General features: G+C 52.0%; 56 protein-coding genes, 1 tRNA gene and 1 riboswitch (2 of these 58 running past the window's edge). Of the genes, 42 read left to right on the forward strand and 15 right to left on the reverse strand.

Annotation, left to right across the window (positions count from 1 at the left end):
- Positions 1 to 704, reverse strand: the 5' portion of a protein-coding gene (locus tag DW817_RS00310; RefSeq protein ID WP_009014880.1) for a DUF368 domain-containing protein. 193 nt of this gene lie to the left of the window's left edge; 704 of the gene's 897 nt are visible here — the first part of the coding sequence; it begins with the start codon at positions 702 to 704; the stop codon falls past the left edge of the window.
- A 138-nt stretch (positions 705 to 842) separates the two neighbouring features.
- Between DW817_RS00310 and map the strand changes: the two genes are divergently transcribed.
- The 3 genes from map to DW817_RS00325 all read left to right on the forward strand — a co-directional run bounded on the left by map (position 843) and on the right by DW817_RS00325 (position 2,798).
- Positions 843 to 1,661 (forward strand): type I methionyl aminopeptidase, encoded by an 819-nt coding sequence (gene map, locus DW817_RS00315; RefSeq protein WP_009014879.1) that lies wholly within the window; start codon positions 843 to 845, stop codon positions 1,659 to 1,661.
- A 17-nt stretch (positions 1,662 to 1,678) separates the two neighbouring features.
- Positions 1,679 to 2,194: a nitroreductase family protein gene (locus DW817_RS00320; RefSeq protein WP_009014878.1), complete on the forward strand. Its 516-nt coding sequence runs from the start codon at positions 1,679 to 1,681 to the stop codon at positions 2,192 to 2,194.
- Positions 2,195 to 2,336: 142 nt separating this feature from the next.
- The gene (locus tag DW817_RS00325; protein WP_021737053.1) at positions 2,337 to 2,798 is read left to right on the forward strand and encodes a hypothetical protein; all 462 of its coding nucleotides are present in this window, start codon (positions 2,337 to 2,339) and stop codon (positions 2,796 to 2,798) included.
- A gap of 378 nt (positions 2,799 to 3,176) precedes the next feature.
- Here the strand turns inward: DW817_RS00325 and DW817_RS00330 are convergent, their stop codons facing one another.
- Complete coding sequence (locus tag DW817_RS00330) at positions 3,177 to 4,562, reverse strand: NCS2 family permease (RefSeq protein ID WP_009014876.1); 1,386 nt, start codon at positions 4,560 to 4,562, stop codon at positions 3,177 to 3,179.
- 35 nt (positions 4,563 to 4,597) lie between these two features.
- Positions 4,598 to 5,383 (reverse strand): ATP-binding protein, encoded by a 786-nt coding sequence (locus DW817_RS00335; RefSeq protein WP_014128179.1) that lies wholly within the window; start codon positions 5,381 to 5,383, stop codon positions 4,598 to 4,600.
- 104 nt (positions 5,384 to 5,487) lie between these two features.
- Here DW817_RS00335 and pcrA point away from each other — a divergent pair, with 104 nt between their 5' ends.
- Entirely contained in the window at positions 5,488 to 7,740 is a 2,253-nt protein-coding gene (gene pcrA, locus DW817_RS00340; protein ID WP_120110292.1) for a DNA helicase PcrA, read from the forward strand.
- A gap of 12 nt (positions 7,741 to 7,752) precedes the next feature.
- A complete protein-coding gene (gene ligA, locus DW817_RS00345) occupies positions 7,753 to 9,786 on the forward strand; it encodes an NAD-dependent DNA ligase LigA (protein WP_120110296.1) in 2,034 nt (677 codons plus the stop codon).
- 60 nt (positions 9,787 to 9,846) lie between these two features.
- On the opposite strand, the gene DW817_RS00350 is transcribed toward ligA, so the two are convergent.
- Positions 9,847 to 10,773, reverse strand: a complete 927-nt coding sequence (locus DW817_RS00350) for an AEC family transporter (RefSeq protein ID WP_243634038.1) — start codon at positions 10,771 to 10,773, stop codon at positions 9,847 to 9,849.
- A gap of 157 nt (positions 10,774 to 10,930) precedes the next feature.
- On the opposite strand from DW817_RS00350, the gene DW817_RS00355 reads away from it, so the two are divergent.
- Entirely contained in the window at positions 10,931 to 11,545 is a 615-nt protein-coding gene (locus DW817_RS00355) for a PolC-type DNA polymerase III (RefSeq protein WP_243634021.1), read from the forward strand.
- 79 nt (positions 11,546 to 11,624) lie between these two features.
- Here DW817_RS00355 and DW817_RS00360 read toward each other — a convergent pair whose 3' ends face one another.
- Complete coding sequence (locus DW817_RS00360) at positions 11,625 to 13,289, reverse strand: carbon starvation protein A (protein WP_120110307.1); 1,665 nt, start codon at positions 13,287 to 13,289, stop codon at positions 11,625 to 11,627.
- Between the two features lie 588 nt (positions 13,290 to 13,877).
- Here DW817_RS00360 and DW817_RS00365 point away from each other — a divergent pair.
- Positions 13,878 to 14,837 (forward strand): lactate dehydrogenase, encoded by a 960-nt coding sequence (locus DW817_RS00365; protein ID WP_014128184.1) that lies wholly within the window; start codon positions 13,878 to 13,880, stop codon positions 14,835 to 14,837.
- 80 nt (positions 14,838 to 14,917) lie between these two features.
- Here DW817_RS00365 and DW817_RS00370 read toward each other — a convergent pair whose 3' ends face one another.
- Positions 14,918 to 15,778 (reverse strand): fumarylacetoacetate hydrolase family protein, encoded by an 861-nt coding sequence (locus tag DW817_RS00370; protein WP_016459713.1) that lies wholly within the window; start codon positions 15,776 to 15,778, stop codon positions 14,918 to 14,920.
- A gap of 158 nt (positions 15,779 to 15,936) precedes the next feature.
- Between DW817_RS00370 and DW817_RS00375 the strand changes: the two genes are divergently transcribed.
- Positions 15,937 to 16,125 (forward strand): hypothetical protein, encoded by a 189-nt coding sequence (locus tag DW817_RS00375; protein WP_009014867.1) that lies wholly within the window; start codon positions 15,937 to 15,939, stop codon positions 16,123 to 16,125.
- A gap of 37 nt (positions 16,126 to 16,162) precedes the next feature.
- On the opposite strand, the gene larA is transcribed toward DW817_RS00375, so the two are convergent.
- Entirely contained in the window at positions 16,163 to 17,464 is a 1,302-nt protein-coding gene (gene larA, locus DW817_RS00380; protein WP_120110311.1) for a nickel-dependent lactate racemase, read from the reverse strand.
- A 114-nt stretch (positions 17,465 to 17,578) separates the two neighbouring features.
- On the opposite strand from larA, the gene DW817_RS00385 reads away from it, so the two are divergent.
- Positions 17,579 to 17,965: a C-GCAxxG-C-C family protein gene (locus DW817_RS00385; protein ID WP_009014865.1), complete on the forward strand. Its 387-nt coding sequence runs from the start codon at positions 17,579 to 17,581 to the stop codon at positions 17,963 to 17,965.
- 56 nt (positions 17,966 to 18,021) lie between these two features.
- Here the strand turns inward: DW817_RS00385 and DW817_RS00390 are convergent, their stop codons facing one another.
- Both DW817_RS00390 and DW817_RS00400 read right to left on the reverse strand, forming a co-directional pair.
- On the reverse strand, positions 18,022 to 19,242 hold the full coding sequence (locus tag DW817_RS00390) for an OFA family MFS transporter (RefSeq protein ID WP_021737039.1): 1,221 nt from the start codon (positions 19,240 to 19,242) through the stop codon (positions 18,022 to 18,024).
- Positions 19,243 to 19,354: 112 nt separating this feature from the next.
- A riboswitch (ZMP/ZTP riboswitch) is annotated at positions 19,355 to 19,436 on the reverse strand.
- A gap of 109 nt (positions 19,437 to 19,545) precedes the next feature.
- A tRNA-Val gene (locus tag DW817_RS00400) sits at positions 19,546 to 19,622 on the reverse strand.
- 185 nt (positions 19,623 to 19,807) lie between these two features.
- Between DW817_RS00400 and DW817_RS00405 the strand changes: the two genes are divergently transcribed.
- The 12 genes from DW817_RS00405 (at position 19,808) to DW817_RS00460 (ending at position 29,045) form a co-directional block, all read left to right on the forward strand.
- Complete coding sequence (locus tag DW817_RS00405) at positions 19,808 to 20,377, forward strand: peptidylprolyl isomerase (RefSeq protein WP_009014860.1); 570 nt, start codon at positions 19,808 to 19,810, stop codon at positions 20,375 to 20,377.
- 13 nt (positions 20,378 to 20,390) lie between these two features.
- The gene (locus DW817_RS00410) at positions 20,391 to 21,392 is read left to right on the forward strand and encodes a PhoH family protein (protein WP_120110318.1); all 1,002 of its coding nucleotides are present in this window, start codon (positions 20,391 to 20,393) and stop codon (positions 21,390 to 21,392) included.
- Positions 21,370 to 21,852, forward strand: coding sequence for an rRNA maturation RNase YbeY (ybeY, locus tag DW817_RS00415; protein ID WP_009014858.1), 483 nt, complete (start codon positions 21,370 to 21,372; stop codon positions 21,850 to 21,852). The genes DW817_RS00410 and ybeY overlap by 23 nt, the downstream gene beginning before the upstream one ends.
- Positions 21,853 to 21,854: 2 nt before the next feature.
- Positions 21,855 to 22,241, forward strand: a complete 387-nt coding sequence (locus DW817_RS00420; RefSeq protein ID WP_120110321.1) for a cytidine deaminase — start codon at positions 21,855 to 21,857, stop codon at positions 22,239 to 22,241.
- 5 nt (positions 22,242 to 22,246) lie between these two features.
- Positions 22,247 to 23,167 (forward strand): GTPase Era, encoded by a 921-nt coding sequence (gene era, locus DW817_RS00425; protein ID WP_120110325.1) that lies wholly within the window; start codon positions 22,247 to 22,249, stop codon positions 23,165 to 23,167.
- Positions 23,168 to 23,351: 184 nt separating this feature from the next.
- Entirely contained in the window at positions 23,352 to 24,236 is an 885-nt protein-coding gene (locus DW817_RS00430; protein ID WP_009014855.1) for a hemolysin family protein, read from the forward strand.
- A complete protein-coding gene (gene recO, locus DW817_RS00435) occupies positions 24,226 to 24,969 on the forward strand; it encodes a DNA repair protein RecO (RefSeq protein WP_021737041.1) in 744 nt (247 codons plus the stop codon). The genes DW817_RS00430 and recO overlap by 11 nt, the downstream gene beginning before the upstream one ends.
- Complete coding sequence (locus tag DW817_RS00440; RefSeq protein WP_021737044.1) at positions 24,966 to 25,616, forward strand: hypothetical protein; 651 nt, start codon at positions 24,966 to 24,968, stop codon at positions 25,614 to 25,616. Before recO ends, DW817_RS00440 begins: the two co-directional genes overlap by 4 nt.
- A gap of 17 nt (positions 25,617 to 25,633) precedes the next feature.
- Complete coding sequence (locus tag DW817_RS00445) at positions 25,634 to 26,389, forward strand: exodeoxyribonuclease III (protein WP_009014852.1); 756 nt, start codon at positions 25,634 to 25,636, stop codon at positions 26,387 to 26,389.
- Between the two features lie 26 nt (positions 26,390 to 26,415).
- Positions 26,416 to 27,225, forward strand: a complete 810-nt coding sequence (locus DW817_RS00450; protein WP_120110329.1) for an ADP-ribosylglycohydrolase family protein — start codon at positions 26,416 to 26,418, stop codon at positions 27,223 to 27,225.
- A 1-nt stretch (position 27,226) separates the two neighbouring features.
- Positions 27,227 to 27,724 carry an NUDIX domain-containing protein gene (locus DW817_RS00455; protein ID WP_120110334.1) on the forward strand — a complete coding sequence of 166 codons (498 nt, stop codon included), beginning with the start codon at positions 27,227 to 27,229 and terminating at the stop codon, positions 27,722 to 27,724.
- Positions 27,725 to 27,749: 25 nt separating this feature from the next.
- Entirely contained in the window at positions 27,750 to 29,045 is a 1,296-nt protein-coding gene (locus DW817_RS00460) for a Na+/H+ antiporter NhaC family protein (protein ID WP_243634023.1), read from the forward strand.
- A 56-nt stretch (positions 29,046 to 29,101) separates the two neighbouring features.
- On the opposite strand, the gene lgt is transcribed toward DW817_RS00460, so the two are convergent.
- Together lgt and DW817_RS00470 are read right to left on the reverse strand one after the other, a co-directional pair.
- Positions 29,102 to 29,878, reverse strand: coding sequence for a prolipoprotein diacylglyceryl transferase (lgt, locus tag DW817_RS00465; protein WP_009014848.1), 777 nt, complete (start codon positions 29,876 to 29,878; stop codon positions 29,102 to 29,104).
- A gap of 18 nt (positions 29,879 to 29,896) precedes the next feature.
- Entirely contained in the window at positions 29,897 to 30,601 is a 705-nt protein-coding gene (locus DW817_RS00470; protein WP_021737050.1) for a metallophosphoesterase, read from the reverse strand.
- 384 nt (positions 30,602 to 30,985) lie between these two features.
- Between DW817_RS00470 and leuS the strand changes: the two genes are divergently transcribed.
- From leuS to gltS, 5 genes are all read left to right on the forward strand, one after another.
- Positions 30,986 to 33,478 carry a leucine--tRNA ligase gene (gene leuS / locus DW817_RS00475; protein WP_009014846.1) on the forward strand — a complete coding sequence of 831 codons (2,493 nt, stop codon included), beginning with the start codon at positions 30,986 to 30,988 and terminating at the stop codon, positions 33,476 to 33,478.
- Positions 33,479 to 33,592: 114 nt separating this feature from the next.
- Positions 33,593 to 34,225 (forward strand): helix-hairpin-helix domain-containing protein, encoded by a 633-nt coding sequence (locus tag DW817_RS00480; protein ID WP_009014845.1) that lies wholly within the window; start codon positions 33,593 to 33,595, stop codon positions 34,223 to 34,225.
- Positions 34,222 to 36,522: a DNA internalization-related competence protein ComEC/Rec2 gene (locus tag DW817_RS00485; protein WP_120110337.1), complete on the forward strand. Its 2,301-nt coding sequence runs from the start codon at positions 34,222 to 34,224 to the stop codon at positions 36,520 to 36,522. The genes DW817_RS00480 and DW817_RS00485 overlap by 4 nt, the downstream gene beginning before the upstream one ends.
- 18 nt (positions 36,523 to 36,540) lie before the next feature.
- The gene (holA, locus tag DW817_RS00490; protein WP_243634039.1) at positions 36,541 to 37,626 is read left to right on the forward strand and encodes a DNA polymerase III subunit delta; all 1,086 of its coding nucleotides are present in this window, start codon (positions 36,541 to 36,543) and stop codon (positions 37,624 to 37,626) included.
- 21 nt (positions 37,627 to 37,647) lie between these two features.
- Positions 37,648 to 38,847 carry a sodium/glutamate symporter gene (gene gltS / locus DW817_RS00495; protein WP_009014842.1) on the forward strand — a complete coding sequence of 400 codons (1,200 nt, stop codon included), beginning with the start codon at positions 37,648 to 37,650 and terminating at the stop codon, positions 38,845 to 38,847.
- 319 nt (positions 38,848 to 39,166) lie between these two features.
- On the opposite strand, the gene DW817_RS00500 is transcribed toward gltS, so the two are convergent.
- On the reverse strand, positions 39,167 to 40,048 hold the full coding sequence (locus DW817_RS00500) for a YitT family protein (RefSeq protein ID WP_016459708.1): 882 nt from the start codon (positions 40,046 to 40,048) through the stop codon (positions 39,167 to 39,169).
- 258 nt (positions 40,049 to 40,306) lie between these two features.
- On the opposite strand from DW817_RS00500, the gene ispE reads away from it, so the two are divergent.
- The 7 genes from ispE to pth all read left to right on the forward strand — a co-directional run bounded on the left by ispE (position 40,307) and on the right by pth (position 47,141).
- Positions 40,307 to 41,173: a 4-(cytidine 5'-diphospho)-2-C-methyl-D-erythritol kinase gene (gene ispE / locus DW817_RS00505; protein ID WP_014128196.1), complete on the forward strand. Its 867-nt coding sequence runs from the start codon at positions 40,307 to 40,309 to the stop codon at positions 41,171 to 41,173.
- Positions 41,166 to 41,870: a GntR family transcriptional regulator gene (locus DW817_RS00510; RefSeq protein ID WP_009015498.1), complete on the forward strand. Its 705-nt coding sequence runs from the start codon at positions 41,166 to 41,168 to the stop codon at positions 41,868 to 41,870. Before ispE ends, DW817_RS00510 begins: the two co-directional genes overlap by 8 nt.
- Before the next feature lie 45 nt (positions 41,871 to 41,915).
- On the forward strand, positions 41,916 to 42,728 hold the full coding sequence (gene purR / locus DW817_RS00515; RefSeq protein ID WP_021737057.1) for a pur operon repressor: 813 nt from the start codon (positions 41,916 to 41,918) through the stop codon (positions 42,726 to 42,728).
- Positions 42,729 to 42,782: 54 nt separating this feature from the next.
- Positions 42,783 to 43,997 carry a threonine ammonia-lyase gene (ilvA, locus tag DW817_RS00520; protein WP_009015496.1) on the forward strand — a complete coding sequence of 405 codons (1,215 nt, stop codon included), beginning with the start codon at positions 42,783 to 42,785 and terminating at the stop codon, positions 43,995 to 43,997.
- 41 nt (positions 43,998 to 44,038) lie between these two features.
- Positions 44,039 to 45,409, forward strand: coding sequence for a bifunctional UDP-N-acetylglucosamine diphosphorylase/glucosamine-1-phosphate N-acetyltransferase GlmU (gene glmU / locus DW817_RS00525; RefSeq protein WP_009015495.1), 1,371 nt, complete (start codon positions 44,039 to 44,041; stop codon positions 45,407 to 45,409).
- An 86-nt stretch (positions 45,410 to 45,495) separates the two neighbouring features.
- Positions 45,496 to 46,461: a ribose-phosphate pyrophosphokinase gene (locus DW817_RS00530; RefSeq protein WP_014128199.1), complete on the forward strand. Its 966-nt coding sequence runs from the start codon at positions 45,496 to 45,498 to the stop codon at positions 46,459 to 46,461.
- Between the two features lie 86 nt (positions 46,462 to 46,547).
- Positions 46,548 to 47,141: an aminoacyl-tRNA hydrolase gene (gene pth / locus DW817_RS00535; protein ID WP_227077592.1), complete on the forward strand. Its 594-nt coding sequence runs from the start codon at positions 46,548 to 46,550 to the stop codon at positions 47,139 to 47,141.
- Positions 47,142 to 47,185: 44 nt separating this feature from the next.
- Here pth and sdaAA read toward each other — a convergent pair whose 3' ends face one another.
- The 3 genes from sdaAA to DW817_RS00550 form a co-directional block, all read right to left on the reverse strand.
- On the reverse strand, positions 47,186 to 48,076 hold the full coding sequence (gene sdaAA, locus DW817_RS00540) for an L-serine ammonia-lyase, iron-sulfur-dependent, subunit alpha (RefSeq protein WP_009015492.1): 891 nt from the start codon (positions 48,074 to 48,076) through the stop codon (positions 47,186 to 47,188).
- 23 nt (positions 48,077 to 48,099) lie between these two features.
- The gene (gene sdaAB / locus DW817_RS00545) at positions 48,100 to 48,768 is read right to left on the reverse strand and encodes an L-serine ammonia-lyase, iron-sulfur-dependent subunit beta (protein WP_014128201.1); all 669 of its coding nucleotides are present in this window, start codon (positions 48,766 to 48,768) and stop codon (positions 48,100 to 48,102) included.
- Between the two features lie 107 nt (positions 48,769 to 48,875).
- Positions 48,876 to 50,066: a dicarboxylate/amino acid:cation symporter gene (locus DW817_RS00550; protein ID WP_009015491.1), complete on the reverse strand. Its 1,191-nt coding sequence runs from the start codon at positions 50,064 to 50,066 to the stop codon at positions 48,876 to 48,878.
- 171 nt (positions 50,067 to 50,237) lie between these two features.
- Between DW817_RS00550 and DW817_RS00555 the strand changes: the two genes are divergently transcribed.
- From DW817_RS00555 to upp, 9 genes are all read left to right on the forward strand, one after another.
- Positions 50,238 to 51,119 carry a LysR family transcriptional regulator gene (locus tag DW817_RS00555; RefSeq protein ID WP_120110345.1) on the forward strand — a complete coding sequence of 294 codons (882 nt, stop codon included), beginning with the start codon at positions 50,238 to 50,240 and terminating at the stop codon, positions 51,117 to 51,119.
- A 105-nt stretch (positions 51,120 to 51,224) separates the two neighbouring features.
- The gene (rpmE, locus tag DW817_RS00560; protein ID WP_009015489.1) at positions 51,225 to 51,431 is read left to right on the forward strand and encodes a 50S ribosomal protein L31; all 207 of its coding nucleotides are present in this window, start codon (positions 51,225 to 51,227) and stop codon (positions 51,429 to 51,431) included.
- 60 nt (positions 51,432 to 51,491) lie between these two features.
- A complete protein-coding gene (locus tag DW817_RS00565) occupies positions 51,492 to 52,373 on the forward strand; it encodes a DUF1385 domain-containing protein (RefSeq protein ID WP_120110348.1) in 882 nt (293 codons plus the stop codon).
- Positions 52,374 to 52,387: 14 nt separating this feature from the next.
- A complete protein-coding gene (gene prfA / locus DW817_RS00570) occupies positions 52,388 to 53,467 on the forward strand; it encodes a peptide chain release factor 1 (RefSeq protein ID WP_009015487.1) in 1,080 nt (359 codons plus the stop codon).
- A complete protein-coding gene (prmC, locus tag DW817_RS00575) occupies positions 53,464 to 54,360 on the forward strand; it encodes a peptide chain release factor N(5)-glutamine methyltransferase (RefSeq protein ID WP_009015486.1) in 897 nt (298 codons plus the stop codon). Before prfA ends, prmC begins: the two co-directional genes overlap by 4 nt.
- Entirely contained in the window at positions 54,329 to 55,444 is a 1,116-nt protein-coding gene (locus tag DW817_RS00580) for an L-threonylcarbamoyladenylate synthase (protein ID WP_014128203.1), read from the forward strand. The genes prmC and DW817_RS00580 overlap by 32 nt, the downstream gene beginning before the upstream one ends.
- Before the next feature lie 255 nt (positions 55,445 to 55,699).
- A complete protein-coding gene (rpiB, locus tag DW817_RS00585; protein WP_016459704.1) occupies positions 55,700 to 56,137 on the forward strand; it encodes a ribose 5-phosphate isomerase B in 438 nt (145 codons plus the stop codon).
- Positions 56,138 to 56,151: 14 nt separating this feature from the next.
- On the forward strand, positions 56,152 to 56,709 hold the full coding sequence (locus DW817_RS00590; RefSeq protein WP_021737056.1) for a TIGR01440 family protein: 558 nt from the start codon (positions 56,152 to 56,154) through the stop codon (positions 56,707 to 56,709).
- A 60-nt stretch (positions 56,710 to 56,769) separates the two neighbouring features.
- A protein-coding gene (gene upp, locus DW817_RS00595; RefSeq protein ID WP_009015482.1) for a uracil phosphoribosyltransferase crosses the window boundary here: on the forward strand, positions 56,770 to 57,050 show its beginning. 346 nt of this gene lie beyond the right edge of the window; 281 of the gene's 627 nt are visible here — the first part of the coding sequence; it begins with the start codon at positions 56,770 to 56,772; the stop codon falls past the right edge of the window.

Consider the following 57,050-nt stretch of genomic DNA (forward strand, 5'->3'; position numbering starts at 1 on the left):
ACCATGGCGGCTCGATGCATTTCCAGTGCGTTTTTCACAATACGGATGATGCCGACAATCCCTGTAAGGACGCCGCAGCCAAAAATGATAAGGACGGGAAGGTAGGAAAGGTTCATATGAAGGAATTCACGAATGGCTCCGATGATGGGAACGTACAGCCCAAAGATGAGGAGCATGGTGGAGCCCGAAATCCCCGGCAGGACCATGGCACAGATGGCAATCATGGCACAGACGAAGATATAAAGGCCTAGCGTAGGGGTGAGCTGGGCAACGTCTACCTGTACGCCTTTTCCGCCGGCAGGATTGAACCAGGTAATCACAAAGACCACAAAGAGACCCAAAAGAAAGAAAGGCAGCCGGTTTTTCTGGGAAAGCGCCTGCTTTTCCTCTTTGAGGATCAGGGGGAGGGAAAAGAGCGAGAGGCCCAGGAAGAGGGAACTGAGTTCATAGATCCTGGTTGTAAAAAGACTTCCCAAAACCATGACGGATGATCCCATGCCAAGAGCCCAACCAATTCCTAATTTCCCCAAGAAAACCAGGGCATGTTGTTTCAGTTCCCGTGTCCCATGGGTCAGGACATAAAGGGAACCGATGAATTCATCATAAAATCCCAGGACAAAAGCAATGGTTCCTCCGGAAACACCGGGGACACTGTCTGCAAGGGCCATGGAAAAACCACGGATAAGGTTAAGGAAAAGGTCCATTTGATCATATCCTTTCTATGCCAGCATCAGGGTATTGCATGGATATGGTATAATAGTTACGCTTTCAGGGATATCTATGCATTGAAAGCCTATTATATCGTATTTTTTCAAGAATGAAAATAGAAGGGAGCTAGGAATTTGGAACGAGAAGAAGTCAAGATGAAACTCTTTGAACTTGCGGCGCAAGGCGTGGAAGTCCCCCGCATGGAGATGATCAAGACACCGGAACAGATTGCGGGCATCCGCGAAGCGGGACGGCTCAACACGGAAGTCCTGGATGCCGTGGAAAAGGCAATCCACGTGGGTATGACGACGGAAGAAATTGACCGCATTGTCTACGAATATACGGTCAGCCACGATGCCACTCCGGCCTGCCTTAATTTTGAGGGCTTTCCTAAAAGCGTCTGCACCTCTGTGAACGATGTAATCTGTCACGGCATCCCAAGCTCCGATGTGGTCCTTAAAAACGGTGATATCGTCAACGTCGATGCCACGACCATCTACAAGGGATATGTTGGGGATGCTTCCCGCATGTTCATGCTCGGAAACGTGCCGAACAATCGCCGGAATCTCGTAGGCATCACGAAGGAATGTCTCCGCCGCGGCATGCAGAATGCTGTTGGCTGGAAGAACACGCTGGGCGACATTGGCGCGGCCATCCAGTCCTTTGCCAGGAAACACGGCTATTCCGTGGTCCGCGAATTTGGCGGTCATGGTGTGGGGCTTTCCATGCATGAAGATCCTTTTGTTTCCCACGTCGGGAAAAAAGGAACGGGCATGCTCCTTGTGCCGGGCATGGTCATTACCATTGAACCCATGATCAATGAAGGGCGGGCAGCGCTCTATATTGATGAAATCGACAATTGGACGGTTCGCACGGAAGACGGGAAGTCTTCGGCTCAGTGGGAGTATACCCTGCTCATCACGGAGGGAGAACCGGAAATTCTTTCTTACTAAGAAAAAGGAGCAATCTTATGGATTTTTTCACGCTTGCCAAAAATCGTTATTCTGTACGGAAATTCAGTGAACGCTCTGTTGAACCGGAAAAACTGGAGAAGGTCCTTGAAGCCGCGCGTGTGGCACCGACAGCCCATAATTATCAGCCTTTTCGCATTTATGTGCTTAAAAGCAAGGATGCCATTGCCAAGATCCGTGAACTGACGCCCTGCGCCTTTAATGCCCCGATCGTTCTTATGGTGACGATCTGCCGTGATGAGCAGTGGGTCAATGAACTGGAAAAAGGGTTCCTTTCCGGGCAGGTTGATGCAGGAATCATTGGAACCCATCTGATGCTGGAGGCTTGGGAACAAGGACTGGGAAGCTGCTGGGTGGCTCACTTTCCGCCCGTTAAGACCGCCGACGCCTTTGGCCTGTCCCATAATGAAATGCCTGTTTTTCTCCTTCCCTTGGGCTATGCCGCAGATGGGGTGAAAGCCTCCTCTCTTCATGAAAAACGGCGCAGTGTAACGGAACTGGTGAAGGAACTTTAAGGTTTCCATACTTCGTAGGATAGAAGGAAAATTAAAAGTTTTTATAAAGAATGACCATCAATTAGATAAAATCTCCCTGAACTTTCCATTTTTCTTCCCTATGGAGTATAATAAGGGAAATTCTAAAAAAGGACGTGACCCCATGAATAAGAGAGCAGAACGCTTCAAGAAATTCATTGCTGACCAAAAAGTAGAAGGCTTTACCATTGAAGAACCCAAGAGCGAACCTAACAATCTGGTCCTTTTCCGGAGTAATTTCCGCATGGATGGCAATCTTCTTCCTTTTGGTATCTTTGTTGATGATACGCCCTTTGCCATGATCCGTGTCGTTGTCGTGGCAGAGGCCCTGCGGGATGATAACGAGAAGGAAGTCACAGGGCTTATCAATCAGCTCAACCTCAAGTATAAACCGTATAAGTTCTATATTGACGGTGCCAAGAATCTTATGGCTGAATCCTGCGTCATCCTCCGTGATGGGGAAGATGCCGTGGGGGATATGCTCCTTTTTGTGCTGAATCTGGCCCAGCAGGACCTTGGAAAGGAATACAAGGCCATCATGCAGACCGTTTGGGGTAAGGGCAGTGAGGATAAAAAACAAAACTGACGGCTGAGGGCCGTAATAAAGCTGACTGTAGGACCCGCTGCAGCCAGCTTCTTTTCTTATGGCAAAAGGGAAAGGGCTAGGGCGAAAAGACTCCTTATGGCAGTTTTTACAAGGGGCAGGGAGCCCCTTTTTTTGAATGTAAAGGATTCCTGATCAAAACTGCAACTGTTGATGCAAGAAATATAAGACCGATACAGTTCAGGATAGATCTGGCGGCAATTAAAGACGATACCGATTGTCAGCTCGAATGAGACGGAAACTCAGGACAATCGGATCTTTGAGCCGCGGGACCTAGGTACAGGCGGCCAGTATCCCCGCAGTAAGATAGGAACTACGAAAAAAAGCCACCCGCGATGCGGATGGCTTTTTTGATGAGGTTCAAAGCATGATGTATTTGCCGATAAATAGTATGGTGAGGATGTACATGAGGGCACTGATCCTGTCCGTGTGACGCGTCAGGACATTGAGGATCGTGTAGGAAATGACACCAAAGGAAATGCCTTCTGAAATGCTGTAGCAAAACGGCATGGCAATGATGGCAATATAGGCTGGAATGGCTTCGGAAAGATCGTCCATGTCAATCTTGTTGACGGATGAGAACATGAGAAAGCCAACCACGATGAGGGCCGGTGCTGTTGCAAAGGCCGGGATGGCCATGAAAAATGGTGACAGGAACAGGGAAAGGAGAAAGAGCACGGATACGGTTACCGCCGTAAGCCCCGTGCGTCCGCCTTCAGCAACGCCGGCTGCACTTTCAACAAAGGTCGTGACCGTACTTGTTCCCATGAGGGCGCCCGTGCAGGTTGCGACGGAGTCGGCCATGAGGGCTCCTTTGATGTGGGGCAGACGGCCCTTTTCGTCGAGCATGTTGCTCTTGGAGGCAACTCCGATGAGGGTTCCCAGTGTATCGAAGAGGTCAACAAAGAGGAAGGCGAAGATCACGGCAAAGAAGTCGAGGGAAAAGACCGAGGAGAAATCCATTTTGCCCCAAACCGGCAGGGGATTTAAGGGAATGAAAGCGGCCAAACCGGCGGAAAGGTTGGGAAAGACACTGAAGGTCCCCAATTTCGGATCGGGAATGTAAAGGCCCGATGCTTCTGCAATCATCCCGAGGATCCAAGTGCCCAGGATGCCAAAAAGAATGTTGCCGCGGATGTTCTTGATGATGAGAAAGCCTGTAAAAAGAATCCCGATGAGGGCGATGACGACAGTGATGCCCACGCTGTGGAACGTCCCGTCAGCAACCGCTTTCGTAAAGGAATAGAGCGAAACCTTGGTTGCCGGATTGGCCACGACAATCTTGGCGTTAAGCAGACCAATGAAAGCGATGAAAAGACCAATGCCAACGGAAATGGCCCGTTTCAGTGTGAGGGGGATGGCATTGAAAATGGCTTCACGGATATTTGTGAGGGAAAGAAGAATAAAGACAAGGCCTTCAACAAAGACGGCAGCGAGGGCAACCTGCCACGTATACCCCATCTGCAGGACGACCGTATAGGCAAAGTAGGCATTAAGCCCCATGCCTGGAGCTAGGGCAAAGGGGTAGTTGGCAAAGACGGCCATGAAGAGGGTCCCCAAGGCAGAGGCAAGGGCGGTCGTTGTCACTAGCGCCCCCTTATCCATTCCTGTAGCACTGAGGATGGAGGGGTTTACAATGAGGATATAGGCCATTGTCATGAAGGTGGTGATGCCGGCAATGATTTCGGTCCGGGCATCAGTGTGGTTTTCCTTGAGGTGGAAAACGCGGTCAAAGAGTTCTTCCATGGTGTGACTTCCTTTCTTTACTGGACAATGAAAAATCAGGACTTTTTCCAGAAGGCGCGGAAGCGCTCCAGCATCGTTTTCTGGGGTAGTTTTTCCGGCCAAAGTTCCTCTTTATCGGAATGACGCAGGGCCGAGGCCATGTGGTCATAGAAATGGGGAATTTCTTTTTCAAGACGCCGAGCCAGTTCCTTCATATCCTGGCGCTGGGTCTTGCCGTCATAGGGGCAGGGATTGGCCAAAGGGTGAAGGCCAATCTTTTTGCCGATGGCAATGATTTCCGCTTCCCGGTAAAAAAGCAGGGGCCTGATGACGGTCATGCCGCTGCGGGAAAGATGGGTCACGGGCAGGAAGGTCTTGTTCTGCCCCGACTGGAAGAGATTCAGCATCAAGGTTTCCACGGCGTCATCATTGTGATGGGCCAGGGCAATCTTGCTGCAGCCAAGTTCGCGGGCTTTGCGGTTCATCGCGGCCCGGCGGAAGTAGGCACAGGAAAAGCACGGGGTGTTGCCCCGATGGCCCCAGAGGGCCTCGACATTGACCTGCTCCGAATAATGGGTGAGTCCGTAGGTGCGGCAGAAGTCTTCCAGTTCTTTTTTGGGAAAATCTTCGGCAAACATGCCGTCCATGGTGTAGCACAACAGGTCAAAATGGCGGGGACTGTGTTTTTGGATCTCGGCTAGGGCCGCTGTAAGGAACATACTGTCCTTGCCGCCGGAAAGGCCGATGAGAATCTTATCCCCTTCTTCAATCATATTGAATTCAATCAGGGCCCGCCACAGTTTTGTAAGGTCGCTGGCGGGGACAAACGCATCGTGTTTCATGAGATGATGTTCACACTCCTGGAAAAGGATTCTTCTATTATAGCAAAAATAGAGCGGACATGTTAGAATAATAAAGCAAATTCTAGACGAATTGTGAGGAAAAAATGGAAGATTTATTATCATCGCTCAATACTCAGCAGGCTGAAGCCGTCAAACATGTGGCTGGGCCTATTTTAATTTTGGCGGGTGCCGGAAGCGGCAAGACAAAGGCCCTGACGACACGGATTGCCTATCTTTTGGAAAAAGGGGTCCCTCCTTACAGCATCCTTGCCATTACATTTACGAACAAAGCGGCCAAGGAAATGCGCGAACGCGTGGATAAGCTTGTTGGTCCCCTTGCCAAAGATGTCTGGCTCTATACGTTCCACGGTTTCTGCAACCAGCTCCTGCGCCGGGAAATCAAGCATCTGTCCCACTACGGCTATGGGACAGGCTTTTCCATTTATGATACGACGGACTGCAAGAATGTCCTGAAGGGCATCTTGAAGGATCTCAAGATGGATGAAAAGTTCTACCCCTTGAGCGCGGTGATGTCGGTCATTTCAAATGCCAAGAATGCACAGCTTTCCGGTGCCGCTTTTGCCAGGAAGGCCGATGACTTCCATGCCAAGAAAGTGGCCGAGATCTATCTTGAATACGAAAAGCGCATGCGTCAGAACAACGCCGTTGATTTTGACGACCTCCTGCTCCTTTCCGTGGACCTGCTGCAGCATGACAGGGACGTGCGGGAAAAATACCAGCATAAGTTCCAGTATGTCATGATCGATGAATACCAGGATACGAACCATGTGCAGTATCTTCTGGCCAAACTCATCAGTGCCCCGGAAAACAACCTTTGTGCCGTCGGCGATATTGACCAGAGCATCTATGGGTGGCGCGGCGCGGATATCAGCAATATCCTTGATTTTGAAAAAGATTATCCCGATGCCAAGATCTATAAACTCGAGCAGAATTACCGTTCTACCCAGGTTATCCTTGACGCGGCCAATGCGGTCATTGAACATAACAGTGCCCGCCGGCCCAAGAACCTTTGGACGGAAAATGGGAACGGGAAACCGATCACCTATTTTCAGGCTTTCAACGACCGCAATGAAGCGGAATTTACGGTCCATAATATGCGGCGTCTGCGCGACGAAGCTCATTTCCATCTGGGCGATATGGCGGTCCTTTACCGGACCAATGCCCAGTCCCGCATGTTTGAAGAAACCCTCATCAAAAATGGCCTTCCTTATATCATGGTTGGCTCCTTGAAATTCTATGACCGCAAGGAAGTCAAGGACCTGCTTGCTTATTTGCGTCTCCTTGTAAATGGCCGTGATGAGCAGGCCTTGGAACGGGTCATCAACGAACCGAAACGGGGCATTGGCAGTGCGACAGTGGAAAAACTCAAGATGCTCCTTAATGAAACGGGACTGTCGCTGCATGAAGCCCTCAAGGCACCTTCTGCTGGTGAACTCCTTGGTCGGAGTCTCCTTAAGGTGACTGCTTTCAGTACCCTTCTAGAAAGCCTTCGCAAGGAAACTGATACGGTCCCTGTGGAGCAGCTCATGACGGATATCCTCGAAAAGACCGGGTACTGGGATGCCTTGCTCCTGGAAGGCTCGGAACAGGCTCGGGGCCGCATGGATAACCTTGACGAATTAAAGCGCATTGCCATGGAGTTCCAGGAAGATGAAAACGAGGAGGAAAAGACCTTGGAGGATTTCCTGAACCATGTGGCCCTTGTTTCCGATATCGATGATGCCAAACTCAGCCGCGATGCCGTGACGCTGATGACGCTCCACTCGGCCAAGGGACTTGAATTCCCTGTTGTCTTCATGGCCGGCATGGAAGAGGGTCTTTTTCCGAGTCAGCGCTCCCTTGACGACACGGATAAGCTTGAGGAAGAACGGCGTCTTTGCTATGTTGGGATTACGCGGGCCAAGAAAAAACTATTCCTTACAAGCTGCCGGAGCCGCATGATGTACGGCCGGACGGTCATGTTCCCGCCGAGCCGCTTCCTTGAAGAAATCCCCCGCCATCTTATTGAAACGGCCCTTGTCGGCCAGCAGGATGGGAGCGGGGCGCAGCGCGCGGCATGGGAAAATCGGCCGCAGGAAGAAGGGTCAGGGCTTCGCAGCATTGCCAGAAGACGCGGCGCAAGCATCCTTGACCGGCGCGACAGGCGCTCCGAATATGTGCCGGATGGAAAGCTGGAAGTCTTCAAGGCTGGCGATAAAGTCCGTCATAAGGCATGGGGCGTGGGGACGGTTATCTCGGCCCAGCCCGACGCTGATGGGCAGATTGTCAAAGTGGCCTTCCCCGGTACGGGCATCAAGGCCCTTTCAACGAAATACAAAGTCATCCAGAAAGTATAAGAGGCGAATCTCATGACGATCATGACAAAACAAGAGGCTTTGCTAAAGGCCCAAGCCCTTCGCAAGGAATTGGAACGCAACTCCTACCTTTATTATGTGGAAGATATGCCCACCATCACTGATGCGGAATATGACAGCCTTATGCGCCAACTGCGGGCTATTGAGGCGGAATATCCTGAACTTGTGACGCCGGATTCCCCGACCCAGCATGTCGGCGGCTACGCGAAACCTGGGTTTACGGAAGTGCATCACATTACGCCGCTGTTAAGTTTAGCCAATGCCTTTTCACCGGAGGAAATGGAGGAATTTGACCGCCGGGTCCATGAAGGCCTTCCTAAGGACGCCAAGGTAGAATATGTGGTGGAACCGAAAATCGACGGTCTTGCCTGCAGCATCATCTATGAAAATGGTCGCTTTGTCCGAGCGGCGACGCGAGGCGACGGCATGGTCGGCGAAAATGTGACGGAAAATGTGCGGACCATCAAAAATATCCCTAAGGTCCTATCCTCGCTTCCTGGCGTTCCCATACCGGAACTCCTTGATGTGCGGGGAGAAGTCTATATGCCCCGTCATGCCTTTTTGAAGCTGAATGAGGAACGGGTGGAAAGAGGGGAGACGGAATTTGCCAATCCCCGGAATGCCGCTGCCGGTTCCTTGCGTCAGCTCGATCCCCGTGTCACGGCTAGGCGTTCACTGGCATTTTTTGCCTATGGCATTGGCACGGGCGCCCTTGATACGCATAATGATTCCATGGATCGCCTCGAGGCCTATGGGTTTACAACGACAGAAGGACGGACCAAGGTTGCGACCATTGAAGAGGCTAACGCACTCATTGCTCGTCACGGTGAGCGCCGCAAGAGCCTTGGCTATGACACGGATGGTGTCGTCGTCAAGGTCAACGCCGTATGGCAGCAGAACATCCTCGGGGCCACGGGAAAGGATCCCCGCTGGGCCATGGCCTATAAATTCCCGCCCGAACAGGCGGAAACGACGCTGCGGGATATTGTTATCCAAGTGGGCCGAACGGGCGTCCTTACACCGACGGCTGTCCTTGATCCCGTGAAGCTTTCGGGGAGCACCATCAGCCGCGCCACGCTTCATAATGAAGATTTCATTGCGGAAAAGGATATTCGCATCGGTGATCGGGTCATTATCAATAAAGCCGCGGAAATCATTCCAGAAGTCCTGCGTGTCGCCGTGGAAAAACGGACCGGTGAGGAAAAGGTTTTCCATATGCCTGCGGAATGTCCGGAGTGTGGCTGGCCGGTTGTCCGAAAAAATGGAGAAGCCGCTGTGCGCTGCACCAATCCCCACTGTCCCGCCTTGGGCAGGGAAGGCCTCATCCATTTTACCAGCCGTGACGCCATGAACATCGATGGCTGCGGCCCTGCTGTCCTGCTCCAGCTCCAGGAAAGGAATCTGGTGAAGGACCCGAGCGACCTTTATCTTGTTACGGCAGATGACCTCATGGAACTTGACCGCATGGGCGCAAAGTCCGCCAATAACCTTGTCCGGGCCATTGCTGCCAGTAAGGAAAACAGTCTGGATAAGCTCCTTTTTGCCCTCGGGATCCGCCACGTTGGGGCCAAGGTGGCCCGGACCCTTGCCATGAAATACCAGACCATGGATGCCCTGATGGAGGCAACACAGGAAGAATTGGCACAGATTCCTGATATTGGACCGGTCATTGCCGAAAGTGTCGTGACCTATTTTGGCGATCCAGGAAACCAGGATTACATAGAACGGCTGAAGGAATTGGGCCTTAATATGAAGATGCTGGGGACGGCTGCTTCCAATGAGAATCATCCCTTCTACGGGAAGACCATGGTCTTTACTGGAACCCTGCCCACCCTCGACCGGGCAACGGCCCAGACCATGGCTCAGGAAGTGGGCGCCAAGGTGACAAGTTCTGTCAGCAAGAAGACGGACTATGTTGTCGCAGGGGCCGATCCAGGCAGCAAATATACCAAAGCCCAGTCCTTGGGTGTCACCATCCTTGATGAAGCTGCCTTCCGGCGGCTCCTGGAAAATAAGGACATGCAATAAGCCCGATAAAAAAGCTGCGGAGAAAGAAGAGCTCTTTCTCCGCAGCTTTTCTTATTGGATTCAGCCGGCTAAATAAGTGAAGAGGGCAATCATGAGCGGCATGGTGATGACGCACAGGACCATACTGATGAGGTTGACACTGCCAGCAAGGAAGGCGTCCTTCCTAAACATGACGGCAAATTGGGTCAGCAGCGTTGCCGGAGGGGCGCAGACAGCCAGCATTCCAATCTGGAACAAAAAGAGTTCTTCTGGATGGGCCTTCAAGAAGCCTGTTGCCAGGACAAGGAGGGTGACAAAAAAAGGAAAAAGAAAAAGCCGGCCTATACAGATGAGCCATACCTTGGCTGAATGAAAAAGGCCGGACAGGTCCTTTTCAGCCATGACCATGCCCGTTACGAGCATGCTCAAGGGGCCAATCATGCTGGCCAGCATGCCCATGGTGTTTTGGATGATCAGCGGCAGTATGATTTGAAAGAAAAAGAGGGTCATGCCAATGGCCACGGAAAGGATGTTGATGTTAAGAAGCACTTGCCGAAGGGTGACACGGCGTTCCCCGCTCATGAGGACCATGCCGTGGGTCCAGATAAAAAATTGTTGGACGGCATTGTACATGCAGGCATAAAAGACGTATTCTTCACCAAAAACGGAGGCCACCAGGGGAAAGATGAGGTTTCCTGAATTGGTGTACATCAAGGAGGCCCGCGCCGTACCATCAAGACTCGTTGCCTTGCCTAAGAAGGTGGTGAGAACCAGCCAGAAAAGATGGACTGCAATGGCAAAAATGACGGCAATGCCAAAACCATGGACTTTTTCTTCCGATAAGGGAAGCTGCAGGGCCTTGATGATGGACGAGGGGATGATAACATAAATGAGGAGCGTTGAAATGGGCTTGCACTCGGACGCTTTCATGATGCCTTTCTTGACGGCCGCGTAGCCGATGATGGCAATAAGGAGCAGGGAGGATAGCTGGGAAAACAAAAGAGGCACGATTGCCAAGTAGGGTCACCTCCGTAAGAATGAATTTTTACCATTATAGGTGCTTTTGTGAAATTTTGCAAAAACTCGTTACTTTCCTATCAAAATGCTATATAATAGAACATCCAAGATTTGGATGTTGCCAATGATACTTGAAAGGAGGATTCCTATGGAACCTTATTCCCTTTCCTTATTTGATAATCCGGCACCGCGGGATGCAGAACTGGAAGAAAAACGCCGCAAGGGAAAGCTTACCTTGGTGCGTCCCTTGTCCTACGTGGTCATTGATATTGAAACGACGGGCCTTGACGTGGCACGCAGTGCCATCATAGAAATTGGGGCTATCCACGTACGCAATGGGACTGTTTCAGGTCGTTTCCAGACCTTCCTGACCCCGGAACCGTACCAGAGCCTGTCACCTTTTATTACGAACCTGACGGGCATTACGGACAGCGACCTTGTTGGGGCACCGACCTTTAGGGAGATCCTGCCGCGGCTGCGGGATTTTTTAGGTGGCTATACCTTGGTAGGGCACAATGTCAATTTTGACATCAACTTCCTTTATGACCGGATTTACCGGGAAACAGGGGAACATTTGAATAACCCCTATCTTGATACGAAGAAGCTTGCCAAAACCGTTGTGCCGGGCCTGTCCCACTACAGTCTGGAAGCCCTTTGCAAGCATTTTGGCATCGCGGGCAACCATCACCGAGCCGTAGATGACTGTGAACTTACGGAAAAAGTGTTGGATGCACTCTGGCGCCTCAAGACGCAGCAAGGTTAATTTCACAAGGAAGAAAAAGACCTAGGTCCGCGGGATCTAGGTCTTTTGCTGTAAAGGAAGGCGCAGCCTCCTTCTTTTTTTATTGTGCCGTTTGACTTTTTGCCGTATCACCCACAAGCTCTTTTCCGCAGTGTTTGACAACCATCAGGGCAAGGAACATGAGGGCAAGGGCAACGACAAGCTGTAGGCCATCGACCATAAGGACGAAGGTGCCGGCCATGAGTTTGCCATAGATCCCGTAAAGGGACAGGCAGAGGGCACTCATGGTGACAACGAACATGAAGGTCATGGGGATGTAGAGCATCCAGCTCTTGCGGCCTGTCGTACGCAGGAAGACAGCAAGGGCAATGAGGACCAGTGCGGAAAGCAGCTGATTGGCAGCCCCAAAGAGCGGCCAAATGTTGAGGTATCCGCCGAGGCAGAGCAGGTAGCTCGGGATCAAGGTAACAATCGTTGCCACATAGGTATTGGAAAGGAATTTCGCAGCACTGCTGTCATATTCGCTCAGCAGTTCCTGGAGCATCATGCGGCCGATGCGGGTGACAGCGTCGATGGTCGTCATGGCAAGGGCGGAGATGCACATGGTCACGATGCAGTTGCTGACATAGGGCGGAATCCCGAAGATAGAGAAATAACGGCCGATGGCAGACCCGAAGATGGCAAAGGGCGTTGCTTTCGGCAGGGCCCCGTTGACTGCAACGGAGCAGGCAATGACGAGGGAAACAACCCCCAGGACGGATTCAATGAGCATAGCGCCATAGCCAACAGGAAGCATATCCTTTTCATTGGAAATGGTCTTGGAAGAAGTACCGGAAGAAACCAGGCTGTGGAAGCCGGAAACGGCACCGCAGGCGATGGTTACAAAAAGGATGGGGAAAAGGGGCCTATTTGCTACCGTAAAGCCTTTAAAAGCCGGCATATTGATGGTGGGGTTACCGACAAGAATACCGACAACGCCTGCCAGGATCATGCCAAGGAGCAGGAAGACACTCAGATAATCACGAGGCTGGATAAGGAGCCACATGGGAAGGACAGAAGCAATGAAGCAATAGGCATAGGTTGCATAGAGCCAGCTGGTGCGGGAGGCAAAAAACGGATTGGCAATCCCTACAGCAATCATGGCAACCATGCAGATGAGGGCCAGAATCACTTCTTTGACGCCGCCGATATGAAAGCGGCGAACGGCCCAGCCAAACACCATGGCGACAAAAACGTAGAGGGTGGAAATGGAGCCAGCAGCTGCATTTGGTCCCAAGAGTTCGCCCGTCTTGGAAAAGCCATTGAACGTGCTTGCCATGATGTCGGAAAAGGCAGCGATGACAAGGAGGGAGAAGAGCCAGCTGAACAGGAGGAACATCTTGCAGCCCGTCTTGCCAACGTACTGTTCAATGATCTTGCCCATGCTCTTGCCGTCGTTGCGGACTGAAGCATAAAGGGCCGTAAAGTCCTGGACAGCGCCGAAGAAAATGCCGCCTACAATAATCCATAAGAATGCAGGAACCCAACCAAACATAGCGGCAATAATCGGGCCCGTGACAGGGCCTGCGCCCGTAATTGAAGAAAACTGATGGGCAAAGACCGTAAACCGGGAAGCCGGCGCAAAGTCGCGGCCATCTTCAAAGCGATAGGCGGGCGTCTTGGCATCGGGCTCGATGCCCCAGGTCTTGACGAGCCAACGGCCGTAGAACAGGTAGGCAAACGCAAAGATGACGATTGCAATACAAACCAAGGTTAATCCATTCATCATAGCCACTTCCTTTCCAAAAATTTCAAGTCCCGCATGAATGCTGGGATTGAGGGGGTGATGAGTGTTTACAGAGCCATAATTTATCACTTGTATACAAAATTGTCAACATAAATTTTAAAAATAAGTGGTAAAATACAGCTATTCTGTTATGAAGTTACAAAAAAGAACACAAAATATGGCGATAAAGTCTTTTTAGAATGGACGTATTCGTGAAAACGTACATTGAGGGAAATAGGAATTGAAAGAAATTTTACTTTTGCAGACGAAAAAATAAAAAATCCTATGAGATGAAACGCTTATTTTTTAAATCAACAATAAAAATATAGAAATGTTATCTTTTTATCAATAAGGTGTGAAAATAACTGGTAATTGTTCATAAATTTTTTAGGTGTATAAATACAAAATGTACTGTTTATTACGTACTTAAGGAATAAAAAGGATTGTATATGGTTCAGAATGAAGAGACTTATGTGGAAAATTTAGCGAAAATGATTCATTATACAAAATAAAATGAGAACAAAGGTTGCTTTTTTGCACAGAGAGGATACAATAGAATATACTTGTAAGAAGAAGGAGAGTGGTAGCATGCCGAAGAAACGAATCGTAGGTGTTGTTGGTCTGGGCCATGTTGGTGCCCATGTTGCCTATACGTTAGGAGTCACGGGAACGGCTGACCTTGTCAAACTTTGTGATATCAATGAAAAGAAGCTTGTCAGTGAGCATCAGGATCTCATGGATGCGGCCATGTTCATGCCCCATCATGTCAAGTATGCCATGGCTTCCTATGAAGAACTGGGCGACTGCGATATCATCATCAATGCCATTGGGAAAATTGATCTGTTGGTTACCCATAACCGGGATACGGAAATGAACTTTACGGTGGCTCAAGTTGCTGACTTCATTCCCAAGATCATGAAGGGGGGCTTCAAGGGAATCTTCATCAACATCACCAATCCCTGTGATGTGGTGTCCGATCTCATTTCCAAATTGAGCGGTCTGCCTGCGGGCCATGTTTTTGGGACGGGGACGGGTCTTGACACGTCGCGACTGGTAAGTGCCATTTCCCAGCAGACCGGCCTTGACCATAAATCCATTACGGCCTACATGATGGGCGAACACGGCAACGCGCAGATGGTGCCTTGGTCCGTCATCCAGTTCGGCGGCAAACGCCTTGAAGAACTGAAGGATGATTCCCGTTTCGTTTTTGATCATGATGCCATCAAGGAAAAGACCATCAAAGGCGGCTGGGTGACCTACGTGGGCAAGGGCTGCACGGAATACGGCATTGCGTATACGGCAACGACCCTTGCCGGATACGTCCTGCGCGATGAAAAGCATATCATGGCAACGAGCGCGCCCCTTCGCGGTGAATATGGCGAAGACGGTATCTTTGCAGGTGTACCTGCCGTGGTTGGTGAAAATGGCGTGGAAAAGGTTGTTGAACTTTCTCTCACGGACACGGAGAAAAAGGAATTCAAGACGTGCTGCACGGCTATTCGGGAAAACATCAAAAAAGCCGAATCCATTTGGAAAAAAGCCGAATGAGGGGAACGAAAAAAGCTGTCACCAAAAAAAGGTGACAGCTTTTTCATGTCTTTAGCGTGACGGTTGTTCTTGCTGGACCGCTATTTGACGGTATTTCTTAAGACGCCGATGCCTTCGATCTCACATTCGACGACGTCGCCGCGCTTTAGATACTGGGGCGGGTTCATGCCGACGCCTGTGCCGGCTGGTGTACCCGTGGAAATAATGGTGCCGCAGCGCAGGGTCATTCCGTGGGAGAGTTCACTGATGATGTAGGCAATGCTGTGAACGAGGTTCCTTGTATTGTCCTGTTGCCGCAGCTCACCATTTACGCGGCATGTAATGGTGAGCTGCGGCGGGAAGGCAAACTCTTCTGCCGTAACGATGACAGGTCCCATGGGCGCAAAGTGGTCCAAGCTTTTTCCAAAGTACCACTGCTTGTGGGCCGTTTGGACATCCCGGGCCGTGACATCATTCAGGATGGTATAGCCAAAGATATAGTCCGGGGCTTCTTTCTCGCTTACATCTTTGCAGTCCTTTCCGATGATGACGGCAAGTTCACATTCGTAATCAAGTTTGCTGACGATATCGAAATGACCGTCGATGGCTCCATCAGGATCGACGCAGCGCGTGACCCGTTTGGAAAAGTAGACGGGCACGTCCCGCTTCTGGATCTTTTCTTCCGTGTATTCCTGCGGCAATTCCTCATCGTGGGAGGCATAGTTGATTCCCAGGCAGATGATGTCATTGGCCGGTTCCGTAATGGGTGCCAGGATCTTGACCCTTTCTATGGGGACGGCGGCAACTCCCATGCGGCTGATGGCAAGCAGTTCCTCGAAATCGCTGTGAGCCATGAGGTCGGGCATATCGGCATACTTGTTGGCGGGAATGACAGATTTACCGTCTTCAGACAGGATGCCGACTTGCTCCTGCCCGTCATTTAACATGGTTACAATTTTCACGGGAATCACTCCTCTGTAGGGTACTTCCTTTATTGTACCTTTTTTTATCTTGATTTCTAGAGAATTCAGACGATTTTTACTTAGAAATTTCTCTTTCTCAAGGCGGCTGGCTGTGATAGAATAGCAGAGAAATTGATTTATGGAAAGAAGAGGGTCCTATGGAGCAACTGATCTATCAATGTGATGATGGGCACGGTGACTATAATCGGAGCTATGAATCCCATTTTGAAATTGATTATGCGGATTATTCAACGGACCACCGGGAAAACAATTTCCGCAACTATGAAAACAAGGTCCCCAAGAGCAAGAAGGAACGGGTCCGCAATATCCTGAACCATTATGAATGAAGAAAATCCCTCCAGGTCATCCGGAAGGGATTTTTTGTCAGCGTTCAAGGGGAATGACCGTGCCGCAGTTGGGAATGATATTGACCGTAAAGTCTGTCTTTCCTTCTGAAAGGAGCTGGGCTTTGGCTTTTTCATAGGCTTCTTCCAGCGTCCTTGTGGGAATCTGGTGGATGCGGCGGACAGCTTCAAAGTTTTCTTTCTTGGTCACAAGGTAAAGGGTATAGTCCTCTGCCAGGGTGTAGAGAAAATAAGCGACAAAAAAGGGAATGGTAAAATGCTGCCGCAGGGCCTTTTCCATAGAAAGGCGGCTGTTGTAGCGGAAACTGTCCCAGAAGATTTGTGGTTCCTTGATGTCCGGTGATTCGATTAGGGCAATGATGATTCCACCCTTTTTGGTTACGTCCCGGGCTGGCTCATAGCATTTGCAGCCTTGGTAGAGGGAAAGGTCCTTGGGATACCCGCCGGCACCAGCAATGGTCAGGTCTGCTTTTTGGGTAAAGGAAACCGCGTCATTGCTGAGCACCTCCTGCGTCCCTTCAAGCCAGGCCTCGTAAGGATCGCCGCTGACAAATCCGCAGACCTCGCCCCGTTCATTGATGAGGGAGTGCAGCAGGAAATCAGGCCGGCAGAATTCCATGCCTTCCAGCATATCCTGATGGACGGGATTGTGCGTCAAGGACCGGCCCTCCGTAAGGGGATTGATGCCTTCCCCCGGGGTATCTGAAAGGGCGAGGGCGTGGTTTTTCTGGATTGTTTCCCAACTGACAACGCCGGGAAGGATCATTTTTCGTCCGCCGCCAAAGCCTGCAAACAGGTGAGGCATGATCCCTCCGGCCACGATGACGAAATCCGCTTCGACAACACGGCGATTGAGTTCAACTGGGGTTCCATGCGACGTGATCCCCACAAGGACAAGGTTTTCCCGGTCGTGACAGTCGTGCTGGTAAAGGCGGATCCGGCGGGCGACTTCTTCTCCGACGACAGCTATGTCCTCATCAGGGGTCTGGGCTCGGTGCGTACCTTGGGCAAAAACGATGGAAATATCCTCATCGGGGATGCCTGCCTCATTGAGTTCGTTGATCAGGGGCCGCATGAAATCCCGTGAATGGTTCCAGGCACGGGTAATATCCGCCGTTACAATGACTACGGAGGCTCCTTTTTTTACCATCTCACGCAGGGGGGGAGAAGCAGTGGGGTGACGCAGACAGGCCGTCACGGCATCGTCTATGGAAAGGGCGGCATGGTGCCGCGGCACAAGGATGGAACCAATCCGCTCTTGAGGAAGCGTCAGCGTGGCCTCGCCTTTTCCGTAGGGAATATGAATGGTTTTTTCAGCCATAGGATGTCTTCCTTTCTTTAGATGGTCCTTATTATATCACCTTTTGCCCCAGCCCTCTATTCAATTGATACCCAAATAGGGTATAATGGGGCCTGTACAAAGGAGGAGTGATCCATGAATCACGTTGTAAAAGCCAAAATGCTTCGCGAAAGCGATGAACCCATTCATTATAATTGTGCCCAATCCCTTTTTGTCGCTTTTTCCGATGTCCTCGGCGTCAGTGACGAGCGGGCCTTTGCCATGGGCGCAAACTATGGCGGCGGTATGATGCACGGCGGTACGTGCGGTGTGGTGAGCGCCGGCCTTATGATCTTGTCCCTTGCAGGGATTCCCCAGGAAAAGGCCATGGCCCTGCTCCAGGATTTTTCCCGTGACCACGGGACCACGGCCTGCACGGAACTGCTTATGAAAGCCGCTCAGGAAGGCGTGACAAAGAAGGTCAATTGTGATGGGCTGGTCATCCACATGGCAGAGCGGCTGGACGCCATCCTTTCCGCCTAAAGCCCCATCCAGCCCATAAAAAAAGCAGCCTTTTCAGGGCTGCTTTTTTCATGCCTTCATTTTGTTTCCAGGGAGTCGAGGGCGGGGACTTCTTTCTGTTCAAACCCTTTACCCTTGAGCTGGATGGCTATGATGAGATTCGGGATGAAGAGAACGGCAAAGAAAATGAGCACCGATGCATAGGTGCCTGTCTGCTTATAGAAAAAGGAGATGAGAGTTGGACCGGCAATGCCTGCCATTGCCCAGGCAGAAAGGATGCGGCCGTGAATGGCACTTAGCTGTTTGGTGCCGAAAAGGTCGCTCAAATAGGCCGGCATGCAGGAAAAGCCGCCGCCATAGGCACTGATGATAAAGAGCACAAGACCTTTAAAGACAAAGGAAGAGGTGGTGGCACTGAGGGCGAAAAAAGCCAGGATCTCAAGGGCAAAAAAGAGAATGTATGTTACAGGACGGCTCAGCCGGTCAGAAATGGTGGACCAAAGGATGCGTCCGCCGCCGTTCATGATGCCAATAATGCCCACAAAAGCGGCTGCTTCCTGAGCTGACATGCCAATCACGTCCTGGGCCATGGGACTTAAGACGGCAAGCAGGCCGATGCCGCAGGTAATATTGATGAAAAAGACCCACCAGAGGCTTTGGAACTGCCAGGTATGCATGGCTTCTGATGCAGTCTTTCCCGTAAGGGACTGGGAATCAGCGTCATGTTCCTTTTTCAGGACGGGCGGTTTGAGGTAGAGGGCACAAAGGACCATGATGACCGAGTAGGCACCTGCCATGAGGCAGAAGGTGCGGGTAAGGCCCACCGTGCGGGTGAGTTGCTGCATGAGGGGAGCTGCAATGAGAGCGGCAAAACCAAAGCCCATGATGGCAAGACCTGTTGCAAAACCGCGGTGGTGGGGAAAATATTTCACCAAGGTTGATACGGGTGTGATGTAGCCTGTGCCAAGACCAATGCCGCCAATGCACCCATAAAAGAGATAGAGGAGGGAAAGGCTTCTGATGGAAAGGGCATACGCCGTACCCAAAAGGCCCGTTCCGAAGAAAAAGGCGGCCATGAGGCCACTTTTTTGGGGGCCTATTTTTTCTACAAAGCGCCCCAAGAGTGCGGCTGACATGCCAAGAAACAAGATGGCAAGGGAAAAGGTCCAAGTGACATCACCCATAGAAGCCCCCAAGGTTTCCATGATGGGGCGGACAAGGACGCTGAAAGCATAGACGCTCCCAATGGAGAGGTGAATGCCTACGGCGGACAGTGCAATCAGTGAGCGGTTTCTCATGTTGCTTCCTTTCTGGGAAAACTTCCCCTAGAAAGAGAAAAGGCCCGGACCAATCTGCAGCATAAGGCTGCAGAGGAAAAGGCCGGGATGAAAAAGGACCGTCCGGGCTGCTTTTCTCTGCCCAGACGGTCGGCAAGTTACACAATGCAGAGCACGTGGTCAATTCCACTTATCCGTCAGTCCTGCACTGCTTTATTTGATTGTGATGCGAATATTATAGCAGGTATGACAGAACGGAGCAAGAAGAAATTCAGAAAAAAGATAAAAAAAACCGCCCCCCAAGGAGCGGCTTCATCTCTAAAGTGGTGGAACTAACTGGATTCGAACCAGTGACCCCCACGATGTCAACGTGGTACTCTAACCATCTGAGCTATAGTTCCGAGACGAATATTAGTATACCCAAAGGAAAGAGTCTTGTCAACTCTTTTTTTTCCCCCCAGGGGAAAAGGATTTGGACATAAGGGGCGGTGATGTTTATTTTTTTGCCTTAAACAGATATAATAAGGAAGACGAAGACTTTCATAGTGGGACCCACGGGTCCTTTTTTTGGTAAAGGAGATTGACCATGAAAAAGCTGTTCTTACTGATTGCCGTCATTACGGCACTTTTCACGGCTGCCTGCGGCAAAAGCGGCAAAGCGGCTGGAACGGACGCACCGGCCCTAAAGGGCCCTGTCACAGCCCAATTTGAGACCAGTCTCGGCAATTTTGAGGTCCGCCTTGCCGTAGAAGGGGCACCCAAGACCTGTGCCAATTTTGTAAAGCTTGCGGAATCTGGTTTCTATGATGGACTCACTTTCCACCGCGTCATTGACGGCTTCATGATCCAAGGCGGCGATCCCAAAGGCGATGGAACGGGCGGACCGGGCTATACCATCAAAGATGAATTTTCAAAGAATCTGCGTCACGATGGACCGGGCATCCTGTCCATGGCAAATGCTGGCCCTGATACAGGTGGAAGCCAGTTCTTCATTACCCTGGAGAAGACGCCCTGGCTGGATGATCATCATGCTGTCTTTGGCCGCGTCGTCAAAGGACTTGATGTAGTCCAAAAGATTGGTAAGGTTAAAACGGACGCCAATGACCGGCCAGTGACGCCCGTTGTTATCAAGAAAATCAAGATTGTAAAAGGCTAAGGAGGAAATCGGGTTGCCAGAAACGCTGGAAAAGAAGCTGATTTTTAAGGACAATCGGGAAATGGTGGCTGTCCTGGGGAAAAATGATGAATACCTGAAACTGATGGATGATCCGGAGTGCCGGATTATCCCCCGGGGCAATGAACTGCTCCTTACCGGGACGGAAGCGGCGCTCAGGCGGATGGAACGAGCCTTTTCGGAACTGCTCTATCTCTATCGCCAAGGGCTGCCCATTACGACCCATGATGTGACATACACGCTGAAGCTGGTTCGTGACGGCAAGGAAGAGGCCCTGCATCAGCTTTATACGGATACGGTCATTACGACCTACCGGGGAAAACAGGTCAAGGCCAAGACCCTGGGCCAATGGCAGTACCTCAAGACCATTGGGGAAAATCAAATGACCATTGCGTTAGGACCGGCGGGAACGGGCAAGACCTACCTTGCCGTGGCTATGGCGGTCAAGGCCCTTAAGAACCACGAAGTGGAGCGAATCATCCTCACGCGGCCGGCTGTGGAAGCAGGGGAAAAACTGGGCTTTTTGCCCGGGGACCTGCAGGAAAAGGTGGATCCATACCTGCGGCCCCTTTATGACGCCCTTTACGAGATGCTCGGCATGGAATCCTTCCAGAAGTATTTGACCCGGGGAACCATTGAAGTGGCGCCCCTTGCCTATATGCGCGGACGGACGTTGAGCGATGCCTTCATCATCATCGATGAGGCCCAAAATACGACGGCTGAGCAGATGCGCATGGCCCTTACCCGTTTTGGCTTTGGCTCCAAGCTTGTTGTGACAGGGGATGATTCCCAGGTGGACTTGCCGCCGGGCAAGGAGTCCGGGCTCACCAATGCCGCCTATGTTCTCCAGGGAATCCCTGGCATTGGCATTATCCACTTTACGGACGGCGATGTCATCCGGCATGAAATCGTGGCGGCCATCATCCGGGCGTACAAAAAATACGATAATGCTAAAAAGAAAGGAAGGGACGGCTATGATCGTCACACTCGAAAATAACCAGGAAAAGGTCTCCATTCCTGAAGCGCTGGAAGCGGACCTGACCAAAGCCATGAATGTCGTTGCGGAACTGGAGGCCCTGTCCCCGCAGACAGAAGTGGATATTACCCTTGTCGATGACGCTGCAATCCATGAACTCAACCGCACTTACCGCGGCATTGACCGGCCGACGGATGTGCTTTCCTTTGCCCTTGACGAAGGGGAAGAGGAACCGGAAGTGGACGATGACGAGATTGAACATCTATTGGGTGATGTCATCATTTCCGCTCCGACAGCAGTCCGCCAAGGTGAGGAATACGGTCACGGACTCGAACGGGAGATGACCTATTTAGCCGTTCATGGGATGCTCCACCTCCTGGGATACGATCACATGGAAGAAAAGGACAAGCTTATTATGCGCAAACGGGAGGAAGAAGTCCTGCGCAGGCTTGACCTTGCCGAGGAAAATTTTGGAGGCTGACGATGGACCTGATCCTTTTTGAAGCGGCCAAAGCGGCACGGAAAAACGCCTATGTCCCGTATTCCCACTTTGCCGTGGGAGCGGCAGTCAGGGCGAAGGACGGCCGCATTTTTACGGGCTGCAATATCGAAAATGCATCTTACGGACTGACGGTCTGCGCCGAACGAAATGCTATCTTTGCAGCCGTCAAAGAAGGCGTACGCGATTTTGAAACCCTGCTTGTGACGGCTGATACGGAAGGACCTGTGTCTCCCTGCGGAGCCTGCCGCCAGGTCATGGCTGAATTTGGGATTTCCCATATTGAACTGACAAACCTCAAGGGGCTCAGCCAGTGTGTGAGCCTTGAAGAACTCCTGCCTTACGGCTTTACTCTAAAAGAAAAGGAATAAGCATCATGCAAGTACAGCAGCAAGAACATCGGGCCGGTTATATCGCCGTTATTGGACGCCCCAATGCAGGCAAGTCGACCCTCATTGACAAACTGATCGGGGAAAAGGCGGCCATCGTATCAGACCGTCCTCAAACGACGCGCAATCGCATTCTTTGCATTTTATCGACGGAAAAGGCCCAGCTTATTTTCCTTGATACGCCAGGCCTCCACAAACCTAAGGATAAATTGGGGGAGCATATGGTCAAAGCCGCCGAAGATTCCTTAAAGGACGTTGACGCCGTGCTCTATGTCGTTGACGCCACAGAAAAACGGGGAAAAGGGGAGGCCTATATCCTGGAACGGCTCAAAAAGGTTCAGGTCCCGGTCATCCTTGTCCTTAACAAGGTGGATCTCATCAACCAGAAAGAAAACCTTCTGCCGCGTATTGACGCTTTTCAAAAGGCCTATCCCTTCCACGGCATCATGACCCTATCTGCCTTGGAAGATAAGGATTTCACGCCCCTTATCGAGGAACTGACAGGCCTCATGCCGGAAGGCCCTAGCTTTTATCCGGAAGACCTTTACACGGATCAGACGGAACGGGTCATGGTAAGCGAAATCATCAGGGAAAAGATCCTGCGCCTCACCCATGATGAAGTGCCCCATGCCGTTGCCGTCAAGGTAAACGAAATGAAGACCCGTGATAATGGGATGGTTTATGTGCGGGCCGATATCTATGTGGAACGGGATTCCCAAAAAGGAATTCTCATTGGTCGCAAGGGACAGATGCTGAAACAGATCAGCGCGGAAGCCCGCAAGGATATCGAAGATCTTGTCGGCAGTCAGGTTTATCTTGAAATCTGGGTCAAGGTGCGTCCCAAATGGCGGGAAAAGGAAACCGAACTCCGACAGCTTGGGCTGAGTTCCGATCATAGGGCATATTGACCATGCCGCGGCACCTATTGTATAATGAAAATTAACATTGACAGCCCAAAAGTGCCCAAAAATGGCACACTGTGATTCGTTGAAGTGGTGCTGTGGTTCGAGGATGGCGCTTTGCCGAAGGACCACAGTCCTTGGAAAAAAGGAGAGATGACTTATCGACGCGGGTCCTGCGCTTGGACGCATATTGAAACCGATTGTATATCCTTTTGCTTATCTTTTTTGGCATGTGGGCCGCAGCCTTTATCGCTTCATGGGCATTCAGCCCTATGATCCTGATATGAGCCGCTCAGAAGATGATATTCGGCGGATGGTCAGTGACAGCGAAAAAGGCGGGGAAATCGATCCCGTAGAAAGCCGCCTGATTGATAATGTCTTTGATTTTGCCGACCGAGTTGCCCGGGAGGTCATGGTTCCCCGGCAGGATATGATCTGCCTGTTTGTGGAAGATTCCTTGGAAGAAAACCTGAAGGTTGTCCATGATTCCGGTCACACCCGTTATCCGCTTTGTGAAGAAGACCGCGATCATATCCTGGGGATGATCCATATCCGGGAACTGATGAACCTTGACCAACATGATCCCCACGCAGATCTTAAGTCCATTATGCGGGAAATTGACGTGGTGCCTGAAAGTATGTCCATTGTGAAGATCCTTCAGCTCATGCAGCACAAACATGTCCAGATGGTGGCCGTTGCCGATGAATATGGCGGAACAGCGGGCCTTGTCACCATGGAAGACCTCTTGGAGGAAATCGTTGGTGACATCCAAGATGAGCACGATACGGAAATGCCGGAAATCAACAAGATGCCCGATGGGTCCTATGTGTTTGACGGCTTGGTCCTTTTGGACGAAGTCTCGGAGACGATGGGCATCCAGTTTGATGATCCTGAGGAAGATACCATTGGCGGTTACGTCTTTGGCCTCATCGGCCGTCAGCCCGTTGTGGGAGATTCCGTCGATGAGCGGGGCAATCGTTTTGAAGTGCTCGATTCATCCGGATTCCGTGTCCTTCGGGTCCGTGTCATCCCTCTGAAGAAAGACAAAAAGGAAGAGACAGTCCATGACGAGTGAAGCCTTTCAGGATGAAGCGGTCATATTGGAAGTAAGGAATTGGCAGACTGCGGATAAGTACGCAGTCTGCTTTTGTCGTCACCATGGGAAAGTACCTTTCATCGCCTACGGGGCAGCCTATCCCAAGAGTACGAGCGGTCGGATTGTCCAGCCTTTTGCCCAGCTGCGCGTGACCCTCATGCCGGGCCGTAAGGTGGCAACCCTGCGTGGGTGTGAATTTTTGAACCTGCCCCATGTCATGGATATTGAAGGCATGGCTTACGGTGCCATCATAGCCGAGGCCGTGATGCAGCTGTTTGAAGAGGAAGAACCGCTGGAAGAGGCCTTTTTCCTTATTTGTCAGGCTTTTACCCTCTTTCCAAACCATAATAAACGGCTCGTGACGGACAGCACACTCTTTAAACTTCTGGCCCTTTGCGGCTTCGATCCGGTTCTTGACTATTGTACAACCTGCGGAAAACCCATGGAAGAAGACGGTTATTTCAGTCCTGTCCAGGGCGGCTTCCTGTGCAGGGACTGTGCCTTGGACCATGATCTGCCCCTTACGGTAAAGGCCAAGGCGCTTGTGCAGCATCTCCTGACCCTTGATTTTAAGGTCCCCGAACCGTTTACGGTGCGGGGAAAGGAATTGATGGAAGTGGAAAAGATCCTCTATCGGTTCCTGACATTCCAAACGGACCGGCCGCTAAAGAGCCTCCAATTTCTGACGCAGCTTGGCAAGGGGGCCCTATGAACCGGTGGATCTGTGGACTTCATAGGGGCTGGGCGCACAGCCGCAAAAAGGGCGCGGCCTTTCTGGCGGCCGCTGCCCTGCTGCTCTTTTTTCTCGAAGAACCTTGGGTGCTTTGGGGCAGTCTCCTTCTTGGTGCCCTCGACGCTTACCAGTTAGCCCTGGAAAAAAGGCAAGGCGCTCCCGCAATCCTTGAAAGGGTCCTTGTCATGCTCCTTACGGCACTTTTTGTCTCCCCTCACAGCTATCCTTTGGCCCTTCCTCATGCCGTTTTTTGGGTTCTTTTTTATATCCTGTGGGGCGTCCATCTTCTTTTTTTTGAAAGAAGGGACTTGATCCAGCGGGGGCCTTCTGTCCTTTTTCCCCTTTTTTTGGGAACGGCCCTTTTCCTTAACCAGCTTGACGCGGATAGCGGTGCTTTTGAGGCGGCCCTTCTTATGGGCGGCTATGGCTTGTTTCGGGCCCTTTGGGAAATGAAAGAAGCCGTTCATAGGAAACGCCGCCTGCTGTTTCTCTTTTATTTTGCTTCTATAGGCCTTATCCTTGGCCTTTTCTATGTATCCTTTATCTGGATGGCGGGAGATCCCATTTATCTTCTCCTTTGGCTTTTTGCCCTAGGGGCCCTTTACTGGATCTTTCCTTCCTTATGAGTGAATGGAGGAATCTCATGAAACTTGTCACCTGGAATGTCAACGGCCTTCGGGCCTGCATGAATAAGGGCTTTAAGGAGTCCATGGAAAAACTGGACGCCGATATCATCTCTATCCAGGAAACGAAGATGCAGCGGGAACAGGCCAGCTTTGACTTTCCCGGCTATTATGAATATTGGAACAGTGCCGTTAAAAAAGGCTACTCCGGAACGGCCATCTTTTCCCGGATCAAGCCCCTTTCCGTGACCTATGGTCTGGGCATCGAGGAACATGACCAGGAAGGCCGCGTCATTACGGCGGAATATGATGATTTTTACCTTGTCAATGTCTATACGCCCAATTCGCAGCGCGAGCTGGCCCGCCTAAGCTATCGCATGGCTTGGGAAGACGCGTTCCAGGCGTACTGTGAGGACCTTTCCAAGAAGAAAACCACCATTGTCTGCGGGGACATGAATGTGGCCCACGAACCCATTGATCTCAAGAACCCCGATTCCAACCATCACAATGCCGGTTTTTCTGACGAGGAGAGGCAAAAGCTCGATGCGTTCCTTGCCCGGGGCTTTGTTGACTCCTTCCGTATGCTCTATCCTGATCGGGAAGGGGCCTATACCTGGTGGTCGTATATGTTCAAGGCCCGCGAACGGAATGCGGGGTGGCGCATTGATTATTTCCTTGTTTCAGAAGCCGGTCGTGACAAGATCCGGGATGTAACCATCATGAACGAAATCATGGGCAGTGATCACTGTCCTGTTGTCTTGGAGTATGGGGTATAACTGCTGCCAAAAGGGAGGGATAGGCTGTGAAGGGTGCCTTTATTGGTGATATTGTAGGGTCCCGTTTTGAGTGGACCGGATTTCGGGAAAAGGAATTCGACTTGTTTGCCGAAGGGTGCCGCGTGACGGATGACTCCCTGATGACGGCCGCCGTGGCAGAAGCCTTCCTGACGATGCGGGAAACCGACCTTCCTGAAACAGAAAGCGTATTGGGCCCCCTTCTTTGCGAACGGATGCGTAGGTTGGGGCGCACCTATCCGGATGCCGGCTATGGACAGAAATTCAAGGCGTGGCTCATGGATGAGACCATGGGGCCTTATGGCAGCTGCGGGAATGGAGCGGCCATGCGCGTTTCTCCGGCTGGCTGGTTTGCCTACACCTTGGCGGAAGCCGAGGAACTGGCTCTTATTTCCTGCCGTGTGAGCCATAATGAAAAAAGTGCGGAAAAGGCGGCCCAAGCTGTTGCGGGAGCCATCTTCCTTGCTCGCTCGGGAGCCAGGAAGGACGTGATCCGTACTTATCTGGGGCGCTTTTATGACCTTTCGGAACCTTTTGACGAGCTTAGAAGCCATTACGAAGGGGCGGCAACTTGCGACGGATCCGTACCCCAGGCCCTGACGGCCTTTTTGGCATCGGACAGTTTTGAGGATGCGCTAAGGCGCGCTGTCAGTCTCGGCGGTGATACAGATACCCTTGCCGCCATCAGCGGAAGCCTTGCAGAACCTTATTTTGGCATTCCTGCCTCTATCTATAAAATAGCGGAAGGATATTTTACGGAGGAAATGAAAACCGTGCTGCAGCGTTTCGACGCACTTTGCGAAAAGGAGAAGGACTAGCATGGAATATTGGGATATCTATGACGAGAAAAAAGAACGCACAGGCCGCACCATGGCGCGCAATGATTGGCATATGAAACCGGGCGATTATCATTTGACGGTCCTTGCCCTTATTATCAATGAAACGGGACGCATCCTGCTTACCCAGCGTCAGCTCGATAAGCAGTGGGCACCTGGAAAATGGGAGATCCCCGGCGGCGGTGTCAAGGCAGGCGAAACGTCTCTTGAAGCGGTCCTTCGGGAAACGCGGGAAGAAACGGGCCTTGTGCCGGATAAAGCGGCGGTCCGTCTTATCCATACATATCGCAATGATTCCCCAAAAGAACAGAACAACTACTTTGTCGACATTTATGAAGTGCGCCTTCCCTTTACGGAATCGGCGGTCACGGTCCAAAAAGAGGAGGTCAAGGGGTTTGCCCTTCTTGACCCTCAAGCGGTCAGGGCCCTTGGCGAAAGAGGGGAAATCCTCCATTATGCCCATTTTGCGGATTTATTTTAGGAGGCGTCCCCAGCCATGCTTGAAAATGTCATTTTATTGTTTTTTTTCCCTGCTTCTTTTAGGCAGTGTCTTTACAGGGGTTCCCATTTTAGCCGCTCTTTTTGCAGGGCTCCTGATCTTTAGCGGCTATGCCCGCTACCAGGGTTTTTCCCTAAAGGAAATCGTGGGCATGTGGGCCGCCGGTGTGAAGACCATCCGCAATATCCTCATGACGTTTGTCATCATTGGCTTTTTGACGGGGCTTTGGCGGGCTGGCGGAACCATCCCGACCATTGTCTACTATGCGTCCGGCGTCATCGATCCCGCACTGATTGTACTCCTTACCTTTGTCCTTAACTGCCTCCTGTCTTTTTTGATGGGAACGAGCTTTGGGACAGCGGCAACGATGGGGCTCATTTCCATGACCATTGCATCAACCCTGGGGGCCTCCAAGGCGCTCGTTGGCGGGGCCGTCCTGTCGGGAATCTACTTTGGGGACCGCTGCTCTCCCGTGTCGACAAGCGCGCTCCTTACGGCAGACCTGACGGGAACGAACCTTTATGACAATATCCAGCGCATGATGAAAAGAGCCTTGGTCCCCTTTCTCCTTTCCCTTGTGTTCTATGGCCTCATGGGTGGAGGAGAAGGCACGGCGGAGACGGTAAGCGCCGTGAAGCACCTTTTTGCATCCCATTTTGACGTATCCTATGCCATGCTCATCCCGGCGGCCAGCATCCTTGTTTTGGCTTTTTTCCGCGTGGCTGTGAAAAAGACCCTTTTTGTGAGTGTTGTCCTAAGTTTCCTCTGCGCGTATCTCTATCAGGGCCTTTCCCTTCCCGCTATCCTTCATGTCATGTTCTTTGGCTTTACCTCCCCGGACCCTCAGCTCAATGCCATGCTCCGTGGCGGGGGCCTTCTTTCCATGGCTGGTACGACGGGCATCGTCATGATTGGGTCCTGCTATTCCGGTATTTTTAATAAGACGGGCCTGCTTCGCAATATTGAATCGGTCCTCCTTGCTCTGACAAAGCGCTTCTTTCCGTTTGCCGGCGTCTTTGGCGCGGCGACGATCAGTTCCCTCATTGGGTCGAACCAGACCCTTGCCATCATCATGACGCGTGACCTTTCCCGCAAGATCATGCCCGACGGCAAGGAGCTTGCCCTTGCCATTGAAGATACGGCTGTTGTCATGAGCGCCCTTGTGCCTTGGTGCATTGCCGGCGCTGTACCTTTGACGTTTATTGGCGCGCCCATTTCAAGTATGCTCTTTGCTTTTTATCTGTATGCCCTGCCTTTGTGGCGCCTTGGAAAAGCAGCCCTTGCGGAGCGGCAGGACGCATAAGAAAAAATGGAAAATAAAAAACTGCCCTACAAGGGCAGTTTTTTGTCTGTCTTGTTCTAGGCCTGCGTCTTCCTGAGGCCGCTCCCAATAAAGCCGATGAGGGCGATAAAAAAGAAAATCAAGCTTGTTGCCTGGGCTGATTTGAGGCCAAAAAGGAAGGGCTCCACATAATCGCCGCGGAGGAATTCAAGGAAAAAGCGCAGCGCCGAGTAGAGCATGACGTAAAGAAAGCAGCACTGGCCGCGTTTGTAAGGCCGGGACTGGAATATGATGAGCAGCGCAAAAAGGATGACATCAATCTGTCCTTCCCAGACTTCTGCCGGCCATAGGGGCGCGTTTCCATAGGTGCTGCGGGCCAGGGTCCCGACGGGATAGAGGATACCGAAATCACCGCCAGTGGGCGCACCGAAGGCATCGCCATTTAAGAGGTTTGCCATGCGGCCGATGGACTGGCCGATGAATAGGGCCGGGGAAATCACGTCCAGCATATCAATCCAATTGATCTTATGGGCCCTGCAGTAGAGGGCGCCGGCAAGAATCCCGCCAACGATGCCGCCTTGGATGGCCATGCCGCCCTGCCAGACAAAGAAAATCTCTGACAGGTGGTCGCTGTAATAGGCCCAGTCAAAAAAGAACACGTCCCAAAGGCGGGCTCCGATGATGCCGGCAAAACCGCCGTAGATTCCGATGTCGGGCAGGTACTTTTCCCAGCCCCGTCCGTCCTTATAAGCAAGGAAATAAGCCGTTCCCGTTGCCATGAAGATGGCCGTGCAGAGCATGAGGCCATACATACGGATGGGAAAATTGCCGATAAAAAAGAGATATTGATGCACAGGAAATCCTTTCTCCGGTCAGTCAAGGATCTTGACCGGACAAAAATCAATGTAATCGGACGCGACGAGGCGGTACCGCGTGCCATCCCGGACGCCTTGGAAGAGGTTCAGGAAATGGGCAGCGTCACCGTGGACGTGGCCGTAGATACAGGTTGTGACTTCGTAGTCCCGGCAGAGCTCGGTAAAGCCTGTCACTTCTTCCGGTTCGTAGAGGGGAGGGTAGTGGAGGGCCGCAATGATCCGTTTGGCGCCGGACGACTTGGCTTCTTTGAGGGAGTGCTCGAGGCGCTGGATCTCGCGTTTATATAGGAGGTCATCGTGGTCCGTAAATTCCGGCATGGAGGGAAGGTTCCATCCCCTGGTGCCGCAGATGGCCGTATCCTTTTCCACAACGCAGCTATTATGAAGAAACTGGAAACGGCCCTTAAAGGCTTGTTCCAGCTTGCGCATGCTGGACCACCAATAATCGTGGTTCCCTTTGAGGATGATCTTCTTTCCTGGAAGTGCGGAAAGCATGGAAAAATCTTTTTCGATGGCATCGGACAGGTCCATGGACCACGACGTGTCACCGCAAAGAATAATCGTATCGTCAGTGCCAATGGTTTCTTTCCAGTGCTGGATGATCTTTTCCCGATGGTCTTTCCACTGAGGGCCGAAGACGTCCATGGGTTTTGTCGGGGGAGCCCCGGATAGATGCAGGTCCCCAATTGCATAAAAGGCCATGAATGGTGCTCCTTCCTACGTTGACTTTATGAGGCGTCAACTATATAATGAATCTATTGTAGTGAATGGTAACCTATTCTGCAAGAAGTCCCACCAACGCCGTAGGCGGTGAGATGAATTGCAGGTTTCCCAAGGCTTCAATGCCCTTGGAAAATAATTTTTCACTGCGGAAATACCGTGGGTCGCACGGAAATCTACGCTTGTGGAGAGTGTGTAAGTCATCGCGGCTTTTTTGCGTCAGCGGTGCTGTTCTCGTTGAAGCAGGAAGCTCCCGCCTCTATCCGGTGGGGGTACGTTCACTTCCTTCAATACCATTATGTTACAGAATCGAATGCCGTATTGCAAGGGATTTCACTTATGTTTCCAAAATAGGGAGGCCAAGCCATGATCAGTGAAAAGTATGAACCCCATAAGGCGGAAGCCAAATGGCAAAAGTATTGGGAAGATCATCATACCTACAAGGTCAGTAATGATGATCCCCGCCCCAAATATTACGTCCTTGAAATGTTCCCGTATCCTTCGGGCAACCTTCATATGGGGCACGTACGGAACTATTCCATTGGTGATGTCGTTGCTCGTTTCCGTACCATGCGGGGCTACAACGTCCTTCATCCCATGGGCTTTGACTCCTTTGGCATGCCCGCGGAAAATGCCGCCATCAAACATAACATTCCGCCGGCCAAATGGACCCTTGAAAACATTGCCAACATGGAAGACCAGCAAAAACGCATGGGCCTTTCCTATGATTGGGACCGCGAAGTCAAGACCTGTATGGAAGATTACTATAAGTGGACCCAGTGGTTCTTTGAACTCATGTATAAGCGCGGCCTGGCCGTCAAGAAAACGGCCCCGGTCAACTGGTGCGAAAAATGCAACACCGTCCTTGCCAACGAACAGGTCATTGACGGAAAATGCTGGCGCTGTGATACACCGGTCGTCAAAAAGGACCTGTCCCAGTGGTTCTTTAAGATCACTGATTATGCCGATGAACTCTTGAAGGACCTTGACCTTTTGAAGGGCTGGCCTGAACCGGTCAAGACCATGCAGCGCAACTGGATTGGCCGCAGCGAAGGACTGGAATTCAGCTTTGACTGCCCGGACCTTGGGACCAAGCTCCCCGTCTATACAACCCGTCCGGATACAATCTACGGCGTCACCTTCGTCGTCATTCCGCCGGAGCATCCCCTTGTTGCCAAGATCCTTGAAAACAACCCTAAACGGGCTGAACTTGAAGCCTTCTGTGACAAGGTCCGCAATACGTCGGATATTGAGCGGACCAGTGCTGACTCAGAAAAACTGGGCATGTATACGGGCTATGACTGTGTTCATCCCTTGACGGGACATAAGGTAGAGATCTGGATTACGAATTATGTCCTTTTTGACTACGGTACGGGCGCCGTCATGGGTGTACCGAGCGGAGATCATCGTGACTGGATGTTTGCTTCAAAATACGGTATCAAGAAGATCCTTACCCTCCAGCCAAAGGATCATGAACTGAAGCTTGAGGAAATGGACGACGCCTATACGGAAAAGGACGGTGTCCTCGTTAATTCCGGTCCCTTCACGGGTATGGAAATGCATAAAGCCATGGGAGCCATCATGGACTACATGGAAGAAAAGGGCCTGGGAAAACGGCGCGTCAATTACCGCCTCCGCGACTGGCTGATCAGCCGTCAGCGCTATTGGGGCGCACCCATTCCGGTCATCAATTGCCCGCAATGCGGCGAAGTCCTCGTCCCGGAAAAGGATCTGCCTGTAAAACTGCCGACAGATGTCAAGTTTGCGGCCGGCGCCAAGAGCCCTCTTGCTACGAGCGAATCCTTCGTGCACTGCACCTGCCCGAAATGCGGCGGCCCTGCAACGCGTGAATTGGATACGATGGATACCTTCGTCTGCTCGAGCTGGTACTATTTGCGTTACACCGATCCCCATAACGATCAGGCACCCTTCAGCCATGAAGCGGTCGATCATTGGATGAGCGTGGACCAATATATCGGCGGCATTGAACATGCCATCCTCCATCTGCTTTATTCCCGTTTCTTTGTGAAGGTCCTGCGTGATGCCGGTCTTGTCAAGGTTGACGAACCTTTCACGAACCTCCTGACCCAAGGGATGGTCATCAAGGACGGGGCTAAGATGAGCAAGTCCCTGGGCAATGTCGTTTCCCCGGAAGAAATCATTGGCAAGTACGGCGCCGATACGGCCCGGCTATTCATTATGTTTGCCGCCCCTGTGGAACGGGAACTGGAATGGAGCGACCAAGGTGTCGAAGGATCCTTCCGTTTCCTGAACCGTGTATGGCGTATTGTCTACCACTTCCAGGATGAACTCCAAAAGAAGGTCAAGACCTATGATGTGAAGGAACTGGATGAAGCAGGCCGGGAAATGCGCCATATCCTCCATGTGAGCCTGAAAAAGATCACAGAGGACCTGGACAGCCGCTTCAACTTCAATACGGCCATCAGTACCATGATGGAACTGGTCAATGCTCTTTATGCCTATAAGGATAAGGCCAAGAAAGTACATCCGGGCCTCATCTGGGAAGTCATTACGGATCTGCTCCTTGTGATGGCGCCCTTCGTTCCCCATATTACGGAAGAACTCTGGCACGGCACTATCGATGATTCGGAAAGCATCCATAAACAGGCTTGGCCGAAGTACGATGAAGAAGCCATCAAGGTCGATGAAGTAGAGGTCCTTGTTGAAGTCAACGGAAAGCCGAAGGACCGCATCATGGTCGATCCGGAAATGGATAAGGAGGCCTTGGGCAAGGTCGCCTTGGAAAGCAAGGCTGTCAAGGAGGCCATCGGCAGCGGCAAGGTTGTCCGCGTCATTGCCGTTCCGGGCCGTCTGGTCAACATTGTGGTAAAACCGTAAGACGTTTTACTGAAATAAGGATTCCCTTTTAGACGATTGCAATCGTTCAAAAGCAGGTTATCACCCCTTCGCGGGGAGATGGCCTGCTTTTTTTTTTGAAAAGGAGGTCGCATCATGAATCTATGGAACCGCAGAAAAGCAGCTGTCATCTTTGTCCTCATGGTTCTTATTGTGGGAACCACCCTTTATTGGGAAGAAACGCCGCGGCAAAATAAGGCCCCGCTGGATCCTGAGGCAGTCATGACAAAGCAGCGGGAGCAGAAGGCGCTTCCCAGTCTTCGTGTCTATGTCAGCGGTGCCGTCATGTACCCAGGTCTTTATGACCTTGCACCGGGCCTGCGCTATGCCGATGCCATCCGCAAGGCAGGCGGCATGACGGATGAGGCTGATGAAACGCGGGTCAACCTAGCGAAAAAAATCAAGGATGGCTGTCAAGTGAACGTGCCGCTGCGTAAGAATCGGCGCCCTGCAGCGGGAAAAGCGCCGCCTTCTGCGGGCGACTTGCCTGCTCGGGAAAAAGAGAAAAGGAAAGATAAAGGCGCCGCTGGGTTCCTAAGAATCAATCTCAATGATGCGTCCCAGGAAGAACTGGAACATCTCCCCGGGATTGGCCCCGGTATGGCACAGCGCATCATTTCAGAAAGGAACAAGGCCCCTTTTCAATCCGTGGATGAGCTGCTGCGCGTCAAGGGCATAGGGCCTAAAAACCTTTCCCGGTTCCGGGAGCTTGTGGAGGTCATCCCATGACGCCCCTTTCCTGGGCCGGACTGGGCTTTAGTCTGGGCACACTGTGGGGGCTTTCAGCCCGGCCTTCCAGATGGCTTGTTTTAGGCCTGCTATTGGGGAGCCTATTTGCAGCTCTTTTCTGGAAGGAAAGGAAAAAAGGGGGCATCCTGATCTTCTTTTTATTGCCCGCCTTCTTTATCGGGGCCCTTTCCGGGCGGGAACGGCAGAGCGCGGCAAGCCGTATGGCTCCTTTTTTGGGGAACCCTGTAAGGCTTACGGGGCGGGTCGAGCCAGGCTCTCTGCGCGTCCGGGATCGATCTGTTTCTTTTACGCTTCTTTATGAAGGCATGCGCATCCCTGTTCTTCATTTGGGGACCCTTCCTGGACCTTCATGGGGGACCTATACGGCAGAAGGCTGCCTGGAACCGATAGAAACGTTCTATAATCCTGGTATGGTGGATGAAACAAAGCGCAGTGCTGCCCGAAAGATTCCGGGAAGGATCAGGACCCAAAATGGCTGTCTGCACTATGAAGGGGGAGAAAAAGATGCCCTGGACCGGATAGCCGAGTGGGGCAGCACCGTAAGAAAACGGCTTTCGGAGGCCCTTCCTCCGCGCGAGGCCGCCCTCCTAGGGGGCATGCTCCTCGGCGGCAGTGAAGGGATGGACGCCTCGTCACTCCAGATCTTTACGGCCTGCGGATTGTCCCATCTTCTTTCTGTATCTGGAAGCCATGTGGCACTTCTCCTTGGTCTCTATGTCCTGGCGGCGGAGTATCTCCCGCTGCCGCGCCCTGTCAAACCGCTGGGGGGCCTCTTTTTTCTGTTCTGCTACGCCATCCTTTGCGGGCTTCGGGCATCTGTCTGCCGAGCAGTGCTCCTTGGCAGCGGCGTCTTGCTGGGGGAGCTGTTGGGGCGCCGGGCAAGCGGACCGTCTTTTCTTGGCTTTTCGGCCCTTTTGCTGCTGGGCATCCATCCCTTTTGGATCTGGGATATTGGCTTTGCCCTCTCTTTTGCGGCAGCGGCCGGACTGATGCTCTTAAAGGAGAGGGTGGAACGGGGGCTTGCATCTTTTTTAGGGCAGGGCCTTGGGACGGCCCTTTCTGTTCCCCTCGCGGCCCATATTTTTTCCCTTCCTTTGCTTGTCCATCATTTCCACGCCGTGAGCCTCCTATCCCTTCCAGCCAATCTGCTTCTTGTGCCGCTTTTGAGCCTTTCCCTCGTTCTTGCCGTCAGTGCCGTTTTTGGGGGTCTTGTCCTGCCCTTTTTGGGACGGGTCCTTTTTGTTATGGCAGGCAGTCTCGTCAGTCTATCTCTTGAACTGGGCCGTCTGCTTTCAGAAAGCCGGCCCTTCATGGTTACAACGGGGCCCTTGGGCTTTGGGGCGCTTTTTTGCTATGGTCTTTTGCTCAGCCTGCTCCTTGGCGATTTTCCACAGGGATCCCGTCTTGCTCGGTACCGGAAAAAGGCGGCTCTTGCGTCCGCTTTCTGCCTTGCTGCCCTGTTTTTCTATCCTCGCTTTCAAAAAGTACCTTTTACAGCGTATTTCCTTGATGTAGGGCAGGGCGACTGTTGCCTTCTTGTTATGCCGGACAGGAAGAACGTTCTTATCGATACAGGGGGATTAAACGGACACTATGAGGTAGGGGAACGGGTTGTCGTACCTGCGCTTCGGGCCCTTGGCGTAACCCAGATCGATACGATGATTATCAGTCACGGCCATCATGACCATGCCGGCGGAGCCGCTGGAATCGCACGCTGGCTGCCTGTGAAACGGCTGCTCCTTCCACAGGAAAAAGACAGTAATGATGTAGAAAAATTAATATATACCATGAAAAAAACAAATCACAAAATTGTATACAAAATGCAAAAAACAATTCACATCCGTTTTAAATCGCATATAATTAATATTGTAGACGCACCGAAAATGGCAGAGAAAGGAGGCAATGCAAACGAGAGCTCTGCAGTGGTGCTTGTTGCGTGCGGAAAAAGCAAAGTGCTCCTGACCGGGGATGCGACAAGTGAAATTGAACTTGCCGCAGCGGCAGCCCCAATCCGGAGCGATGTGCTGAAGGTTTCCCATCACGGTTCTTCAACTTCTTCGGAAATAGCTTTCCTCAAAGCGGTATCGCCTAAGGTTGCCGTCATTTCCGTTGGCCGGAACAACCGGTTTGGCCATCCCCATGACGAGGTCCTTGAACGCCTGGAATATTTAGGGATTCCCGTAGCAAGAACGGACGAAGGGGGCGCCATCAAGGTTGTTTTTGACGAGACTGGACCGAAGTGGTATAGTTATCGCTGTCAGCGAAACTGTTTCTAGGAGTGATCAAGGTTGAACGTGACAGCGGACCAGTTCCTAGCGAACCTCAGGAAAAAGGGCGGATCCTGTCCCCATCTTGTGGTAGCCATCGGAAATGAGGAATACTACCAAAAGGCCATCAAGGAAACCCTGAAAAAACGGATTGCCTTCGACCATAAAGGAGAGGAACTAAACACCTGGACCTTCGAGGATCGATTCAATCTTGTCGATCTGCGGGAAGCGATTTATTCCCAGTCCTTTTTTGGGGGGCTCAACTGGGTCATTGTCAGTGATCCGTTTGTTCTTGCAAAAACCAAAGACGCAGCAAGTGATCCGCAGACCAAGGGAAAAAGCAAAAAAAAGGAAAGTCCTCTGGAGGCCTTCCTTGAACTTGTCAGTGACATTCCTGCTACGACTTACGTCCTCGTCCAGCTAAGCGCCATCGATAAGCGGACGAGCGCGGCAAAAAAGCTCGGAGCGATTGCCCCCTTGGTTGAGTGTCAGCCCATCAAATGGTATCAGACCAAAGCCCTCATGCCTTTTTTGCAGGAACAGGCTGAGCGCTACGGCGCCCGCTTTGACCAAGGGGCCAAAGCCTTGATTGAAGATTATGTAGCTGCGGCAAATGAAGTCCCCCTCCTTTTTTTGGAGCGGGAAATCGAGAAGATTGCCCTTTTTGCCGGGAACCGCAAGATCTGGACCGCTGATGATGTACGGCAGATGTTTTCCCAGTTGCCCCAAGTATCGAACTTCGCCCTAGGCCGGGCCATCGAAGAGAGGAACCTGACCTTAGCCCTTGAACTGATTGCAGCAGAACGGAAGAACGACGCCAAATTTGTTTTGGCCCTTTATGTCGTTACGTCTTCCCTGCGTCTATTGACCCAAGTCAAAGCCATGATGGCAAAAGGTGCTCGACAGGACGAGATTGCCCAAACCCTGAAAAAGAATCCCTACATCGCCAAGCTTGCCATGCAGCATGCACGAAATTATTCCCATGAATCCTTACAAAAAGCCTTGGTGGATCTGGCGGTGCTGGCCATCACTTCCCGCAGTGGAGGCGGGGACAAAGGATGGAAGTGGTCACGTCTTGAGGAAATTATCATTGCATTAGTAGGAAGAGATTGAACTTGAGGAGGAAGTATTACGATGACATTAGCTTTGAATTCTTATCAAACAATGGCAGTCGGCATTTTACTGTATTATCTGGGCAAGTTCCTGAAAGCCCGCATTAAGTTCCTGCGTACGTACTGCATCCCGAACCCGGTTATTGGCGGTATCCTCTTTGCTCTTTTGAACCTCGCCCTTCATCAGAGCGGCGTCGGTGCCATCAAACTTGATACGGTACAGCAGAGCTTCTTTATGAACATGTTCTTTACGAGCATTGGTTTTACGGCATCCTTTGCTCTTCTTAAAAAAGGCGGCCGCGACGTTCTGATCCTCACGATTGTCTGCGCTATCCTTGTTACCCTGCAGGACGTCATTGGTGTCGGCCTTGCCAAAGTTGTGGGCCTGCATCCGCTCCTTGGTCTCTGTGCCGGTTCCGTACCGCTTGTCGGCGGCCATGGCACGAGTGCTGCTTTTGGTCCTTTCTTTGAAAACATGGGCGTTGAACGCGCCAGTGCCGTTGCTATCGCCATGGCAACCTTCGGCCTGATTTCCGGCTCCCTCATGGGCGGCCCGATTGCCCATCGCCTGATTTCCAAGTATAACCTGCACAGCAACGAAACGAATGTATCGGCTGCCGATCAGGCTTCTGATGTGGAATCGGCTGCCGTTGTTCCCATGGTTCCGGAAAAATTCATGCTGGCTACGGGCGAAATCCTGCTCTGCATGGGTGTTGGTACCTATGTCGCTGCCTTCTTTAAAGGCATTGGCCTTGTGTTCCCGTTCTATATCAGCTCCATGCTGGTAGCGGCTGTTCTTCGCAATACGGCTGACCATTCCTCCAGCCTTGACGTGCCAATTCCTGAAATCCAAACCATGGGTGATGTTGGCCTCAACATCTTCCTGTCCATGGCCCTGATGAGCCTGCGTATCTGGGAACTTTTCGATATCGCCGGTGCGCTCTCTGTCATCGCTGTGGCTCAGGTTATCCTCATGGCCCTGTTCACCTACTTTGTCGTATTCAACGCCATGGGCCGCGATTACGATGCTGCCGTCGAAGTTTCCGCTGTCTGCGGCTTCGGGATGGGCGCAACGCCAAACGCAATGGCTAACATGAGTGCGGTTACGGCCGTCCACGGTCCTTCCACGCGTGCATTCTTCTGTGTACCGCTGGTTGGTGCCTTGTTTATCGACTTTATCAACTCCAGTGTCATCATGGTCTTTACGAACTTGTTCAAATAAAGGTTCGTAAAAAAGAAAAAAGGGCTGCCTGCGGGCAGCCCTTTTTTCGAATAGACGGAGGAACAAGGAAAGCCCGCTTCTGATCCGGTTTTCTTGGCCCTTTGGATGCTCCTATGGCAGGGAAGAAAAGGGAATCTGAGGCCATCCAAATAAAGGAAAAAGGAATGGACGCTTTTTTGCTTGCTCCATGGCCCTTGACATAACGGCTCTGGCACGGTGCTCCAGCATGGGACGTCCTAAAAACGCCCTAACGGGAAAAACGGCTTTCCATAGGCTCTTTTACCTATGGAAAGCCGTTTTTTTCTTTGGCTGACTTTCTTTATGCGTGCTTTTCTTTTTCACCTTCTGCTGGCGGCAGGTAGACATCGGGCTGGGTGAAGCCCCGTCCAAAGACATCGTTTGCGTCTTGGACGAGGACAAAGGCAGCAGGGTCGACGCGCTCGATGAGTTTCAGCAGGTGTCCCAACTGGCGAATCTTTACGACGACAAGAAGGATTTCCTTGTCTTTTCCCGTATAGCCGCCGGCCCCTTTGAGAATGGTAATGCCTCGGTTCACTTCACTGATGACCAGCTTGCGGATCGTATCAGGCTGCTGGGTGATGATGAGCACACTTTTTTTGTAGTCAAAGCCCACCATGGCGACGTTTGTGGCCTTAAAGCAGAGGAAGAACAGGACGAGGCTGTAGAGGACCGGTTCAAGGCCGACAAAGTAGAGGGCGCAAGTAACGACAATGGCATTGAAGATAAAGTTGGTTGTACTGATTCCAATGTTGTAGAATTTCTTGGCAATGAACCCTAGGATATCGACGCCGCCCGTCGATCCATCCACACGGTAGACCAAAGCCGCACCAATGCCTTCAAGGGCTCCGCCAGCAATACAGGTAAGAAGGGGATCTGTGACATAGGTTGTGTGGGAGAGGAAGGCCGTCCCATCAAGGAAGATGGAAAAGAGCGCGGTTCCAATGAGGCTATCCACGAGGAATTTGCGGCTCATGAATTTATAGGCCATGTAAAAGAGCGGCACGTTGAGCAGAAAGCTTGTGACGCCCATGGGAAAGCCTGCAATATAGTAAATCAGCATGGCAAGACCTGCAATCCCTCCGGAAAGGAAATGGTGCTGGACGAGGAAAACGTTGATGGCAAGGGCCATGATGAAACAGCCCAGGGCAAAATGGAGATACTTGATGATGTGTTTTTTCATGGAGGTCACCTTCTTTGTTTGATCAGGAGCGGGCACAGGAAAGGATGGACGCATCTTAAGTCCGTGCTTATCCCATCCATTCAGTTTTGCTTTTTCGCTGCTTGTCCTATTCTATCATGTTTTCATGTACTTTGACAGATGGACATTTTGAACAAGAACGTTTTTTGAAAATATTCTTGCGAATGTTCACAATTTACTTGTTTTTATTGCCGTTTCACGGTACAATGAATACAAAATACAAAGAGGTGGAAAGTGAACATGAAGGAATTCGCCCCTGGCAAGATCAACCTGGCCCTGCGCGTTGGAAAGCGCCGTGCCGATGGGTTTCATGATGTCGATATGGTCATGCAGAGTATCTCCCTTGCGGACACGATTACGCTGGAAGAAGCTCCTACCCTTACCTTGACCATAGATAGCTCAGCCTTGCCTTGTGATGAACGCAATCTGGCTTACCAAGCAGCCCTTGTTTTTGAAAAATGGACAAAAATAAAGCCGGCGGTTCACATCCACATCCAAAAACGCATTTATCTTGCTGCCGGTCTTGCTGGCGGCAGTGCAGATGCAGCAGGGGTCCTGCGCATCCTCAACCGGTACTATGGAAAGCCCCTTTCAAGGGGGCAATTGGAAGAAGCGGCTGCTGAAATTGGCAGTGACGTTCCTTTCTGTATTGCCGGTGGGACGCAGCGCGCCCTTGGAAGAGGGGAATTGATGAGACCGCTGCCTCCGTCACCTACGCTCTGGATGGTCCTTGCCAAACCAGCGGCCCTAGGGGTTTCGACGGCAGAGGTCTATCGCGCCTTGGACGGCGTAAAGGACCGGAAAGAAACGGATACCGATGCCTGTGTGGCCGCACTCGAGCACCACGACACGAAGGCCCTTCTTTCTGCGCTCAATAATGACCTGGAAGCGGTTACCTTGGAAAAGGTTCCCTTTCTGGTTGCCTTGAAAGAGGCGATGCTTCGTCTAGGTGCGGAAAAGGCCATGATGAGCGGCAGCGGCCCTACCGTCTTTGGTCTTGTAAAAGATGAAGAAACGGCATGCCGACTGAAGGAAAAGCTCCGGGAAACTTTTTCCCAGGACCTGCTTCTGGATGTGGCTTGTACGGAGGAGGAGTATTATGGTTAAACATTTGAGGCAGATTCCCCTGGATACTTATAAACCGCTTCGGGAAGTGGTCATTGAAAATATCAGGGATGCCATCTTGAGCGGGGATTTTCCCGCCGGGATGCGTCTGACGGAACTGCAGCTTGCTGACGAAATGGGGGTCAGCCGGACCCCAATCCGGGAAGCCATCCGCAACTTGGAACAGGAAGGCCTTGTGGTCATGATTCCGCGGCGCGGTGCTTACGTTGCCGACGTATCAATCCATGACATCAATGAAGTCTATGAGATTCGTACGGCCCTTGAAACCTTGGCGGCAGGGCTTGCGGCAGAGCGCATCGAGGATTCTGAAATCGAGGAAATGGATAAATATCTCATTGCCACAAGGACGTATGTGAGCCGTCTTGACTATGCAAAAATCGTTGAAATGGATACGGCTTTCCATGATGTCATCTATAAGGCCAGCCGCAATAAACGCTGCATGAACATCATCAGCACCCTTCGGCAGCAGATCACAAGCATCCGTGAACGGAGCATGCCTTACCCGGGCCGTCTTGACGAAATGCTTTTGGAACATCGAGCCATTGTGGATGCCATTGCCCAGCGGGACGTGGAAAAAGCCCAGATGGCCGTCAAGACCCATATGGAAAATGCGGAACGAACCTTGCTCCGCGTCATTGAAGAACAGCACCTGGTACCAACCAAGAAACACGAACCATAAAAAGAAATAAGCGCAAGTCATGCATCAGAAAGTAGAGGGGATCTTATGGCTAGAGTAAAACGTTTGGAAAGGATCGTGGCCCTGACCAAGGAACTGACGGATAAGCCTTTCCAGCTGTTTCCATTTTCCTATTTCTGCGACAAATTCACTGTCGCCAAATCCACGCTGAGTGAGGATGTGCAGACTGTTCGCAACGGTCTTGCTGCCTATGACCTTGGCATCATTGAGACGGTGGCCGGCGCCAGCGGCGGCGTCCGTTTCATTCCTTACCACACGGCCAAATCGGACAATCAGTTCTTGGGTGAGCTTTGTGAACGCCTCAATTCACCGGACCGCGTCCTGCCGGGCGGCATGATCTATATGAATGACCTCATCCTCAATCCCCAGATTGTATCGCGTCTGGGAGAAATCATCATGCAGCGCAGCATCGAACTGAAACCCCAGTACATCATGACCGTTGAAACAAAAGGCATTCCCTTGGGCCTGTCTGCTGCCAAGGCGTTCAATATTCCCATGGTCATGGCTCGCAAGGAAGCGCGTATTACGGAAGGCCCGGCCGTGAGCATCAGCTATCTGTCTGGTTCCACTAAGAAGATCCAGTCCATGTCGCTTCCTAAAAAAGCCCTGCCCCATGGGGCCCGCGTCCTTGTCATCGATGACTTCATGCGTGCCGGCGGTACAGCCAACGGCTTGTGCGAACTTGCCGAAGAAGTGGGCGCGGAAGTCGTCGGCGTCTATCTTTTCATTGCTGCCAAGGACCCTGCCAAGAAACTTGTTCGTGAATATGCATCCCTGCTGACGCTTCGGGGTGTCGATGAAACCAGTAAAGCGGTTGACATCGTTCCCGAAATGTTATAAGAATCCATCCCCATTATCCCATTCAAGATTTTCTTTTAAGGAGGAAAACCAAACATGAACGAAGCAAGTGTAACACTCAACGCCATTGAAGAAGCTAGAGCCCGTCTGAAAGGTCTGGTCCATGAGACGCCCCTTGACATGTCCCACACGATTACCACTTTGGCAGACAGGGAAACCTACCTGAAACTTGAAAATCTCCAGCGCACAGGTTCCTTCAAGATCCGCGGTGCTTCTAACTGCATCATGACTTTGAGCCCGGAACAAAAAGAGCGCGGAATCATTGCAGCCTCTGCCGGCAACCATGCCCAGGGCGTTGCCCTCGGCGGGACCATGAACGCTATCCGTTCCACGGTCGTCATGCCGGAAGCCGCCCCCCTTGCCAAGGTGCAGGCAACCAAGGGCTATGGTGCCAATGTTGTCCTCCACGGCAAGACTTTCGACGAATCCTTGGCCAAGGCCATGGAAATCCAAAAGGAAACCGGCGCTTATTTCGTTCATCCCTATGATGATCCCATGGTCATTGCCGGTCAAGGGACGGTAGGGCTTGAAATCCTTGAACAGTGCCCTGATATTGAAAACATTGTTGTTCCTGCTGGCGGCGGCGGACTGCTTTCCGGGATTGCCACGGCCGTCAAGAACAAGGCGCCCCATGTCAAGGTCTATGGCGTGCAGAGTGAAAAGGCCCCGGCCATTTATCTTGGTAAGAAGCAGAACAAATGGGTCAGTCATCCGTCGGGCAAGACCATTGCCGATGGCTGTGCTGTTGGGATGCCGGGAAAACTGACTTTTTCCTTGATCCAAAAGTATGTCGATGATATGCTTCTGGTTAAGGAAGAAGATATTGCAGCTGCCATGCTGCTTGTCCTCGAACGGGGCAAACTGGTCATGGAAGGCGCCGGTGCCATGCCGGTTGCGGCTGCCCTGCAGCATCTTATCCCTACACCGGGCAAGACGGCCCTTGTCATCAGCGGCGGCAACATTGATGTCAACACCGTTTCCCGGATTATCGAAACGGGGCTCATGCGGACGGGACGCCGCGTGAAATTAGAAACGAGAATGGCTGACCGGCCGGGCGAACTTGTAAAATTCATCAAACACCTGGAAAAAATGCAGGCTAACATCCTGTCCATCACCCACGAACGGGTGGATCGCAGCCTGCTTCTTGGTGAAACCCTCGTTTCCGTCGAACTGGAAACCAAGAACGCAGCTCATGTCAATGAGATTGAAGAAGAGCTGCGCCAAGCAGGATATACTATCGAGGTCCGCTAACAGATTTTATGCGGGCCTATCCATGAGGAGGCTATCGAACCATGTCAGAATTTGCTGCCATAATTCTTGCGGCAGGAAAGGGAACGCGGATGAAATCCAAACTCCCTAAGGTCCTACATAAATTATCGGGAAAACCCATGCTGGAACACGTCCTTGACGCAGCAGGGGAGGCCGGTGTCGATGATGAGATCGTCATTGTCGGGTTTGGCTCGGAAAAGGTCACGGAGTTCCTCGGAACCCGGGCCCGTGTGGCCATCCAGAAAGAACAGCTGGGAACGGGTCATGCCGTTCTCCAGGCGCGGGATCTTTTGGGCGGGGAAAAAGGAACGGCCCTCATCCTCTGCGGGGATACGCCCCTTTTGGAAGGCGCGGAGCTGAAGAAATTTTATGAGACGCACCTTGAAAGCGGTGCCGGCGTCAGTGTCCTTACGGCAGACGCCCCCAATCCCTTCGGCTATGGCCGCATTCTGCGTGACAGTGTAGGCCGCGTTACGGGCATCGTGGAAGAAAAGGATGCCAGTGAGGCCCAGCGGAAGATTCACGAAATCAATACGGGGATTTACTGCGTGGAAATGCCGCTGCTTTTTACCCTTCTGGAAAACTTGTCCAATGACAATGCCCAAGGGGAATATTATTTGACCGATATCTTGGCCGAATGCCTGAAACGGGGCCGCGATGTGTGCGGCATCAAGACCCAGGACTTTGACATGGTCATGGGCATCAATTCCCGCCGCCAGCTGGCTCAGGCCCAGCGCGTCATGAATGAGCGCATTGTGGGCCGTCTCATGGATGAAGGCGTCACCATCATGGATCCTTCCACGACCTTTGTGGAAAAAGGGGTCAAGGTGGGTCGTGATACGGTCCTGTATCCCTTTACCCTCCTCGAAGGAGAGACGGAAATCGGCGAGGACTGCGTCATTGGGCCCAATGTTCGCTTTACGAATGTCACCGTCGGCCATGGGTCATCCATCCAGTTTGCCTATGCTCATGACTGCCGTGTCGGAAATGGAGTGACGATGGGCTGCTTCAATCATCTGCGCCCCCATACGGTGCTTTCCGATCATGTCAAGGTCGGCAACTTTGTCGAAGTGAAAAATTCCACGGTCGGCGAAGGAAGCAAGCTGCCCCATCTTCAGTACATCGGTGACAGCGACATTGGCAGCGGCGTCAATATGGGGTGCGGCACCATCACGGTCAACTATGATGGTAAGGAAAAACACCGCACTACCATCGAGGACAACGCCTTTGTGGGCTGCAACAGCAACCTGGTGGCGCCGGTTACCGTTGGTCGGGGAAGTTATGTCGCGGCCGGATCGACCATTACGAAGAATGTGCCGGAAGACGCACTTGCCGTAGCGCGGGGCAAACAGGTGAACCTCGAGGGTTGGGCTAAGAAGCATCGGGAAAAATGAGGTTGTTTTTGACGGCCTCCCGTTGTATACTTTACCTATTGGTAGCGTACTGATAAATTTTTTACAAAATAGTTGGGGGTATAAGAATGTTGGGTAATAAGACAGGCGATGACATGAAGATTTTCTCCGGTAACGCCAATCCGGACCTGGCACGCGAAATTGCCGCGTATCTGGGCACACAAGTAGGGGATGCCGTCATCAACCGTTTCAACAACGGCGAAGTTCAGGTCATGATCAATGAAAGTGTCCGCGGCAAGGATGTATTTGTTATCCAGCCGACCTGCGGACCCAGCGTCAATGACAATGTCATGGAACTGCTCATCATGTGCGACGCCTTCAAACGTGCCAGCGCAAGACATATTACGGCCGTTGTGCCTTTTTATGGCTATGCCCGTCAGGACCGCAAAGCCCGCGGCCGCGAACCGATTACGGCAAAACTGATGGCTGATCTGATGGCTGTTTCCGGTATTACCCGCGTTGTCACCATTGACCTGCATGCTGCCCAGATCCAAGGTTTCTTTGATATCCCTGTAGACCATATGCCTGGCGGCCCAATCCTTGCTGACTACATTAAGGAAAAAGGGTTCAGCCATGAAGACATGATTGTTGTTTCCCCGGATCTAGGGGGTGTCAGCCGTGCCCGCAAGATTGCCACGCGCCTCAACTGCGGCATTGCCATTATCGACAAGCGCCGTCCGGAACCGGGTGTGGCAGAAGTCATGAACCTCATCGGTGATGTCAAGGACAAGATCTGCATCATGGTGGATGACATTGTGGATACGGCAGGTTCCCTGACGGAAGGGGCCAAAGCCCTTGAAAAGTTCGGTGCCAAGGAAATTTATGCCTGCTGCACCCATCCCATCCTGACCGATCCGGCTCTCAGCCGCATCGCCAAGAGCAACATCAAGGAATTGATCGTTACGAACACGATTCCCCTGCCTCCGAATAAGAAACATCCGAAGATTACCCAACTTTCCGTGGCTCCTATTTTGGCGGAGACCATCCTTCGCATCTACAATCAGCTGTCCATCAGCCAGCTCTTCGAGGAGTAAGGAACGTGAGCTTTGGGGCCATTCGGGAGCTGCTGCAGCACACTCTGCAGCAGCTCCTTTTGTCACCTAAAAAGGAGGAACAGGGAGTGAAACTCGTAGTTGCCCTCGGCAATATTGGTCCGGAATATGCGATGACGCGCCATAATATTGGCTTTATGACAGCTGATATCCTGGCCCGGCGCTGGGGTATGGAAGGGGATTGGAGAAAGGCAGAACGGGCCTTTTATTTGGAAAAACGGGTCCCGGAAAAAGTGCTTCTCATCAAACCCACAACATACATGAACCTTAGCGGCGATGCCGTCCGTGATTTTGCAGGTTTCTACCATCTGCAGCCGGAAGACGTCCTAGTCATCCAGGACGATATGGACCTTCCCGTAGGGTCGCTCCGGATCCGTAAACAGGGAACATCCGGTGGCCATAATGGGCTTAAGTCCATTGAAAAGGCGCTGGGAAGTGAACACTATCCTCGCATCAAAGTGGGCATCGGCCATCCCCTGCGTGTCCAGGAAGCTGTAGTTTCCCATGTCCTGCATCGATTTGAGGGAACGGATCGGGAAACGATTGCCCAGATCCTGGAAAAGGCGGCAGACGCCGTGGAAGACTGGATGAAGGGTGCTTCTATAAACGAGCTGAGCCAAAAATACAATCAAAAAGTCAAGCGGGAGAAAAAGGCCATCTGACAAAAAAAGACCTTCCAGCGGCAGCTGGAAGGTCTTTTACGTTCTTACTCCTTATCTTTGCCAAAAACTTGTTCTTTCATGCGGCGACCGGTCGGCGTGGCAGCAAGACCGCCGCCTGCTGTTTCTCGAAGGCTGGCAGGAAGGGCATTGCCGACATTTCTCATGGCGATGATGCATTCATCAACGGGAATGCAGGAGCCGATGCCGGCAAGGGCAATATCGGCAGAGGAGAAAGCGATGACAACGCCGCCGGCGTTACGCTTTACGCAGGGAATTTCCACAAGGCCGGCGACAGGGTCGCAGACAAGGCCGAGCTGGTTGGCGATGGCAACGGCACAGGCGTCAGCACATTGTGAAGGCGTACCGCCTGATAGTTCGACCATGGCAGCGGCCGTCATGCCGGCCGCGCTGCCGCATTCTGCCTGGCAGCCGCCTTGGGCGCCGGCGATGCAGGCGTTCTTGGCGATGACCATTCCGAAGGCTGCCGCCGTGAACATGCTCATGACCACATCCTTGCGGTCCATGCCCTTATCTTCCATGAGGGTAAGGAGACAGCCAGGCATGATGCCGCAGCTGCCGGCCGTCGGCGTAGCCACGATGCGCCCCATGGAAGCGTTGCAGCCGGATACGGAAAGGGCCCGCATCATGGCGCGGCTCACAATATTGCCGGAAAGGCCGCCCTTGGTTTCCGTGCTGTATACATCCATTTTGTAGCCTTCGCCGCCGGTGAGACCGCTCGTGGACTTTTGATCCTTCCGTTTGCCAAACTGGACCGCCTCAATCATGACATCGACATCATGGTCCATCTTTGCGAAGACTTCTTCTTCCGAAAGGCCCATATCAGCAGCCTGATCGGCAAGGACGACTTCACTGATTTTTTTTCCTTCTTTTTCAGCAGCTTCCACGAGGGAAGCAATGGAATCATAACTTAACATGGTGGTTCTCCTTTACGCGGCAATTAGATGGAACGGATGAGAAAGACGTTGGTCACGTTCTTCACGGTCCGGATATCTTCAATCATGCCTTCCGGCGGCATGCCATCGATTTCAATCGTCATCATGGCAATGCCCCCTTTGACAGGACGGGAAAGCTTGAAGTTTCCAATGTTGACGTCTTTGTATTTTTGCCACATGATGTTCGTGACTTCTGCAATGACGCCCGGACGGTCGTAATGGGGGACCAGAATGGTGTTGTGTTCCCCATTGAAGTCAACGGCCATGCCATTGATGGAGTCAACACGGATATTGCCGCCGCCGATGCTGGCCCCTTGGACCACAACCGGGGTGCCGTTGACGCCCTTGACGTGGATGCGGGCTGTATTGGGATGACTGCCCGGAATCTGGGTGGGCACAAAACGATAGGTGATGCCGGCTTTATCGGCAATGGAAAAAATGTCGCGGATTTCCTCAGAATAGCTGTGGTAGCCCATGATACCTGCTAAGAGCGCCCGATCCGTGCCATGGCCCCGATAGGTCTTGGCAAAGGACCCGGACAGTTCAACCATGACTTCCTTGGGTGCTTCCTGGTTCAAGACCTTGTTGGCGACGCGGCCCAGACGGACAGCACCGGCTGTATGGGAACTGGAAGGACCGATCATGATCGGCCCGATGATGTCAAATACGTTCATGATAACCCTCCTTTAGGGTAAAAGGGAAGGGTGCCCCTTTGATCCAATGAAGCAAGACGTTGTTTCAAGATTGGAGTGGCACCCTTGGCAAAATGAAAGCGAAATGCTTATTTTTCGATCCAAGTCTTATAAACTTTATCAATGACGACGGCAATGGCGTTATCACCGGAAACGTTGCAGGCCGTGCCGAAGGAATCCTGAGTGATGTAAAGGGCAACCATGAGGGCGCAGATCGGGCCGTTGGGGTCACCCAGCTGTTTACCAAAGATCATCCAAAGGAAAGGCAGGGCCGTCATGATGGAGCCGCCAGGAGCACCCGGAGAAGCAACCATGGCAATGCCGAGGGTCATGATGAAAGGAACAACCGTGCCCAGATGGATAGGAATCTGGTTCATGAGGCAGACTGCCGTGGCACAGGCTGTGATGGTGATCATGGAACCGCACATATGGATGTTGGCGCAAAGCGGAATGACGAAGTTACGGATCTGTTCGCTGACACCGTTGGCCTTGGCGCATTCCAGGTTGACCGGAATGGTGGCGGCAGAAGACTGGGTCCCCAATGCGGTGGTATAGCCAGGAACCTGGTTCTTCATGAGCATGAAGGGGTTCTTGTGGCCGATGGTGCCGGCAACCATGAACTGAACGAAGAGCAGGATGAAGTGCATGGCGATGACCACAAGGAAGACTTTCCACAAAACGCCCAGGATAACAAAGGTTTTGCCCGATTTGGTCATATCGACGAAGGTTCCGCAGACATAAAGCGGAAGGAACGGGATGATGGCATGGGTCAGAACAGCGTCGATGATGCCGGAAAAGTCCTTTACAGTACCATAGAGGGTGTCACCAATGGTTTTGCCTTTAAGGGCGGACAGGGACAGACCCAGGATGAAGGCGAGCACAACAGCGGAAATCGTGTCAAGGATCGGTGGAATGGAAATGGAAAAGAACGGTTCGAGAGTAACGCCTGCGACCTTGGAAAGCTGTTCCGTAACATTGCTGCTAATGAAAGAAGGAAAAAGATTGTCAGCGACGAAAAAAGAGAACGTGCCGCCAATGAGGGTGGAACCATAGGCCAAAAGGGCCGTGATGAGAAGCAGTTTGCCGGCGCCTTGGGTCAGGTCAGCAATCCCCATCGTGACATAAGCCAGGATCATCATCGGGATGACAAACTTCAGGAAGTTACTGAAGATCCCCGATAAGGTGACAACGAGGCGGCAGACCTCTGTCGGCATGTACTGCCCGATGAGGGTACCTAGGATGATACCAATGATGATTTTTGGAACAAGACCGAGTTTCATGAAATAAAATCCTCCCCTTTTGTAAATGAATCAAACTGGTTCCATCGGTCAGGAACATCACGTTTGATTTTTCTGTAATTTCACTATACTATATGGTATAATATAAATCAAATTAATAAAATTAAAATGAGCAATGAAAAAATATGAAAGCGAAAGGCGCGTGGAAATAAAATGGAACTAAGACAATTGAGGAGCTTTTTGAAAATTGTGGAATTGCAAAGTTTCTCAAAAGCAGCGAAAGATTTAGGATACTCGCAGTCCGCCCTGAGTGTACAAATTCATGGGCTGGAACAGGAACTTGGCGTGCGTCTTTTTGACCGTATGGGAAAACAGGTAGGTCTCACCCAGCCGGGGAAGGAACTTTGCCAGCGCATTGTCCCCGTGCTCCATCAATTAGAAGAGATCCGCGTCGTGATGCAGGAAAAACCGCCGGCTGAGACGCTTCACCTCGGGATGATCCAGTCCCTGTGCAAATGCAAGATGCCCAAATTGATTCAGTTCTTCGGGGAAAATTATCCCCACATGAACCTGACGATTACGCTCGACAGCCCATCCGCCCTTCTGGATAAAATGGACCATAACCAAGTGGACTTTGTCTATATCCTTGATGAAAAGGTCTACAACGTCAAATGGGAAAAGGTCCTTGAGGAAAAAGAGGACATTGTCTTTATTGGGTCCATTGATTCACCTTTGGTCTACCGAAACGAAGTGGCCCTTGAAGAACTCATTAGTCAGCCTTTCTTCCTTACAGAAAAAGAGGACAACTACCGCCGTGCCCTGGATCAATTCCTGGCGTCCAAGAATCTTGAAATCCAGCCTTTTCTGGAAGTGGGGGATACGGATTTCATCCTTGATATGGTGCAGCGCAGCATGGGCTTTACGTTCTTGCCCCGCTACGTCATGGAAAATTCCTATTATCGGGATAAACTCAAGATTGTCAACGTACCGGGCTTTCACCTGCACATGTACCGCCAGCTTTTCTATCATAAGAATAAATGGCTCACCAGCGGCATGAAGACCATCCTGGACCTTGTGGAAGCGGGAAAGCTCTAAATTCCCAACAAATAATGCCTTGCGTCGCTCTTTCTTGTGTGGTACAATACTAGGGCATTAATGTCTGGATATATTGGTGTAATATGAGAAAGAGGTGTCAAAGACATGAAAGAAGGAATTCATCCTAACTATGGTGAATGCACGGTCATCTGTGGCTGTGGCAACACGTTCAAGACGGGCAGCGTAAAAAAGGAACTCCGCGTAGATGTATGCTCCAAATGCCATCCGTTCTACACGGGCAAGCAGCGTGATATGTCCGCAAGAGGCCGCATCGAAAAGTTCAACAAGAGATACGGCAAGGATTCCAAATAAAAATGCGAACCGACAGCAGAGCCTTGGCTCTGCTGTATTGCTATACGGAGAAGAACCAAAATGACGAAAAAACTCAGTGTCGGCGGCCAAGCTGTCATTGAAGGGGTCATGATGAAGGGGCCGGAAAAGATGGCCGTTGCCGTGCGGCAGGCAAATGGGGAAATTGCCGTAGATGTCAAACCGGTTTCAAGTATCAGGGACCGTTATCCTTTTTTTAAGAAACCGTTTCTGCGAGGCGTCGTTTCTCTCGTTGAATCCTTGGTTGATGGAATGAAGGCCCTGTCCTATTCGGCCCAGATATCGGGTGAAGAAGAAGAAAAGCTGGACGATAAGGAAATGGCCCTTACCATTACGGTGAGCGTCCTTCTTGCCGTCCTTTTATTTGTCGTTGTACCGACCGGGGCCATGCGGCTTTTACAGGACCGCGGTGTCGGGCCTGTTGCCTTGAACCTTGTCGAGGGGTTCCTGCGTCTGGGCATTTTCCTTCTATATATAGGGGGCATTTCGCGGCAGCAAGAGATTCAGCGGGTCTTCCAATACCATGGAGCCGAGCACAAGACCATCTACACCTATGAACACGGACTCCCCCTTGTCGTGGAGAACGTGCGTCCTTTTTCGACGCTCCATCCCCGCTGCGGGACGAACTTCCTCATGATTGTCATGCTCATCAGCATCTTCATCTTTGCCTTTTTGGGCTGGCCCAGCCTTCCCGTACGGATCATGAGCCGCATTGTGCTCATGCCTGTCGTGGCGGGAATCAGTTATGAAATCATTCGCTATGCGGGCAGCCATATCGAGCATCCCTGGGTACGCCGGGCCATTCTGCCGGGTCTGCTCCTGCAGAAACTGACGACAAGGGAACCGGATGACAGTCAGATCGAGGTGGCCATTGCCTCCCTCAAGGCAGTCCTGCCTCCTGACGAAAGCCATGAACAAGAATAAAGGAAGACAAAGCCATGTTTGAACATTTGGATAAACTCCAGGCCTTAGAAGACCGCTATATCGACCTGGAAGCAAAGATCAGCGATCCTTCCGTGATCAGTGACCAGGCGCAGTGGCAGAAATATACCAAGGCCCACGCAAAACTGACCGATGTGGTGGAAACCTATCGGGCCTACCAAAAATTACAGAAGACCTATGATGACGATCAGGCCCTTCTGGAAATGGGAGAGAGCGATGAGGAACTGGCGGCCATGGCCGAAATGGAAATGAAGGAACTGGCCCCGCAGCTGGAAGACTATGAAAAGCGGCTGACCATCCTCCTTCTGCCTAAAGACCCCAATGATGAAAAGAACATCATCATGGAAATCCGCGCCGGTGCCGGCGGCGATGAAGCGGCCCTTTTTGCTGGGGACCTTTTCCGCATGTACACCCGCTATGCCGAAACCAAGGGGTGGCGCGTGGAACTCATGGATTCCAGTCCTACGGGGCTTGGTGGTTTCAAAGAAGTCATCTTCATGGTGTCCGGCAGCGACGTCTACAGCCACATGAAATTTGAAAGCGGCGTCCACCGTGTCCAGCGCGTTCCCGAAACCGAAGCCCAGGGACGTATCCATACGTCGACGGCAACAGTGGCGGTCATGCCGGAAGCTGAGGAAGTGGATGTTGATATCAAGATGAGCGACATCCGCATCGACACCTACCGCGCTGGCGGTGCCGGCGGGCAGTATGTCAACAAGACGGAATCGGCTGTGCGTATGACGCATATCCCCACAGGCATCGTGGCCCAGTGCCAGGATGAAAAATCCCAGGCAAAGAACCGTGAAAAGTGTCTTCGCGTTCTTCGCTCCCGTATCTACGAGGCGGCCCAGGAAGCACAGCGCGCGGCCGAGGAAAGCGAGCGCCGCAGCCAGGTTGGAACCGGGGACCGGAGTGAACGCATCCGGACGTACAATTTCCCTCAAGGGCGCGTTACGGACCATCGCATTGGCCTGACGCTCCATAAATTGACGGATGTCATGAACGGAGACTTGGATGAACTCCTAGGGGCCCTCATGACGGAAGAACAGACAAAAAAATTACAGCAGGTGAAATGATGCAGGAGATGTGGACAATCTTACGGATCCTCAATTGGACCAAGGCTTATTTTGAGGATAAAGGCATCGAGTCGCCGCGCCTTGATGCGGAACTGCTTCTTTGCGCCGTTCTTGGGATGCGGCGCATCGACCTGTATACCCATTTTGACCAGCCCTTGGAAAAAGAGGAACTGGCGGCGTATCGAGGCTACGTCATGCGCCGGGCAAAGCGGGAACCCGTGGCCTATATCCTCGGCGAGAAAGGGTTTCTCGATTATACCTTTGCCGTGACTGCTGATACGCTCATTCCTCGTCCGGAAACGGAGCTGCTTGTCGAAAAGATCCTTGCCGTGACAGCCGACGGGCCCCTTGATATCTTGGAACTCGGCGTGGGAAGCGGAGCCATTTTGATTTCCCTCCTGTTAAAGCGGAAGGAGGCTCAGGGCCTTGGCGTCGATATTTCAGAAGGGGCTGTTGCGGTCGCACGGAAGAATGCCAAGAATCTGGGCGTCACGGACCGCAGTGAAATCATCGTATCCGATCTTTTTGAAAAGGTGCCTGAAGGCCGCAAGTTTGATCTCATCGTTTCCAATCCACCCTACATTCCCAAAAAGGATCTGGCCGGCCTTTCTCCGGAAGTGCGGAAGGAACCCTTGGGCGCACTTGACGGCGGGGAAGACGGCCTTGATTTTTACCGTCGCATCGTGCGGGAAGGCATGGCTTATCTTAAGGAAGATGGCCTGTTTGCTTTTGAAGTGGGCATTGGTGAAGGCGCGGCTGCTGCAGACCTTCTTGTTCAAAACGGCTGCGGCGCGGCCCGCGTCTTTCTTGACTATGCGGGGATTGACCGCATGGTCCTAGCAGCAAAAGAGGGGACAACCTATGCAGACAAAATTATGGAAACTGGAAACTAAGCGGGACCAAGCCATAGCGGAAGCGGCCGCCTTGATCCGGAAAGGGGAAGTTGTCGCATTCCCGACGGAAACGGTCTACGGCCTTGGGGCCAATGGCCTTGACGGTATGGCATGCCGGAAAATCTTTGCCGCTAAGGGCCGTCCGGCCGATAATCCCCTGATTCTCCATATTGCCGAAAAAGAGGATATGGAGGCGCTTACAAAAGGGCTTTCGCCGATGGCCCAAGCCTTGATGGAGGCCTTTTGGCCCGGCCCGATGACCCTCATTGTGCCGAAATCGGATAAGATCCCTGATGTCGTGACAGCTGGCCTTGATACGGTGGCTGTGCGTTTTCCCAGCCATCCTGTTGCACGGGACCTGATCCGGGCGGCGGGATGCCCTATTGCAGCCCCTTCAGCCAACAAATCAGGAAAACCGAGTCCGACGACCGCTCAGGATGTGCTCCTTGATATGGACGGTATCATTGCCGGCGTCCTTGATGGCGGTGCCTGCGACATCGGTGTCGAATCGACCATCATTGACACGACGGGCAAGGATCCGGTGATCTTGCGGCCCGGCGGAATTACACGGGAAATGATCAAGATGGCCATGGGCCGCGTGGCCTTGGACCCAGGGCTTGTCAAAAAAGGGGAAACACCCAAGGCACCGGGCATGAAGTATCGGCATTATGCCCCGACCGCTCCCATGCTTCTTGTGGAAGGACCGGAAGCTTCTTTGGGCCTCATCCGCCTTGCCATCATGGCCGAAGCCCATGGTCTTCGGACCGGTGTCATTGCCTTGAAGGCGACGGTGGACCATTTCCCCAAGGGCGGCAATTTTGTCATCCATAATGGAGGGGCCACCCTTGAAGCTTACGCCGGAACGCTTTTCCATGACCTGCGCGCCTTTGACAGCGAAGGCGTGGATCTCATCCTGGGAGAAGGGGTGCGTGAGGATCAGATGGGGCTTGCCATCATGAACCGCCTGCGCAAATCGGCCGGGCATAACATCATCTGGGCCGAAGGAGGCCTTCTTTATCATCGCAGCGGCGCCGTTCCTGAATGTTTGCGAACCCTTGTCATGGAAGGGATGCCGGAAAGATGAAAGAACAGGGACGTGGGAAAAAGCGCTGAATATTTCGAAAAATAAGCAGGACATTCCTTTTTCACCGGTCCTGAGCGCAGGCTCCTGGAATACAATCAAATATGGCTGTGAGGGAATGGACGGATTTCTTCACAGCTTTTTTGTGCAAAATCATGCAAAAGTGATGCATAAAATTAAGTGACAACAAGAAGAAGCCTTTGTGTTAAAATGAAAGATAGAGTAATCCAACCGTAACCAAGCAAAGGGGGAACGATGATGAAGATCATTATGGGCTGCGATCACGGCGGCTTTGAACTTAAGGAAACCTTGAAGAAGGTCCTCATTGAAAAAGGCTATGAAGTGGAGGACTATGGAATCCATAAACAGGAGCGTGTCGATTATCCGGACTATGCCCAAAAGGTGGGAGAAGCCATTGCCAGCGGCAAAGGGGATCAAGGCATCCTCATCTGCGGCACGGGAATCGGCATGAGCATCGCGGCCAATAAGGTGAAGGGCGTCCGCGCAGCCCTTTGCAATGACTGCTATTCGGCTGCCAAAGCCAGACAGCACAACAATGCCAATGTGCTCTGCATGGGGGCCCGCGTTCTGGGGCCGGGCCTTGCCCAGGAAATCATGGAAGCCTATCTCAATGCTTCCTTCCTTGGCAGCTATCATGAAGGCCGTGTGGAAAAGATCATGGCCCTTGAAAAATAAAAGAGGTCTTGAATGTGAAACTGGAAGAATTGGTACAGGAACTGGAAGAATCCATTGAGGAACTGATCCGCAAGGGAAATGCCAAGGCAGGAAGCGTCCTTGTCATTGGCTGCTCCACGAGTGAAATCTTAGGCAACCGTATTGGTACGGGGGGCAGCCTTAAAGCAGCAAAAGCTTTTTTTGCCGCTGTCCATAAAGTGACCAAAAAGCATAAGATCATGCTGGCGGCCCAGTGCTGCGAGCACCTGAATCGGGCCCTTGTTGTCGAGGAAAAGACCATGGAAAAACTGGGACTCCAGGAAGTGACGGTGCGACCCGTGGAACATGCGGGCGGCGCTTGGGCAACGGCGGCCTATGAGGGCTTTTCCAAACCGGCAGTGGTCCTTGCCATTCGTGCTGACTTGGGGCTTGATATTGGTCAGACCCTGATCGGCATGCACCTTAAACCCGTCGCCGTTCCTGTCCGCCTTTCGCGAAAGAAATTGGGCGAAGCCGTTCTCACGGCGGCCTTTACCCGTCCGCCCCTCATTGGTGGTGCCCGGGCCGTATATCCGGATAAGCACCTGCGCTGACCCTGATACGATGGGGCCCTATTATCCCATTAAAGTGAACAAGATAAAGGAGAAATGAAGATGCAAATCCATGTCGTTGACCATCCCTTGATTAAAGAAAAAATGACCCGTCTCCGAGATAAGAACACGCAGCCAAAGGATTTCAGACAGCTCCTTGACCAAATTGCCCAGCTGCTGCTTTTTGAAGTGACCCGCGATCTGCCTGTCCGTCACAAGAAAGTCACGACACCGCTTGCTGAAACAACGGGCTATGAACTTGATGTATCGGGAATCACGGTGGTGCCGATCCTCCGCGCCGGTCTGGGATTCCTTGATGCGGTCATGGACCTTGTGCCGGAAGC

The sequence above is a fragment of the Acidaminococcus sp. AM33-14BH genome (genome assembly GCF_003603525.1).
Lineage (GTDB): Bacteria > Bacillota > Negativicutes > Acidaminococcales > Acidaminococcaceae > Acidaminococcus > Acidaminococcus intestini.

Bases quoted from the DNA above. Each gene is read 5' to 3' on its own strand.
- DW817_RS00320 (WP_009014878.1), top strand. From the start codon at position 1,679: ATGGATTTTTTCACGCTTGCCAAAAATCGTTATTCTGTACGGAAATTC.
- DW817_RS00325 (WP_021737053.1), top strand. From the start codon at position 2,337: ATGAATAAGAGAGCAGAACGCTTCAAGAAATTCATTGCTGACCAAAAA.
- DW817_RS00330 (WP_009014876.1), bottom strand. From the start codon at position 4,562: ATGGAAGAACTCTTTGACCGCGTTTTCCACCTCAAGGAAAACCACACT.
- DW817_RS00335 (WP_014128179.1), bottom strand. From the start codon at position 5,383: ATGAAACACGATGCGTTTGTCCCCGCCAGCGACCTTACAAAACTGTGG.
- pcrA (WP_120110292.1), top strand. From the start codon at position 5,488: ATGGAAGATTTATTATCATCGCTCAATACTCAGCAGGCTGAAGCCGTC.
- ligA (WP_120110296.1), top strand. From the start codon at position 7,753: ATGACGATCATGACAAAACAAGAGGCTTTGCTAAAGGCCCAAGCCCTT.
- DW817_RS00355 (WP_243634021.1), top strand. From the start codon at position 10,931: ATGGAACCTTATTCCCTTTCCTTATTTGATAATCCGGCACCGCGGGAT.
- DW817_RS00360 (WP_120110307.1), bottom strand. From the start codon at position 13,289: ATGAATGGATTAACCTTGGTTTGTATTGCAATCGTCATCTTTGCGTTT.
- DW817_RS00365 (WP_014128184.1), top strand. From the start codon at position 13,878: ATGCCGAAGAAACGAATCGTAGGTGTTGTTGGTCTGGGCCATGTTGGT.
- DW817_RS00375 (WP_009014867.1), top strand. From the start codon at position 15,937: ATGGAGCAACTGATCTATCAATGTGATGATGGGCACGGTGACTATAAT.
- larA (WP_120110311.1), bottom strand. From the start codon at position 17,464: ATGGCTGAAAAAACCATTCATATTCCCTACGGAAAAGGCGAGGCCACG.
- DW817_RS00385 (WP_009014865.1), top strand. From the start codon at position 17,579: ATGAATCACGTTGTAAAAGCCAAAATGCTTCGCGAAAGCGATGAACCC.
- DW817_RS00390 (WP_021737039.1), bottom strand. From the start codon at position 19,242: ATGAGAAACCGCTCACTGATTGCACTGTCCGCCGTAGGCATTCACCTC.
- DW817_RS00405 (WP_009014860.1), top strand. From the start codon at position 19,808: ATGAAAAAGCTGTTCTTACTGATTGCCGTCATTACGGCACTTTTCACG.
- ybeY (WP_009014858.1), top strand. From the start codon at position 21,370: ATGATCGTCACACTCGAAAATAACCAGGAAAAGGTCTCCATTCCTGAA.
- DW817_RS00420 (WP_120110321.1), top strand. From the start codon at position 21,855: ATGGACCTGATCCTTTTTGAAGCGGCCAAAGCGGCACGGAAAAACGCC.
- era (WP_120110325.1), top strand. From the start codon at position 22,247: ATGCAAGTACAGCAGCAAGAACATCGGGCCGGTTATATCGCCGTTATT.
- recO (WP_021737041.1), top strand. From the start codon at position 24,226: ATGACGAGTGAAGCCTTTCAGGATGAAGCGGTCATATTGGAAGTAAGG.
- DW817_RS00440 (WP_021737044.1), top strand. From the start codon at position 24,966: ATGAACCGGTGGATCTGTGGACTTCATAGGGGCTGGGCGCACAGCCGC.
- DW817_RS00445 (WP_009014852.1), top strand. From the start codon at position 25,634: ATGAAACTTGTCACCTGGAATGTCAACGGCCTTCGGGCCTGCATGAAT.
- DW817_RS00455 (WP_120110334.1), top strand. From the start codon at position 27,227: ATGGAATATTGGGATATCTATGACGAGAAAAAAGAACGCACAGGCCGC.
- DW817_RS00460 (WP_243634023.1), top strand. From the start codon at position 27,750: ATGTCATTTTATTGTTTTTTTTCCCTGCTTCTTTTAGGCAGTGTCTTT.
- DW817_RS00470 (WP_021737050.1), bottom strand. From the start codon at position 30,601: ATGGCCTTTTATGCAATTGGGGACCTGCATCTATCCGGGGCTCCCCCG.
- leuS (WP_009014846.1), top strand. From the start codon at position 30,986: ATGATCAGTGAAAAGTATGAACCCCATAAGGCGGAAGCCAAATGGCAA.
- DW817_RS00480 (WP_009014845.1), top strand. From the start codon at position 33,593: ATGAATCTATGGAACCGCAGAAAAGCAGCTGTCATCTTTGTCCTCATG.
- DW817_RS00485 (WP_120110337.1), top strand. From the start codon at position 34,222: ATGACGCCCCTTTCCTGGGCCGGACTGGGCTTTAGTCTGGGCACACTG.
- gltS (WP_009014842.1), top strand. From the start codon at position 37,648: ATGACATTAGCTTTGAATTCTTATCAAACAATGGCAGTCGGCATTTTA.
- DW817_RS00500 (WP_016459708.1), bottom strand. From the start codon at position 40,048: ATGAAAAAACACATCATCAAGTATCTCCATTTTGCCCTGGGCTGTTTC.
- ispE (WP_014128196.1), top strand. From the start codon at position 40,307: ATGAAGGAATTCGCCCCTGGCAAGATCAACCTGGCCCTGCGCGTTGGA.
- DW817_RS00510 (WP_009015498.1), top strand. From the start codon at position 41,166: ATGGTTAAACATTTGAGGCAGATTCCCCTGGATACTTATAAACCGCTT.
- purR (WP_021737057.1), top strand. From the start codon at position 41,916: ATGGCTAGAGTAAAACGTTTGGAAAGGATCGTGGCCCTGACCAAGGAA.
- ilvA (WP_009015496.1), top strand. From the start codon at position 42,783: ATGAACGAAGCAAGTGTAACACTCAACGCCATTGAAGAAGCTAGAGCC.
- glmU (WP_009015495.1), top strand. From the start codon at position 44,039: ATGTCAGAATTTGCTGCCATAATTCTTGCGGCAGGAAAGGGAACGCGG.
- DW817_RS00530 (WP_014128199.1), top strand. From the start codon at position 45,496: ATGTTGGGTAATAAGACAGGCGATGACATGAAGATTTTCTCCGGTAAC.
- sdaAA (WP_009015492.1), bottom strand. From the start codon at position 48,076: ATGTTAAGTTATGATTCCATTGCTTCCCTCGTGGAAGCTGCTGAAAAA.
- sdaAB (WP_014128201.1), bottom strand. From the start codon at position 48,768: ATGAACGTATTTGACATCATCGGGCCGATCATGATCGGTCCTTCCAGT.
- DW817_RS00550 (WP_009015491.1), bottom strand. From the start codon at position 50,066: ATGAAACTCGGTCTTGTTCCAAAAATCATCATTGGTATCATCCTAGGT.
- DW817_RS00555 (WP_120110345.1), top strand. From the start codon at position 50,238: ATGGAACTAAGACAATTGAGGAGCTTTTTGAAAATTGTGGAATTGCAA.
- rpmE (WP_009015489.1), top strand. From the start codon at position 51,225: ATGAAAGAAGGAATTCATCCTAACTATGGTGAATGCACGGTCATCTGT.
- DW817_RS00565 (WP_120110348.1), top strand. From the start codon at position 51,492: ATGACGAAAAAACTCAGTGTCGGCGGCCAAGCTGTCATTGAAGGGGTC.
- prfA (WP_009015487.1), top strand. From the start codon at position 52,388: ATGTTTGAACATTTGGATAAACTCCAGGCCTTAGAAGACCGCTATATC.
- prmC (WP_009015486.1), top strand. From the start codon at position 53,464: ATGATGCAGGAGATGTGGACAATCTTACGGATCCTCAATTGGACCAAG.
- DW817_RS00580 (WP_014128203.1), top strand. From the start codon at position 54,329: ATGCAGACAAAATTATGGAAACTGGAAACTAAGCGGGACCAAGCCATA.
- rpiB (WP_016459704.1), top strand. From the start codon at position 55,700: ATGAAGATCATTATGGGCTGCGATCACGGCGGCTTTGAACTTAAGGAA.